Raw genomic sequence first — 57,671 nt, 5'->3', positions numbered from 1 at the left:
TCTTCTTTATAAAATGATTAAATGATTGGGTGATGAAATGAGAGAATGTTAATTCAATCATTCAAAATTCAATCATTCAATAATTATTTTTTACGCTCCAACTACAACTTTAGCAAAGCGGATTACATTATCATTTAAGGTATAACCTTTTTCAACTTCGTCTATCACTTTCCCTTTAAGATCATCGCTGGGAGCAGGTATATTGGTAATTGCTTCGTGGAAATCGGTATTGAAAGGCTGACTGATGCTTTCTACATCTTTCAATCCTTTTTGTGCTAAAGTGTTTTTTAGCTTTGTGCTTACCAATAAAATGCCTTCTTTAACCGGGGCAACATCAGCAGCCGTTTCCATTGCTTTTAATGCACGGTCGAAATCATCTAAAACAGGTAAAAGTGAAACAATTACATCTTTACCAGCCGTTTGCAGTAATTCTACGCGTTCTTTTTGTGTACGACGTTTATAATTATCGAACTCAGCGTATAAACGTAAATATTTGTCGTTAAGTTGTTGAACTTCCGCTTGCAATTTTTCTTCAGCAGATAATTCAGGTGCCTGCTCAGCTTCAGCGATAGGAGCATCAGTATTCTCTACATTCTCAGCAGTATTTTCTGATGTATTTTCAGGATTCATTATATTTTCTTCTTTATCGTTATTTTTCTTCTTATTAAACATAATACTGGGCTGAATTTTTTTGTGTTGATCTCAACTATTTTGCCATAAACGGAAATCAGCCAAGCTGTCAGATTTATTTGTATTTATCTGAACAGATTGGCTGATTAGCTGACGGATGTCAGAATTTTTTATACGATTTGTGCATCTTCGTGCACAATTCCATTCTCACATTTAATAATGCGCGAAGGGAAAGTACGGATAATATGGTAATCGTGTGTTGCCATTAAAACCGCAGTTCCGGCCTGGCTAATTTGTTTTAAAAGAGTTACAATTTCTTCTGATGTTTCCGGATCTAAATTCCCTGTAGGCTCATCAGCAAGAATAATCTCCGGATCATTTAACAAAGCTCTTGCAATAACAATACGCTGCTGCTCGCCACCAGAAATTTCGTGTGGCATTTTTTTGATTTTCGAACGCAAACCAACTTTGTCTAAAACATCTTTAACGCGTTCGTTGATTAGTTTTTCATCCTTCCAGCCTGTTGCCTTAAGCACAAATTCAAGGTTTTTTTCTATTGTTCTATCGGTAAGCAATTGGAAATCCTGAAAAACCACACCCAATTTACGGCGTAAAAACGGTACCTGACTTTCTTTTAGGTTTTTAAGGTCGAAACCAGCAATATTGCCTTCGCCATTACCAATATGTAAGTCGCCATATAATATTTTAAGCAAACTGCTCTTACCCGAACCTGTTTGACCGATCAGGAAGACAAATTCATCCTTTTCGATGTGTAAATTTACGTTTGAGAGGACTAGATGTTTCTGTTGAAAAACATCAACATTGCTTAAATGAATTACTGAGTTGCCTGCCATATTATATTTCTAATTTTGCAATCTGCCCGAAAGGCAAATCTTTAACCATTTCCATAATGTATTCTTGCTTATCTCCAAGTCCTAGTTTTTCCAACGACTTATCAGGCCTATCAACCCTAAAATAAGCTAAAAGTGTAAACTTGTCATCTCTTAACTGTACGTAATCTGGAATTTTGGCTATGCCTTTAACTTTAACGATATACATTGTGTCCAAAAATAGCATTTCCAAATGATAAGCGAAAGTAAGAAGCCCTTTTTATCTCATTAGCATTACCCAGCCGGTATAGGTTTTAAAATCTTTGTTTAAATAAATGCTGTAATAATATACTGCTGGTGGAAGATCTTTCCCGTTCATTTTTCCATCCCAGGCTTTAAAAGTTCCGTTGCTCTGGTAAACAAGCTGGCCATATCGGTTGGTTACTTTTACAATTGAATTGGGAAAAGATGTAATAGATGGAATATTCCAGCTATCGTTTACATTATCACCATTTGGCGTAAAGGTATTGGGGATTATAACTTTTGGATAAACCTTAATGAAAACCTCATCAATGATACTGTTACAGCCCAAATTTGAGCTGGTATGTAAAGTATAGGTAATGTCTTCAGTTGGTGTAGCAATGGGATTGAGTTTGGTGGGGTCATCAAGATAATCTGATGGTGTCCAGAAATAGGTAAAATCATCTCCACTTACTTTACCGTTTAAAATTGCTGATTGTCCGGTAACGATCGTTTGATCTGCACCTGCATCGGCCGTTACGTTTTTATTCACATTGATTGTAATTTCTGCTTCGGCTGAACATCTTCCGTCTGAAACCTGAACAGTATATATCGTGGTTTCAGTTGGTGAGGCGATTGGGTTAGCGATTTGAGGATCTGACAAACCTTTTGATGGGCGCCAAAGATAGGTAGAGCCACCCGATGCTTCTAATTGAACCGATTTACCTCCACAAATGGTTGCAGTTTGGATATTGGTTATTGGAATTATTGGCGCTAAAACCTCAACGGTTGTTGTTGCTGGCGATGTACATCCATTAGCAGTCACCTGAACAGTATAAGTGCCTTCCATCGCTTTAGTTGCATTGGCAATAGTTGGGTTTCGCTCTGCAGAAAGAAATTGGCCATCTGGACCATACCACTTATAACTTATTCCCCCAGATGCATTTAGTTGAATGGTATTACCAATGCAAACCGGTCCAAAATTCTCAGCCGTGGCTGTTGGCAATGGGTTTACAGTAACCTTTATAGGCTCTGATATCGCCCTACAATAAGTTCTGTCAATATTACCATTCATAGCCGTAATTAACCGATATTGATAAGTGCCAGCTATGCGATTGGAAAAATCTATAGCAGTTTGTTTCATTGTTTTGCCAGCAATGTCAGCCCAGCCGCTACCGGTATTTTCCTGCCATTGATAAACTGCGTTTGTATATCCTGCAGTAATATTTGCATCTAAAATGAAATTGTTGGTATTGCCTTCGCACATATTTAATAAAGAGGCATTCGTGTTGAAAAATGGGACGATAGCTGGACCACAAGCTTGTACTGTAATATCATCCAAAGCAAAATCGTTTCCGCTATTTGTTGGTGTTCTGTTAACTAGTTGTAAGGTTACGGTTGAGCTGCTGCCATTGGTGAAATCTACGAAATATTGATGCCAGGTGAGGTCTGCGGGAACACTTCCAGTAGATTTCTCATTTAATACATTACCATTAGGATCGGTGATGCGCAAGACCATGTTTGGGGTTTGGGCATTGGCAGCCGGCGAATTTGAATTTAATACCCAGATGGACAAGCGTAAAATAGTATTTGGGCACAAATTCTCCATTTGTTGCTCGAAAAATACGGTTGGTGTGGCAATCCCATCAATCAGAAGCATCAAACCATTGGGATCTCCGGTATGATCAGCATGTGGCTGCCAATAAATGGGGAAGGGATTACCTGGTGTTGCAGGTGTTTTAACCAATCCGGATTGATTCGGCCTTAAAGCAGAATTGCTCGGTCCTGGTGGACCAATAAATTCTGTAAATGTTGAAGCACCTGGTGCATATTGCGACAATGGGCCATACCAATTATCTGTACTATTTCCCTGTCCAAAAGTCTGACTAATGAGTGGTTGTCCGAAAGTACCACTGCAAAGTTGTGCTTTTGCTAAATTTGCAAACAAAAAAATATAAAGAAAGAATAAAGCTTTTGATAGCGCGTGCATTTACTGGTTTAGATTTATACAATATTAAATAAATTTAAAATCTAAACGCCATCAATGGGCAAAGTCACTCACCAATATTAATTTAACCCATTCAAAAACTCAATGGTATTTACATTATCTGCATAGTCCCAAAGTTTGGGGTGCTGGCTTTGGCCAAAACCGAAAGTGTTTAAACTTAAAGGCGATTTGCTAATCACACATTGAATGTTTTCTGATTGGTTTTTCAGTTTATCTTCAAGCGCTTGCAGTTGCTCGTATTCTTCATAAAAAAGAACAGCCAAAGGCGATGTCAGGCCCTCATCTTCTTTTAATAACAAGAAACCATTGTCGAAGTGTTTAGCAGCATTAACCAGATAGATAGATTTATTGTAATCGTAATTGTTATTGTATTTAAAATGATTGATAATAGGTTGAAAACTTTCTACGCCTTCGTAAAAATTTGCAATATCATATCCTTTTGGAAAATAAATTTTAGATACATTTCTACAACCTAAGCCAAAATAATCGAAAATATCGGCACCTAGCTTCTGGATATCCTCGAAACTTTCAGAACCATCTAAAACTGCAACACTGTTCCTGTTTTTTCTGATAATGTTAGGCACTTTACTGAAATAATAGTCGAAATAGCGAGATGAATTGTTGCTTCCGGTTGCAATAACAGCATCAAAATCTTTTAAGCGCTCTACATATTCTATTTTATCCTCAAAAGCAGGTTCTATTTTAACGAGTTCTGCAATTACGGCTTTAATTAATTTATCATCAGCCGAAGAAAGTTTGATTAAAGCAATATTACCAGTGGCTAATACACTTAAAACATCGTGTAAACCCACCAATGGGATATTCCCTGCCAGGATTAAACCCACCTTTTTTGGAGTGGTACTAAACTTAACCGATTTGAACCAAATGGCCAAATCACCCTCATTTAACATCTCAGCAAAAGATAAAATCGATTTTTTTATGTTTTCTGCAGTAAACCATGCATTAGTGCTTTCAGCGGTATAAAATGCATTTCCTAGTATGTCAGTAGGGTTTGTAAGCAATTTACCTAGTTTGTTGAACGCGATTATTACTTTTTCTTGAGTTAATGCTGACATATTTAGAATTATTATTAAGTGATTATATCTTATATTTGCAGCGCAAAGGTAAACTAAGCAAAAGAATTAGACGAAAACATGGCGATTAAAATAACAGATGAGTGTATAAATTGTGGGGCTTGCGAACCAGAATGTCCTAATAACGCAATTTACGATGCCGGTACTGCATGGCGTTTTTCTGATGGTACAAATTTAAATGGTATCATTGATTTTGGTAATCAACAAATTGAAGCTGATGCAGCTCAAGAAGCAGTTTCGGATGAAGTTTATTACATTGTGTCCGATAAGTGTACAGAGTGTAAGGGGTTTCATGATGAGCCTCAATGTGCGGCAGTTTGCCCGGTTGATTGTTGCGTAGATGACGAAGACATCCGCGAAACCGAAGAAGAATTATTAGCGAAGAAAGCTTGGTTACACCAAGAAGGATAAGCCTTTATTAGATATTTACAAAAAAGTCCCGCTTAAAGTGGGACTTTTTTTTTGGCTGTTTGTAGTTGCCAATGAAGTAATGAGTAGTAAACCCAGTTTTCTGTATTCCGTTTTCAGTTAAGAGTTTGCAATTACCAATGAACTAATGGCTATTGAACCAATGAACTAATCTACATCACATTTATTAGGAATAATCAAAACCGGACAAGCAGATTTTCTCGCCACGTGTTCTGCAACGCTGCCCATTAAAAAATGGTACAAGCCCGTACGTCCATAGGTACCAATAACAATTAAATCAGATCCCCACTCGTCTGATTGTTGGATAATACCATGCGCTGCGGTATCAACAACACTTAAATAAGTAGTTTTTGCACCTTTGCTATATTTCGTCTCCATTTCTTTGAGCAAAATATGGCTGTTTTCTTCGCTATTGTCATATGTTTCTAAAAATACTGGTGCCAAAGTTAAATCGGGATTTACGTTGGCCGGAATAGGCTCGATAATGTTAACCAATGCTACTTCTGCTCCAAATTTTTCAGCCATGTCGTAACCGGCTTTTGCCGCTTTTTCTGAGCAGGTACTGTTATCAACGGCAATTAATATTTTTTTAAAATTCATGGCGAGCATATTTAAAGGGTGATCATCATAAAAATAACAAATTTGTGTGTAAAATGTTAGGCAATGGATGTATTTTATTAGTTTTACAATAGTTTCACGAGCATATTTAAATGGAAAATCAATACGGTATTTGTAGGGTTGCTGTAGCGTCCTTAAGAGCTGATGCATCAGATAAAGCAGAAATTGTTTCGCAACTTTTATTCGGCGATCATGTAGAAATTATTCAGAAGGAGGGACGTTGGTGGCTTATTCAAAATGGCTATGATGGTTATGAAGGCTGGATGGATTTCAGACAATTGGCCCCGATTACCCAAAGCCAGTTTGCAGAAATGCACGATTGTAAACTGCTTGCCCCATTAAGTTTCAGTAATGTGCTAACAGCAGCCGATGGAAGTTCATATCATTTAAGTCCGGCAAGCAACCTTCCTTTTTTAAAAGATGGATTTTGTTATGCCGGCGAGGAAAAATTTAAACTGAATTTCGAAGCTTACGACAATAGTGCTGTGGATTTTGTTGGTAAAGTTACCGAAACGGCAATGTTTTTTCAAAATATCCCGTACTTATGGGGTGGAAGGAATTTGTTTGGCTTGGATTGCTCTGGTTTTGTACAAACCGTATTTAAAATGTTAGGCATTAAGTTAAACCGCGATGCCTCACAACAGGCCGAACAGGGTGAACTGGTTGGTTTTTTAGCTGAATGCAAGGCTGGTGACGTTGCTTTTTTTGATAACGACGAGGGCAGAATTACTCACGTAGGTATTATGCTCAGTCCAAATGAAATTATCCATTCCTCAGCCAAAGTAAAAATTGATCCGATTGATGATCAAGGGATTTTTAATAAGGAATTGGGTAAATATTCGCACAAGCTGAGAATTATTAAACGTTTTGTGGAATAGTAGCAGAAAATGTATCATAATATAAAAGATACATTTTTTATGCCATCTAAATTTAAAATTCAAATCTCAAATCCTTGCCATGCAGCGTGGGAAGGGATGGAACCGCAGACAAATGGAAAATTTTGTGGCTCCTGTCAAAAATTGGTTGTAGATTTTACTCATTTTACTGATGCAGCGCTAAAACAGTGGTTTAACCAAAATCAAGTGGTGAGTTGTGGAAGATTTAAGCCAGAGCAGCTTGATCGTTATATAGGTGGCAAAACCGCGACATTTTTCAAAATTTTTAAACCCAGTTTAATCGCAGCTTCAATTTTTGCATTTTTAAGTATTCCTAAATTCACTTATGCGAAATACGTAAGGCCATTGGAAACTGAATATAAAATCCAACAAAGCCAAGTTTTGGATGATGTAAAAGGAGAATATACCTTTATAATGGGAAGAGTGTATGATCAGGATGGAATTGGCTTAAATCATATAAACATCGAATTAAAAGATCAAAATATTTATGCTGAAACGGCCGCCGATGGCTCATTCTATATTAAAATTAAAAAACCAAAAAACAGGACTATCGCCGAATTGATTTTTACTTCAAACGCATTTGAGACTAAAAAGAGTTTATTTCTTTTAGGAGAGGAAAAAGAGATCTCTATTATTTTACAACATGCAATGCAGATGGATTTTACAAACAAGATAGTTGTTGATAAGCTAAGCGAACAATTGGTTGGAAGACTTGGTGGTATCTCGATAAAAACAACTGTAACCAGGCAAATTGTGAGCGGTGTTATAAATATCTTTAGATAATTTGTTAATTGAATTTTATGAGCACAAATTTTAAGATCCAGATTTCCAATCCTTGTCATGAGGAATGGAGCGAGATGATCGATAATAATACGGGAAAATTCTGCAATTCGTGTCAAAAATCAGTTGTTGATTTTACCAATTTCTCAGATCGCGAATTGCGTAGTTGGTTTACAGAGAATCAGGGCAAAAGTTGCGGTAAATTTAAGCCAGAGCAGCTCGATCGTTTAATCAGTGTGAAAGAGAATTATCGACTCAATAGATTTAAACCAAACCTGATTGCAGCATCTCTACTGGCTTTTTTGAGTGTTCCGAAGTTAAGTGACGCCAAAGTAGTCAAAACACCTTTTAATCAAACAGATCGATACCGCAAGAACACTCCTTTTGAAGAGAAAGCAGAAATTTTAGGCGATACCTTAAAGACAATAAAAGGCAGGGTGGTAGATAAAGATGACAAGCAGCCACTTCCTTCAGTATCTGTTATGGTAAACAACCGGGTGGCTTTTGCTTCTACCGATCAAAAAGGAAATTTTGAAATTAAATTACCTTCAGATTTTAATGCTAAGAACTGTACTTTAACTATAACTTACATTGGCTATAAGCGTTTGAATTCGTTGGTAGATTTAGCTGACAATAAAAACCTGAATCTTGAGCTATGTCTTAGCGATGAAATTATGGGAGATGTTGTTGTGACTAGAATGCCCTTCTGGAAAAAAGTATATTTTAAAATGAGAAATCAACTTCAAGATATCAATCCGTTTTATACGAATAAAAAATAGCTTAGCTGCGCTACAGGTCAGTGTGACGATAACACTCAACAAAAATAAATCTTAAATTATTCCATCTCCCAAACCATCACCTGCCGATCATCACCTGTAGAAATGAGGTATTTACCATCATGGCTCCATATAATTTTATTTATCGAATGGGTATGGCCCATGCCTGCTTTCTCTAAGCTTAAAATTTTATATAATTTGAAGTTCTCTGTATCCCAGAGTTTAATGCTTTTATCCTGACTGCTCGTAGCGAAATAAGGCAGGCTAGGGTGAAAGGCAATATCGTAAACAGTAAACATATGTGCCGGAACCGTTTCCCTAAGCTCATAATTTGGCAGATCCCATATTTTTAATTGCGCATCCCTGCTTCCCGAAATTAAGTATTTACCTGTTGGATGATATGCCAAAGAGGTAACAGGTAATGAATGCCCTTCCAGAGATTGTTTGAGGCTATAATCAGCCAGGTTATAAATCCTGATTAGGTGATCCTTGCAACCAAAGGCAACTTCACTTTCGTTAGGTGCAATTGCAATAGCCCTAACCGTATCGTAAGCTACCTGAAAACGGTAAATCTCTGTAAACTCTACTAACGACCAAACCGCAACCGTTCCGTCCTCGCCCGTAGTTAAAAGCTCATTTTTGCCTTTTACCGTTTGTATATTGAAAATGGGTTTGGTATGTGCATTGATCCTTGCAATTACTTTCTGATCATTAAAATCATAAACGCTAAACGCACCACTGCGTTCACCGATAAATAGTTGTTGATTGTAATAGTGTAAACAATATACCGAGCTCTGTACCGGCATTTTAACCTTTACAAAAGCCATCGTATTTAACGACCATTCTACAACGCCCTTATCGTTTCCTGCACTAAAAAATATACCATCCTCATCCGAATTGGCGAGCGCATAAACAGGGTTTTGGTGTCCGGGAAGGGTTTGTAGGTGTTTGAGCATTTCTTGAGTTTTATGGTTTAGGGTTTAGTGTGTAGGGTTAGGCATATAGCACCTTAAACCTTACGCCTTTTACCTCAAACCTTATTGATGTCTTTTCTCTAAATTCTTCGCTATATCCTGAATCGATAAACCTTTTTCTTTCAATAAAAACAATAGGTGAAAAACAAGATCCGATGCTTCTCCAATGAGTTCTTCTTCCGATTCGGCAAGTGCTGCGATTACCGTTTCTACACCTTCTTCACCAACTTTTTGAGCAATCTTATTTAATCCCTTGCTACGCATTTTGTTGATGTAAGAACCCTCAACCGGGTTTTCATATCGATCATTAATGATGTTTTCGAGTTCGAAAATAAAGTTCTGGTTAAAATCTGTTTTAAAACAGCTACGGCTACCGGTATGGCAGGTTGGACCAACGGCATCCGCTTTGATTAGAATGGTGTCGTTATCACAGTCTACAAAAAGTTCTTTAACGAACAAAAAGTTATTGCTGGTTTCACCTTTTGTCCAAAGGCGGTTTTTTGAGCGCGAAAAGAAAGTTACCTTGCCTTCGGCCTGCGTTTTCTCGAGTGCTTCAGCATTCATATAACCCAGCATTAAAACCTCTAAAGTTTTATAATCCTGAATGATTACTGGAAGTAAGCCAGCTGTTTTATCCCAATCAAGGGTTGATATATCGATTGTCATTTAATTGTATTGTTATTTGCAGAGTGATGATGTTGTAAAATTAACTGCAGTATTATTTCTAAGTCAGATTTGTTAATATTTCCTATTGCTTCTATATCTGGGCCATAATTTAAATCGTATTTTAGGTTAAATCTTTCTCCTTTAAATCTGCAAAGGATAAGGTTTGCTTCAGGAATAAAAGCTTCTTTTTCTACTACAATCTCACATACAGCATCCATTTTTTTAATGCATCTAAAATTTCTGAATATGTTAAATTGTACAAATTCATCATTGATCGCAATTAGATCCTTACTGGAATACGATTTCTTTTTAATTCTTGTTTTAGATCAGGGATTAAAATTTCGCCATAATGAAATACCGAAGCTGCCAGTGCGGCATCAACATTGGCCTTTTGAAAAACCTCGGTAAAATGCGCCATACTACCCGCTCCACCTGATGCTATAATCGGGATATTGATCATTTGGTTTACTTTACTGAGCAACCCACAATCAAAACCTGCTTTGGTGCCATCGTGGTCCATCGAAGTTAACAAAATCTCTCCTGCACCTAAATCTTCTGCCTGTTTAATCCAGTTTTCGGTTTCCAGTTCGGTAATTAGTCTTCCTCCATTTAAGTGGACCATATTTTTACCGTTTACATATTTGGTGTCGACTGCCAAAACCACAAACTGCACTCCAAAGGTTTTAGCCAGATCTTCAATTAGCTTTGGATTTCGGACAGCTGCAGAATTGATGCTGATTTTATCTGCCCCTGCATTTAATAACGCTTCCGCATCCGCAATTTCTGTTATTCCACCACCAATGGTAAAAGGAATATTTAATTGACGAGCAACTGATTTAACCATTTCAATCATCGTTTTACGACGCTCGTGAGTAGCCGTAATATCAAGGAAAACCAATTCATCGGCACCTTGTTGTGCGTATTGAGCGGCCAGTTCAACAGGGTCACCCGCATCGCGTAAATCAACAAAGTTTACACCTTTTACCGTACGGCCGTCTTTAACATCTAAACAAGGGATTATTCTTTTACTTAACATTTGTTTGGGGTTTCGTCATTGCGAGGTACGAAGCAATCCTACAACGATAGCTAAAGCATGAAGATTGCTTCGTACCTCGCAATGACGAGTATTATAAAATTTATCTTTTTACTAAACCTATTATCGTTAAAACAATTCCAATTAGAAAAGTCGGGATGCATAATAATAAGGAATATTCACCTGTAACGGACATTAATTCCGTGAAGTCACCTCTGTATGCAAACATATGAACTCCCCATATAAACATTGCAATTCCGGCTATGAGTATGATTAATCCAACGAAAATAATGTTTTAGATTCCAAGTATTTTAAATTGAGCTCAACGCTTTCAAATTCCACTCTTTAATTTCTTCGATGGTAATGCGGTCTTCATAAATCGCTTTTCCAACCACTACACTTCTAATTGGGTACTTGGCCAGATCATAAATATCCTGCATTGAACTTACACCACCTGACGCAATCAGTTTGATCATAGGTGAGTGTTCAAGCAGTTTTTGGTATAAATCGATTGCTGCGCCACCTAATTTTCCATCTTTGCTAATATCGGTACATAAGAAACGGAAAAAGCCCAGTGAAAGACATTTGTCAACGTAATCCATCAGTTTAATCGGCGAGCTTTCCATCCAGCCAGAATATTTAATTACCTCATCCAAAACGTCGATTGCAATTACTATGCGGTTAGCGTAATCGTCTTTTTTAGCAAAAGCTTCGCTTAATTGAGGTAAGAAATCAGGGTTGGTAATGGCCTGTGTACCTACAATTACACGATGGATGCCGGCATCAAGCAAATTGGTCACCTGCTCAATTGTTCTGATTCCGCCACCATACTGCACTTTCATTTCGGTTTTTTTGATGATCTCGAAAAGTGCTTTTTGATTGCCAAAATCGCCTTTGGCTCCATTTAAATCAATAATATGGATGAAATCTGTACCATTTGAACGGTATTTTTCTATCATTTCGGGGATAGAAACGTCATATTCCGTTTTTTGGTTGTAATCGCCTTCACGAAGACGGACAACTTTTCCATCCAAAATATCAATAGCAGGTATTATGTACATTTTATAAGCTTAAGTTTGAAAAATTTTTTAATACTAGTTCGCCGGCTTTTCCCGATTTTTCGGGGTGAAATTGAACGCCGTAAAAATTATCTTTTTGCACTGCTGCCGAAAACTTTAAACCATAATCAGCAGATGCGATGTCAAAAGTAGGGTTATATTCAATAAAGTACGAATGCACAAAGTAAAATTGTGTATTATCTTCAACACCTTCAAATAGCGAATTGTTTTTCGGACTAACCGCATTCCATCCCATGTGTGGTATTTTGATATTCAGCGACTTATCGAATTTTTTGGTTTTAACCGGAACGATATTTAAAAGCGCTGCATCGCCCTCTTCCGAATGTTCTGTAATGAGCTGCATGCCCACACAGATGCCAAGCACAGGTTTTGTTAGTTTTTTTATGGCTTCAACCAAGCCCGTTCTCTTTAATTTTTCCATGGCGGCACCCGCATGGCCAACACCAGGAATGATGATGTGGCTATATTTTTCAAGGTCGTTTTCGGTGTTTACCATACCGTAAGTCACATTTAAGCGATCTAATGCTGCGGTAAGGGAGAAGATGTTGCCTGCTCCGTAATTTACTATTCCAACCCCTAAATCCCTTGAAGGGGACTTCGAATTATTATCGTTCATACAATTTGCATTATATTTTTTTCTTGTTTTGAAAATGAATGTCAGTTTTTCATGGAGGCTGTAGTCCCGCTATCGCTTATAGTCCTCACTGCGCTGCGGGCTATTCCGTTCTATCGGGTTTATTAACAGTGGATGGGCGTCAAAACCCTCCGCCTTAAACCTTTCAGCCTTCCACCTTTCTTACAATAGCCCCTTAGTACTCGGCAATACCATTTTCTCTGCATCACGTTTGATTGCCATTTTAATTGCTTTTGCAAATGCTTTAAAAATAGCTTCAATTTTATGGTGCTCGTTATCGCCTTCTGCTTTTACGTTTAAATTGCATTTCGCAGCATCGCTGAACGATTTAAAGAAATGGTAAAACATCTCTGTAGGCATATCGCCAACTTTTTCGCGTTTAAACTCAGCATCCCAAACAATCCAGTTTCTTCCTCCAAAATCAATGGCTACCTGTGCCAGGCAATCGTCCATTGGCAAGCAAAAACCATACCTTTCAATGCCTAGTTTATTGCCTAATCCTTTAGCAAAGGCTTCTCCAAGTGCAATGCCAGTATCTTCTATGGTGTGGTGCTCATCAATATGTAAATCGCCTTTAGCAATTACCTCTAAATCTACACTTCCATGTCTGGCAATCTGATCAAGCATGTGATCGAAGAAGTTCAAGCCTGTTTCGATTTTGGCTTTTCCTGTTCCGTCAAGGTCAAGGTTAATGGTAATGTCAGTTTCGTTGGTTTTGCGCTCATGGTGAATTTTTCTGCTTCCTGCTTTAAGCAAGTTATAGATATCTTCCCATTTCTTGGTTTCCAGAATAATCACATCCAACAAAGTTTCGTGTTTGTCAAGTGCTTCAGTCGACCCCAATGCATCATTCTGGCGAAGAAATATCGCCTTAGCACCCAAATTTTTGGCTAAAACCACATCATTTAATCGGTCTCCGATCACGAAAGAATTTTTCAGATCGTAATCTTCGCTAAAATATTTGGTTAATAATGCAGTACCAGGTTTGCGGGTAGGTGCATTGTCTTTCGCAAAAGTTCTATCAATTACAACCTCGCTAAAATGAACGCCTTCGCCTTCAAAAGTATCCAACATAAAATTGTGGATCGGCCAGAAATTTTCTTCAGAATTTGAAGGCGTTCCCAAGCCATCCTGATTGGTAACCATCACCAACTCGTAATCCAGTTCGGCAGCAATTTTAGATAAATAATATAATGAGCGTGGATAAAATTTAAGCTTTGCAAAACTATCTACCTGTTCGTCATCAGGCTCAATATTTAATGTCCCATCACGGTCTATAAACAATACTTTTTTCATCTTAAAAATTTTCTAGAACAGTTAATAGTTTGTCGTTTTCTTCTTTTGTACCTACTGTAATCCTTAAACATCCTTCGCACAAAGTTACTTTAGAACGGTCGCGTACAATGATACCCTGATCAACCAAAGTATCGTAAATTTTTAAGGCATCGGTAACTTCCGTCAGGATAAAATTAGCATCAGAAGGATAGACTTTTTTAACAATATTTAATGCATTTAACGCCTTGCTTAAACGGTCTCTTTCTGCCACAGATTCTTTAATCCAATCGTTCACCTGGGCGATGTTTTTTAGTGCTTCAAAAGCTAAGTCCTGCGTAGCCTGATTGATGTTATAAGGTGGCTTAATTTTGTTTAAAACATCGATCACTTTTGTCGAAGAAAAAGCCATGCCTAAACGTAAAGCGGCAAGCCCCCAAGCTTTCGAAAAAGTTTGTAGAACCACCAGGTTTCCGTATTCGGTTAGCTCCTGAATAAAGGTCTTCTGACGGGCGTAATTAATGTACGCTTCATCAACTACAACGATGCCATTAAAATTGGCTAAAATTGTTTCAATATCTTCGCGATTTATCGAATTTCCAGTCGGATTATTTGGCGAACAAATGAAGATTAATTTTGTGTTTTTATCGATCGTTTCTGCGATCTTTTCCATATCCAATTGGAAGTTCGGAAGTAGGCTAACTTTGCGTATTTCTACATCGTTTATGTTGGCCGAAACCTCGTACATTCCATAGGTTGGTGGCAGCACAATTACGTTGTCTTTTCCAGGATTACAAAAAGCACGGAACAATAAATCTATCGCTTCATCGCTGCCGTTACCTAAAAAAGTATTCTCGATTGGCACACCTTTTATTTTACTGATTGCATCTTTCAGATCAAGCTGCAATGGATCAGGATAACGGTTGTAATTTGCCGGAAGTGGCGAACCATAACTGTTTTCATTTGCATCTAAAAAAACTGATGCCTGACCTTTAAATTCATCCCTAGCGGTAGAGTAGGGGCGAAGGTTTTTTATATTTTCTCTTACTAAATCGTTAATGTCCATTTTAATGGTTTGTTGGTTTCCTGCGGTTTGATTGCACAGATTAAGTGATTACACTGATTGTTTTTCCCTTAGTTTTATTTTATGCCGTTTCATCTTCGGACTTTGGACTTCCGACCTCGGACTCAAAGTTCAATCTAATACTTACTGCGTTCTTATGCGCATGTAATCCCTCGGCTTCTGCAAGGATTTCAACCGTATTGCCAATGTTATTTAATCCATCAGCCGATAAATGCTGAAAAGTGATCTTTTTCAGAAAAGCATCAGTTGATACGCCCGAATAAGCCTTAGCAAAACCACTGGTTGGTAAAGTATGATTCGTTCCAGAGGCATAATCGCCAACACTTTCTGGTGTAAAGTTGCCTAAAAACACCGATCCAGCATTGATAATCGATGGAATAAGGCTTTGGAAATGTACGGTAGCCAATATTAGGTGCTCTGGCGCATATTCATTTGAAAATTGCATCGCCTCATCCAGGTTTTCAGCAAAAACTGCATAAGAATTGGCTATTGCTTTAGCCGCTATCTCCTTGCGTGGAAGGATAGCAAGTTGATTTTCAATTTCTTTTAACGTATCAGCAATGATCTGATTTGAAGTAGCCACTAAAATAGCCTGACTATCAGCTCCATGTTCCGCCTGCGCGAGTAGATCTGCAGCAATAAATGACGGATTGGCAGTATCATCAGCGATGACCAATACCTCTGATGGTCCGGCAGGCATATCGATAGCCACTTTATTTTGAACCATTGTTTTTGCTGTAGTTACATAACGGTTACCAGGACCAAAAATCTTATATACCTGTGGTACACTTTCCGTTCCGAAAGCCATTGCTGCAACAGCTTGTGCGCCCCCAACCAGGAATATTTTTTCGATGCCCAACAGCACCGAACAGTAGGCCAGATAACAATTGGTTTTGCCATCACTTTGCGGAGGAGAACACACCACGATTTCTTTGCAACCTGCGATGATGGCGGGAGTGGCAAGCATTAAAAAAGTACTCGGTAAAACGGCTGTTCCTCCTGGGATATAAAGTCCCACTTTTTCAATTGCCCTCGATTCGCGCCAGCACACAACGCCTGGCATCGTTTCGATTTTATCTTCAGTTTTTAACTGCGACTGGTGAAAAATTTTGATGTTTTGGTAAGCTGTATCAATCGCTTTTTTTGCTTCTGCGGGAATGGTAGATGCAATCGCTTTTAATTCTTCACTACCCAAAAACAGCTTCTCTAAATCAACTTTATCAAATGCTTTTGCAAAGTTAAAAAGTGCTTGGTCGCCATCTTTTTTTACGGTGCTGATGATGTCGGTTACGCGTTCTTCGACCAGTTTATCGTCTTCAATCTGTCTCGAACAAAGTTCTTCAATTTTTGATTTAGATAAATCTGTATAATTGTAGATTTTCAATGTTTTATAATTTTAAATTAACTAATAGTTAATATGAATTTAAACGATTTTACTTGATTATTTTCTCGATTGGCATTACCAAAATGCCTTCAGCACCTGCTGCTTTTAAACTGTTTATTTTATCCCAGAAATCTTCCTCGGCAATTACAGAGTGAACAGCAACCCAGTTTGGTTCGAAGAGCGGAACGACCGTTGGGCTTTTAACACCCGGCAATAAATCGACTACTTTTTGAAGGTTATCTTTTGATACGTTTAGTACCACGTATTTGTTAGATTTTGCGCTAAGTACAGAGCGGATGCGTTGAAGCAATTCTGCAACTTCAGGATTATCAGCTATCGATTTGTTGCCGATTAAAACGGCTTCAGATTGCATCACATCAGCGAAGGGTTTTAGTCCGTTGCTTTTTAGTGTTCCACCTGTTGATACGATATCAAAAATAGCATCACTTAAGCCTAAGCCCGGACCAATTTCTACCGATCCTGAAATGGTTCTGATATCAGATTTTATGCCTTTTTCCTGTAAGAATTTTTCGAGGATTACCGGGTAAGAAGTAGCAATCGCTTTGCCGTTTAACTCTTCCAGTTTTTGGATATTACTGGTGGCCTGAACAGCAATTTTTAAGGTGCATTTTCCGAAGCCTAATTTTTGTAGATAATCTACTTCGGCTTTGGTTTCTACAATTACGTTTTCTCCAACTATACCCAAATCGGCAATGCCATCCTGTACGTATTCAGGAATATCATCATCCCGGAGGAAAAGAATTTCTAAAGGAAAATTGGTAACGGTTGAGATGAGTGAGCTTTTGTAGTTTTCGAAAGATAAACCACAGTTTTTAAGTATTTCTACAGATTTTTCGTTTAACCTACCCGACTTCTGGATAGCGATTTTAAGTGTTTTCAAAGTATTGAATATAGAGTGAACAAGAAATTATTTTACGGAAAAAAGTTTTGAAGTACAAAACAAACATATCATATCGCCTATCGGCGATGGTGTAAATGTAAGTGATGGTTCAAAATTAAATTCATAAATTATTTCTGCCAGTATCAATGCTTTAGCTGATAAGCGCTGGCAAATATAGCGTTTGAAATGGTAAAACAAAAAATAATGGCACTTAATTTGCCATTATGCTGTTTTTATTGCCAATAACCCTTATTTTGTACTAAAATTTTACGTGTTGAAAAAGTTTCGCTTTCTAATTTTCCCCCTTATTTTGTTTGTTTCTGCCTGTGGATGGTTTAAGAGCCCTCCGGAGATAGGTAAGGTGTTATCTGAACATTTTAAGAATAAAATTTATAAAGATTTCGATACTGTAGCTTATGATAGCATTTTTGTAAAGACTTTGGATAGTCTTTCAGACAAATTTGTAAATCCGAAAACAATCAAAGGTTATTATGCCGGTAATCATCGTCAGCCTGTGCTCGTTACCCGATTTTATATTAATGGAAATTTAGATTCGCTGGTAAGCTATTTAAACGAAAGTAGGGCTCATGGCTTCAATCCGAAGATTTTTAAAGGAGATGAGATTAAAAGCTTATTGGATGAATTAACGGCAAACAAGTTTAAAAAGGTAGAAGAAAGTTATCCGGTTATAGCGAAACTAGAATTACTATCGGCCAATGCCTATTTAAATTATACAAACTATTTAAAATTTGGGGTGGTAAATCCCCGCAATATATTTTCGCGCTACTACATTAAAGTTAAACGTCCGGACAGTGTTGGGATGACCAATCTTTTGAATAGTGTGAACCTGTTGGATACACTCAGATCTGTTCAGCCCAAATCGGCTCAATATAAAGCTTTGCAGACTGCATATTTGAATACAGATGCAGAGGATGAGAAACGGATTTTACTACTAAATATGGAGCGGTTCCGTTGGAAAATGCCAGAGACAGGAGACAATTATGTGCAGGTAAATATCCCTGATTTTAGGTTAACCTGGCTGGATAAACAAGATACCGTAATTACAATGAAAGTTTGCGTTGGCGGGAGGCGTGAAAACGGTTATGAAGAGAAGTTAAAAGCCTTTGCGAAATCGGGCAACCTGGATGATAAACCGAAGAACCATGAGACACCTTTATTGTTCAGTAAAATCAATTCCATTCAGGCCAATCCGATCTGGAATATTCCGGTCAGCATTGCCCAAAGTGAGATCTATTGGATGGCCAGAAAAGATCCATATTATTTATCGAACAGCAACATTAAAGTTTACTATAAAGACAAGCTAATTGGTGAGCCTGATACCATCAATTGGAATAGGTATTCGCGTGATAAATTACCCTTTAAATTTAAACAGGGATCTGGCGGTGGAAACGCTTTAGGAAAGTTTAAATTCATCTTCGATAATAGCTCGAGTATTTATCTGCACGATACCAACAACAAGAACGGGTTTAACCTCACCAACCGAGCTATAAGTCATGGCTGTGTACGCATTGAAAAGCCATTAGAATTTGCCGAACTCTTGGTTAAAGATTCTTACACTTATGATAAGCTTAGGGCAGAAGTAGATTTGCCACCGATAGATAGTACACATGTAAAATGGTATAAAAAACGTATGGCACAAAAGGCCGATACAACCAAAGCATTTCAATTAAAACCAGCTTGGTTTGCCCCAAAGAAAAATGTCCCATTAATTATTACCTACATTACTGCCTGGTCGCAAAATGATAAGATTGAATATAGACCTGACGTTTATGGTATGGACGAAAAACTTTGGGCTGCGATGAAGAAGTTCAGGTAGAATTTAATCGAGAGTATCGATCTTCTTGGTTAAAAACGATTAACTTTGTGTTGTTTTAACACAAATTAAAGGATGATCGATCAAAATATTAAAATTGCTGTTGATGCCATTGTTTTTGGCTACGAAAAGGGAACACTTTATGTGTTGGCTGTTCAGCAGCGATTTGGTAAACTGGCCGATAAATGGGTTTTGCCAGGTGGATTTATTTTAAACGACGAGCCTTTGCTTATGGCAGTTGAGCGAGAACTTAAAGAAGAGGCTGGTATAAACGTAAATTACCTCGAGCAACTGGGTACTTTTGGTGATGATGTCAATCGCGACGAACGCTTCAGGGTAATTTCTGTTGCTTATTTTGCCCTGGTTAATCCTAAAAATTTTGTATTAAAAGCCGATACCGATGCTAAGGATGCGAAATGGTTTCCTGTAACCGGGATTCCGCAATTGGGCTACGATCATAATGAAATGGTTAATCTCGCACATCAGCGTTTAAAAAGCAAACTCACTTACCAGCCGATCGGTTTTGATCTGTTAGATCAGGAATTCCTCTTTTCTGATCTTGAAAATCTGTACTGCTCCATTTTAGAAAGAGACATAGACCGACGAAACTTCAGAAAAAAAATTCTAAGTTTTGGAATTGTTACAGAAACCGATAAAGTGGTTAAAATTGGTGCTAGCGGCAGGCCAGGCAAACTTTTTACCTTCGATAAGGCAAAATATAACCAGCTTTTGAAAGAAAATTTCCAATTTGATATTAGGTTTGCGTAAAATAAACACAAATTATCCTTTGCATTCTAAAAATGATTTTTATATTTGTGTAAATAATACGCAAATATATGTTGAATCTTAATCCAAGTTTTACTCCGCTAGGCGAAAATAACTTAATCGAATACAAATCTTTCTTATTTGCGGGTGGCGAACCACACATTAAAATTTCGACCAATTTTGATGTTGCTGCTCCGGTTACCATTACGCAAAGAATAAATTCCTTCAATGATTTAGGTATGATCTGTATTACGGTTGATGCCTTGAGAAGAATGGGTGTAAAAGAAATCGAACTTTTTATACCATATTTTCCTGCTGCAAGGCAAGATCGGGTAATGATTCCTGGTGAGCCTTTATCGGTGAAAGTTTATGCCGATATCATTAATACCATGGCATTGGCAAGTGTTACCGTTTTTGATCCGCATAGCGAAGTAACACCAGCCTTGCTCAACAACTGTGTGACAGTTTCCAATCACGAATTTATAAAACAGGTAATTGCAAACATTGGAACTGATGTAAAACTCATATCCCCTGACGGTGGAGCTTTAAAGAAAATTTATAAAGTATCTGAGTTTTTAGGTGGTGCAGAAGTGGTGGAGTGTTCAAAAAGCCGGGATGTAAAAACAGGTAAACTTTCAGGATTTAAAGTATATGCCGAAGATTTAGCTGGTGCTGATTGTTTAATTGTGGATGATATCTGTGACGGTGGTGGTACATTTATTGGCTTGGCAGAAGCACTAAAGGCTAAAAATGCTGGAAAACTTTATTTAGCGATTAGTCATGGCATATTTAGCAAAGGTTTTGACGAGTTGGGCAAATATTTCGAACAGATCTTTACTACCGATTCGATCAAGGAAGTTGATCATGAAGGGGTAACACAGATAAAACTGGCTGATATTTTAAATAAACGATAGTTTATTGCAATTTAAAATCTAAAACAAATGAAAACCACAGTTATCCATAGTTCAATATTCGGCCTGGTGGTTGGCGATGCACTGGGAGTGCCCGTAGAATTTAAGAAAAGGGATTTTTTGAAAAGATTTCCGGTAAAGGATATGCAGGCGTATGGTGTTCATAATCAGCCGTCAGGTACATGGAGTGATGATAGCTCTCTTACGTTTTGTTTAGCCGAAAGCCTGTGTAGCGGCTATAATTTAGATAATATTGCTCAGAAATTTCTTCAATGGTTTAATGCCGAGATTTGGACCCCTCATGGAAAGGTTTTCGACATCGGTATAGCAACAGCTGAAGCCATTAAAATGATAAAACATGGTGCTGATCCGGTTTTATGTGGTGGAGCATCAGAAATGGATAATGGAAATGGATCTTTAATGAGAATTCTACCTCTGTTATTTTATCTTCAAGATAAAAACGACTTGCAGCATGTTTTTCAGCTGGTAAAAGAAGTTTCATCCATTACCCATGCGCACTTTCGGTCGGTTTTTGCTTGCTTTATCCATATCGTTTATGGCTTGGAGCTTTTAAAGGAAAAGGATAAAAGTGAAGCGTATCTTAAAATGCAGATTAAACTCAAAAAATTTATCGCTGATAATGATTTTGAACAAAAGGAAATTGAATTATTTAAAAGGGTTTTGATAAATGATATCTCTACGGTTCCGGAGAGCGAGATTTATTCTTCTGGTTATGTGTTGCACAGTCTCGAAGCTAGCTTATGGTGTATCCTCAGTACCGAAACTTATGAGGATGCCGTTCTAAAAGCAGTTAATCTTGGTGATGATACTGATACAACTGGGGCAATTACAGGTGGTTTGGCAGGTTTAATTTATGGTTTTGAATCTATTCCTGAAAAATGGCTTAATACAATTGTTAAAAATAATGAAATTGAAGAACTCTGCGAAAAAATGAATGCGGTGTTTATGAAAAAGCAGAAATATAATGTTGCAGATATAAAAGAAAGTAATGAATTTCTATTTTTTTGGGGACATCAGGCTCCGAAAAATGGAACGCTTTCTAAAGCTTGTTTAAGCCAATGGTGGCCATCTCCTTTTATTGAAAATGACATCATCTATCAAACAGCTGAACATTATATGATGGCAAAAAAGGCTTTATTGTTTAATGATCAACAGGTTTTCGAAAAAATATTAGCGAAAAAATCTCCCAAAGATGTAAAAGACCTAGGGCGACAGATCAGAAACTTTGATACAACAAAGTGGGATGCTCATAAATATGAAATTGTAAAACAGGGAAACTTGCTTAAGTTTTCTCAAAATGAAGATTTGAAATCTTTCCTTCTACAAACCAAAAGTAAAATCTTGGTTGAAGCCAGTCCGGTTGATGCAATTTGGGGGATTGGTTTGCCAGAAGATAATTCAAATGCGATCATTCCCAGAAATTGGAAAGGTTTAAACCTATTAGGTTTTGCATTGATGGAAGTTAGGGATGAGCTACCCGATCTTAATGTTAAGACCAATCATTAAGTAACGAATTTGAAAAATGATTTTAGAACTAATCAAAGCCGATATAACAGAAGTTAAAGCCGATGCAATCGTTAATGCAGCAAACAGTTCTTTGCTTGGTGGCGGAGGGGTAGATGGTGCCATTCATAGAAAAGGTGGTAAAGCCATTTTAGAAGCTTGCGTAGCCATCAGGAATAAACAAGGGAATTGCAAAACCGGAAATGCGGTAATTACCACGGCAGGGAATTTACCAGCAAAATATGTGATCCATACGGTTGGACCTGTATGGAATGGTGATAGTGAAGAAAAAAATGTTTTGCTTGCAGATTGCTACCGTAACAGTTTAACCTTAGCGGTTGAAAATGATGTTAAGATTATAGCATTTCCCAACATCAGCACAGGGATTTATCACTTCCCTAAAGATAAAGCAGCAGATATTGCCATTGCCACGGTAAATAATTTTGCTGAAAAAGAAAAGATAGAGAAGGTAATCTTCGTTTGTTTCGACGATGAAAATTATCAGCTCTACAAAGAGAAATTAGGGTAATAACATTGAAGTCATGGACAATAAAATAACAAAAGGCATAAGTAAACTACTCAGCTATATTTTAAGACATTCGCCAGAAACCATAGGCTTAGAACTTGACGAAAACGGTTGGGCAGATGTAAATGAACTGATTGCCAAATTCGACCTCTATGATAAGAGAATAGATTTTGAAAAGCTCGAATTCATCGTTGAAAACAACGACAAAAAGAGGTTTGCTTTCAATGATGATAAAACTAAAATAAGGGCAAGCCAGGGGCATTCCATTTCAATAGAGCTAAACCTTGATGAAGCAGAACCACTAGAATATCTCTATCATGGTACAGTTGAAAAGTTCCTGTTGGATATTAAATCGCAGGGATTGCAAAAGATGAGCAGACAGCATGTGCATTTAAGTGCCGATAGAGAAACGGCCAATAAAGTAGGTGGCAGGAGAGGAAAGCCGATTATCCTTACCATTAATAGTGGAGAGATGCACAGGGCAGGCTATAAATTTTATTTATCAGCTAACAATGTGTGGCTTACAGATGTTGTGCCAGCTGAATATATAACGTTTTAATATGGGCAGAACATTAGTAATAGGTGATATACACGGGGGATTAAAAGGTTTAGTTCAGCTATTCGAGCGTGCAGAAGTAACAAAAGATGACAAACTGATTTTTCTTGGCGACTATGTGGATGGATGGAGTGAATCGGCACAGGTAATCAATTACCTGATGCAATTGGAAGAAAACCAGCAATGTGTTTTTATCAAAGGAAATCACGATGCCTGGTGTATCGATTGGTTAGAAAAAGGTATTGTAGACGATGTTTGGTTTGTTCACGGTGGTAAATTAACCATCGAAAGTTATAAAAATATAGCTGATCAAGTAAGGCAAAAGCATCTAAATTTCTTTGAACGCATGAAAGATTACTACGTGGATGAGCATAACAACCTCTTTATCCACGCCGGTTTTTCTTCCATGCACGGCCCCGAAAAAGAACGTTATTCTTCCAATTATTCATGGGATAGAACACTTTGGGAAATGGCCCTAACTATGGATAACAGAATTAAAAAAGATTCAGCAATTTACCCGAAACGTTTATTACTCTACAATGAAATTTATATTGGCCACACCCCAACGCTTTACTACAATATTGATGTACCCATGCAAGGCTGTAATGTTTGGAATATCGATACAGGTGCTGCATTTACCGGAAAATTAACCTGTTTGAATATCGAAACCAAAGATTTTTGGCAAAGCGATACTTTGCAAAGCCTGTATCCAAACGAAAAAGGAAGAAATAACACTTAACTATAAATATAAAAACGATGAACCCATTATTATTAACCGACGGATACAAAGTAGATCACCGCAGGCAATACCCAGAAAATACTACATTGGTTTATTCTAACTGGACGCCAAGAAAAAGCAGGCTAGAAAACGTAAATCATGTGGTGCTTTTTGGCTTGCAGTATTTTATCAAAAAATACATCATTGAAGATTTTAACCAGAATTTCTTTAAACAGCCAAAAGAAGAAATTTTAAAGAAATACGCGCGCAGGATCAATAATTACCTGGGAGAAAATTTGGTAGGCATACAGCATATAGCTGATTTACACGATCTGGGCTATATTCCAATGGTTTTTAAATCATTACCAGAAGGTGCTGAAGTGCCTTTGCGTGTACCCATGTTTACCATGTACAATACAAAGTCTGAATTTTTCTGGCTGACCAATTATTTCGAAACCTTACTATCAGCGGTGGTGTGGTTGCCATGCAATTCTGCTACCATAGCTAAACAATACCGCACCATTTTGGATCAGTATGCGGCAGAAACCTCTTCAGTTCCAGAATTTGTAGATTGGCAGGGGCACGATTTTTCTATGCGTGGCATGGGTGGAATAGAAGCTGCGGTAACTTCGGCAGCCGGGCATTTATTGAGTTTTACAGGAACAGATACCATTCCAGCCATCGATTTCTTAGAAGAGTATTACAATGCAGATTCAGATAAAGAGTTAATTGGTGGGTCAGTAGCTGCAACAGAACACTCTGTAATGTGTATGGGAACCAATACCGGAGAACTCGAAACCTTTAAACGTTTGATTTTAGAAGTTTACCCGAAAGGAATTGTATCTATCGTTTCCGATACCTGGGATTTATGGAAAGTGCTGACCGAATACCTACCTGTGTTAAAAGAAGATATTATCGCCCGCCCAGGTAAAGTGGTAATTAGGCCAGATTCGGGAGACCCGGTTGATATTATCTGTGGAAATCCAAATGGCAAAAACGAAAATGAGAAAAAGGGTGTAATTGAGCTGCTTTGGGATGTTTTCGGTGGAAAAACCAACACCAAAGGGTTTAAAGAACTGGTACCGCAAATTGGTGCTATTTATGGAGATAGCATTACTACCGAAAGGGCTACACAGATCTGTGAGCGGCTAAAAGCTAAAGGTTTTGCTTCTACCAATGTTGTTTTTGGCATCGGTTCATTCACCTATCAATACAATACACGCGATACTTTTGGTTTTGCGATGAAAGCCACTTATGGAGAAGTAGATGGCATCGGTCGCGAAATATTTAAAGATCCGATTACCGATGATGGAACCAAGAAATCAGCAAAAGGTTTACTACAGATTTTTAAAAATGCAGAAGGCGAATACGAGCTGAAAGATCAATGTAGCTGGGAAGAAGAAGCAAAGGGCGAATTGAAAGAAGTTTTCAGAGATGGAAAGTTATTGATTGATTATTCTCTTGCTGAAATTAGAGAAAGGCTAAAGAATAGTTAACTTTGCCAAGTTTTTAATCGACTGGCCATGGTCGGTCGATTAATTTTTTGAAAGATACAATGCAGAACAATCCCACATTTAACCATCAGGCTGATATCGTAAATAGTGCCATTAGATTTATAAACGCCTGGTTTAAACAATCGAAGGCCATTACAAACGAACTGAATGATTTTTTTATTCTCCCAGGTAATAAAGTTATTGGTAAGGATGTTATTATTGGTCGGTTAAAAGGTGTTTTCGGTCGGTCTGATGAATATGTTGGTGGCAGATACGATATTATCGATGTTAATTTCGAGCTTTTGAACGATGATAAGGGTATGGGCTTTGTTGAAGGCGTTGCAGGTTATAGAGATGTTGTTCAAAAACAGTCGAAAATTGTAAGCGGACCTTTTAAACTGTATTTCGCATTGCATAACGGTGGCTGGAAAATTGTAAATATCGAATTTCCGGGTTTCAGTTATTAAAACGACTTTATTACAATAGTAATTCGCCACTTTCCATAATTTTTCTATCTTTGGTTTTTAATGAATTTCCTTTATCCGGGCTTTCTTTTCGCACTAATATCGGTTGCCATCCCGGTTATCATTCATTTATTCAATTTCAGGAAGTTTAAGAAGGTTTATTTTTCTAATGTTCAGCTTTTAAAAGAAGTAGAACAACAAAATTCTTCCAAAGAAAAACTTAAAAACCTGCTTATTCTGTTGTCGCGGATTTTGGCAATCATCTTTTTGGTGCTGGCATTTGCCCAGCCTTATATTCCGGCGCACAATCAAAAAGCAACTGGTTTAAACAATGCAGTGAGCATTTATATCGATAATTCTTACAGCATGGAAGCCATTAATAAAGATGGTAACCTGCTTGATGAAGCCAAGCGGAGGGCAAAAGAACTGGTAAAAGGTTTTGGAATGAACGATCGTTTTCAACTGTTGACCAATAATTTTGAAGGAAAACACCAACGATTGTTAAACGAGGAAGCGTTTTTAAAAGCATTGGATGATGTTAAAATCTCGGCAGCAAACCGTAATCTCCAACAGATACTCAACCGGCAGGGGAATGTTTTAACGGGTTCCGCAAATAAGTATAGCTTTCTGATTTCCGATTTTCAAAAAAATATCTCCACCACCAATAAACTCGATACAAAAGCAGATATTCAATATTCATTTTTGAAACTGAATGCCAATACGCTTCCGAATGTTGCCATAGATAGCGTTTGGGCACTTTCGCCAAATCATCAGCCGGGAGCAAATGAGCGTTTGGTTGTACAGTTGAAAAATTACTCAGAGGAGGAAGCAAAGAACATTCCTCTAAAACTTAGCATCAACAACCAACAAAAGGGATTGGGTGCCGTAACCATTCCTGCAGGTAAAACGGTTAAAGATACCCTGAATTTCTCTGGACTGAACGCAGGATGGCAAAAAGGTATAATCACTATTAAAGATTTTCCGGTAACCTTTGATGATACACTTTCCTTTAGCTTTAAGGTAGACGAAAGTTTTCCTGTTCTGAGTATTAATGGAGCCAATACGGGCAATTACATTAAAGCACTGTTTGCTGCCGATCGTTATTATCAACTCACCGAGAATGCCGAAAGCAATGTGAATTATAGCAATTTTGCCAGTTACGGCCTGATTGTGCTGAACGGTTTGAAAAATCCATCAACAGGATTGGCACAACAACTAAAAACCTACCTGAATGCAGGTGGTACGGTGGTGCTTTTTCCTGATTTAGATGCCAATATTCAAACTTATAACTCATTTTTAAGCGGATTGTCGCTTCCTGCCATTCAAACGTTAAATACTACCGCCTCTAAGGTTGACCAGATTGATCTGCAAAACCCCATTTTCAAGACTGTTTTTGAGGAAATTCCCAAAAATCTAGATCTTCCAACAGCTTCCCGTTATTATTCTTTCGTAGAGAAAAATACCTCTAATAAAGAAGATATTATGTTATTGCCTGGCAGAAAACCTTTTTTCTCTAAGTATGGCGTAGGTAACGGGCAGGTGTATTTATCTGCTTCAGGGCTTAATACAAGTGACGGGAATTTAGCCCATCATCCGGTGTTCGTGCCGCTGATTTATCGTTTGGCATTGAGTGGAGGGAATGAAACGCCTTTATATTACAACCTCGGCAATGATAATGCCTTGGCGGGTAAAAAGATTACGCTAGGTAAAAACCAAAGCTTAAAAATTACTGCTGATGGTTTTGAGGCAATTCCTGAAATCCGTCAGGCAAATGGGAAAACGCTGATTTACATTGCCGATCAGATAAAAAATGCAGGCTTTTATAACCTGAAACTTGCAGATTCGCTACTTGCTGTTTATAGTTTCAACAATGGCAGAACAGAATCTGATATGCATTATTTAGACAAAACAGCACTCAATCAGTTGGCTGACAAAGGCAATATGAAAATATTCGATACCGATAAAGATGCCGTTAAATTAATTGCCGGCACTAATAAAATCGGGCAGACTTTATGGAAACTTTGTCTAATTTTGTCGCTGATTTTTATTGCAGCAGAAATTTTGCTCATCCGATTTTTTAACAACACAAAAAAAACAATATGAATCTCCTGGTTAAAAATGTAGCCATTGCCGATCCGCAAAGTAAATTCAATAATCAACAATGCGATGTCCGGGTAGAAAATGGCAAAATTAAAAACATAGGTAAATTAACTGCCGATAAAAACGAAACTGTTTTTGATGCTCAGGGTGCTTTCTTAACGCCGGGTTTTTTCGATCTAAACTGTGTAGCTGGCGATCCGGGTTTCGAAACCAAGGAAGATATTCAAACATTAACAGCAACGGCAAAAGCTGGAGGTTTTACAGGCTTAGCTTTATTGCCGCAAACCAGTCCGGTTGTGCAGTCAAAATCTCAGGTAGAATACATTATCAATAGGGCTAAAAACAATTTGGTTGATGTGTTGCCAGTTGGTGCGATAAGTCAGAACCGTGAGGCAAAAGAGCTTGCCGAACTGTTCGATATGCAGCAGGCAGGTGCGGTAGCTTTTTCAGATGGCGATAAAGCCTTACAAGACGATGGTTTTATGAGCCGTGCATTACAATATGCAAAAGGTTTCGATGCCCTATTAATGGTTTATCCCGAAAATAAATCCATAGCTGGCAAATCGCAGATTAACGAGAGCAAAAATTCTGTGCTGTTGGGCATGAAAGGTTTACCCGCATTGGCTGAAGAAATGCATATTGCCCGCGATATTTTTCTGGCATCTTATAATGAAACCAAAATTCACATCAGCAATATTTCAACTGCCGGGGCTGTGGCTTTGATTCGTAAAGCAAAAAAAGATGGCGTTCAGGTTTCGTGCGATGTAACCGCACATCACCTGGTGTTTACAGAAGACCTTTTAAGCGATTTTGACAGCAACTATAAGGTTAAGCCACCATTGCGTGGAAAAGCAGATGTAAAGGCGCTAATTGCTGGCTTAAAAGACGGAACCATTGATGCCATTACTTCTCAGCACCGTCCCGAAGAAATCGAATTTAAAAATGTAGAGTTCGAAATTGCGCACTACGGCATCATCGCTTTACAAACCGTGTTGCCACTATTATTAAAGGCTGGATTGGATATCGCTTTAATTGCAGAGAAATTGGCCATTAATCCACGTAAATTATTAAATTTAACTGTTCCGGTAATCGAAGAAGGTATTGAAGCCAACTTTACCATTTTTAATACGGCAGAAAAATGGTTATACAATGCTGCAAATAACCATTCAAAATCGGCAAACAGTCCATTATTGGGTGCCGAACTTACCGGAAAAGTAACTTTGGTTTATAATAATAATCAGTACTGGGAGAATTAAGGTTGAAGGCATGGGGTTCTTAACCATTTCTTAAAGGTATTAGTTCAAAAAAAAAATTGATAAATTAACAGGCTATAAGAACTTAAAGACTAAAGCAAGAAATTACAATTTTGTTGTTCAGGTCATACAATCTTATCATCCTAAAATCCTAAAAATCTTAATCATGGATAATAGAGTAAAAAAAGCACTAAGTGCAGCCATTAACAAGTATGCTGAGGTTTCAGCTACCAATGTAGACGGTTTTGAAACAGAATTATTAGCTGCTTTTGAGCTTGATGTTAACTTTTTAGATAAAGCGACTGCTTTCGATGCCGTTTTCGATTCTCACCCGAAATTTGAAGAATTACGCGAAGTATTTTTCGATTTATTAATGGTGAATTTCTTTAGCAGTGACGTACAGAAACTGGAAGACGACTATTTAGAAAGTGATGAATGGGCGAATATCGAAGAAGAAACCATAGATAGAGGAACAGAATTGTTAAACCTTCTGCTTTACATTAAAGAGTGTAAGGATGAAGATTTAGATCCTGAATTGGGCGATTTCCTTAAAGAATTTTTATTGGTAGAAGACGATGAGTTTCAGGATGAATTTGAGATTTACGAAGAGCTGATCAGTAACCAACAATTAGCAGAAACCAGTGTAGAAGAGATTTGTAAAACAGCTGCAAATTTAAATATCAGTGAAGAAATGCAAGAATTGTTTGTTCCATTTATGACTTTTTTCCTCGATGTTGAGGGAAGTGCAGAAACAACTAAAGAAATAATTCAGTATAGCAGTAACAAATCGTTCGATTCTGCTACTTATATATTAATTACAACAATTAATAATTAAACTAAAACTTAAAATTATGGACAAGAGTGCTCTTATTTCCAAATTAGCTATTAAAAATGGATTAATGCTCGCTGCGGTTTCGATAATCGTATCGTTAACCTTGCATTTCATAGACCCTGTATTAATTTACACCAGTTTTGCGGCCCAGATAGGTATATTTGTTTTATTCATCGTACTGTTAGTAGTGGTGGGAATAAACATCCGTAAAGAAATAGGCGGGTTTTGGACATTTGGAGAGGCCTTTAAAGCTTATTTAATCATCTCCCTTATTTTAGCCTTAACTGCAACGCTTTATAATGTGATACTAATGAAATTTATCGATCCAGATCTTCCACAAAGAGCTGCTGCTGCTATCGAAGAGGCACAGAGAGCTATGATGGAAAAATTCGGAATGGCTAGCGAGCAAATTGATGAGGCGATAGCTAAAGGTGGAAATATGCAAGAGAAGCTTGAACCTACTTTTAAAAACATCTTTACAAGCTTTGGAGTTTCACTTGCACTGTATGGGGTACTTTCTTTAATCCTCTCAGCTATCTTAAAGAAAAAACAACCAGTTACATTCGATTCGTTTCCAAAGGAAGGTTAATTTCTTTTATAAAATTTTGAACGTGCAGGTTTTATCATTTAATTTGATGAAATTTGCACGTTTTTAATAATGCGTCATTGCGAACGAAGCGTGGGAAATGCGCAGGGGTGTGGCAATCTTATAATAGATTGCTTCGTCGTTCCTTCTCGCAATGACGATAATACTCAAAAATGGATATATCAGTTGTAGTACCCTTATTTAATGAAGATGAATCTTTGCCAGAATTAACGGCATGGATTGATAAAGTGATGATCGACAATAATTTCAGCTACGAAATTATTTTGGTTGATGATGGTAGTACCGATAGATCGTGGGAGGTGATTGAAGAATTAAGATTTCAAAACCCTGCCATTAAAGGCATTAAGTTTAGAAGGAACTACGGTAAATCTGCAGCCTTAAATGTTGGTTTCGAAGCTACTCAGGGCGATGTGGTCATTACCATGGATGCCGATCTGCAGGATAGTCCGGATGAAATTCCTGAATTGTACCGCCGCATTAAAGAAGAAAAACTTGATATTATTTCCGGCTGGAAGAAGAAACGTTACGATCCGATTACGAAAACTATCCCAACTAAATTATTCAACGCCGCTACCCGTAAAATGAGCGGTATAGAGCTGAACGATTTTAACTGTGGCTTAAAAGCTTACCGTAGCGATGTGATCAAAACCATCGAAGTTTACGGCGAAATGCATCGCTACATCCCGGTAATTGCAAAATGGGCCGGATTTAGTAAAATATCCGAGCAGGTGGTAGAACACCGTGCCCGCAAATATGGCACAACAAAATTCGGCTTCAGTAGGTTTATAAACGGCTTTTTAGATTTACTCTCAATTTTCTTTGTAGGTAAATTCGGCAAACGCCCCATGCACTTTTTTGGTTCGTTAGGTGTTTTAAGCTTCTTTATAGGTATAATTATGGCACTTTACATATTATTCGAAAAGAAATATTTGATATGGCAGGGCTTAGCTTACCGCGATGTAACCGATCAACCATTGTTTTATTTATCGCTGGTTGCCATTGTTGTTGGTTCGCAGATGTTCCTTGCAGGGTTTATTGCCGAGCTTTTATCACGCAATGCACCAGAAAGAAACCAATATTTAATCGAGAAGAGGGTATAAGGTAAAAGGTTTAAGGCGTAAGGTTTATGCGCCCAAACCCTCAACCTTTTACCTTTCACCTTTTACCTCTAGTAAACATGTTTTTCTCCATCATCATTCCACTTTACAATCGTCCTCAAGAAATTGACGAACTATTAAACACCCTAACTAAACAGACTTATTTGCAGTTTGAAGTTTTGGTTATTGAAGATGGTTCGAAAAACGATGCAAAAGCAATTGTTGCTTCTTATGCAGATAAACTGGATATCAAATATTACTTTAAAGAAAATGCAGGACAGGGTTTTGCACGTAATTTTGGTTTCGAAAGAGCTACAGGCGATTACTTTGTTATTTTCGATTCAGATTGTTTAATTCCTGCAAATTACCTCGAAACGGTTAAAAACTATTTGTATGAACATCATTTAGATGCCTATGGCGGTCCGGATGCCGCGCACGATAGTTTCACACCTGTACAAAAAGCAATTAGTTATGCCATGACATCGCCTTTCACCACTGGTGGAATCCGCGGAAACAAACAGCACGTAGGCCAATTTCACCCACGCAGTTTTAACATGGGTGTTTCCCGTCAGGCCTGGGAGAAGGTAGGTGGTTTTATCTTAACCCGATTGGGCGAAGATATCGAGTATAGTATCCGCATTCACGAAAACGGTTTTAAAATCGGGTTGATTCCGGATGCAAAAGTTTACCATAAACGCAGGACAAGCTTTAGTCAGTTTTATAAGCAGTTACACTTTTTTGGCAGGGCAAGAATCAATATTTACAAACATTTCCCAAAAGAATTAAAACTTGTACATTTTTTTCCAGCGTTGTTTACATTGGGTTTTGGTTTCACCATTTTGTGTAACTTTATATATCCTCCATTGGCATATGTTTGTAACTTCTTCTTATTGATTTACTTTATGTTGATATTTTTTCATTCATGGTCTGTAAATAAATCGTTAAAAGTTGCATTTTTGAGCATTATATCTTCGTTTATCCAATTAACCGCTTATGGTTTAGGATTTATACAGGATTTATTTAAACGAGTGGTATTCAAACAACAATGATAAATTATTTAAAAGAAAGTACGTTCGCCGTTAATGATGTAATTCAAAAGGCGTGGAGCATTACCAAGAAACACTATTTCTCGATTGCTACATTATGTTTTTTGATGTTTATCACCGCAAGCGCATCGAGTTTAATGGCCTTTTTTATTAAAGATGTAAGCAAGGCCTTGAGTGTAATCATGGTGATTATTTTTGTGCTGCTTTATTTTACTATTAATCTTTCGCTGTTTAAATACATTTTTCATTTAATGGACGATGAAGAAAACGATGTGAAAATTGTAGATACCCTTCCAACCAGGCAGCAGATTATCAGGTTCTTGGTAGCTACACTTTATTTTGTGGGTTGTATCCTTGGTGTTTATCTGGTTGTAATCCTCGTTGCTTTTCCTTTTATTTATACTGGGATTAATGTCTCAATTGTAAAAAATGTAGCGATATCCGTAGGCATCATTGCTATTTTCATTACCTGGCTAAGAATTTCATTTTTTCCGTTTTTTATTATCGATAAAGGGGCAACACCATTCGATTCGATTAAATTAAGTTTGGCTACGACTAAAGGAAATTTCACTAAGATTTTATTGTTATTGGTGGTTTTAGGCGGAGGGTATTTAATCTACCTGTTGCTAAACTACCTGCAATGGCCATTAATCGCTTTCATTGTAAATATTTTAAGTTCATTTATTATCGTTCCGCTTTCGAGTGTAGCACTAACTGTTGCATATCGCAAAATTTCGAGCGAATATAAAGGCGATGAGCATCCAGATATTTTGCATAATATCGTTTAGGGTAGAATTTATATTCAATCACTCAATCATTCAAAATTCAGTTTAGTATGGGATTAAAAGCAGCATTAAGTAAACCCTTTGCAGCATTTGCAGTTTGGCAGATTAACAAATGGAAAAATAATGCCGTAAATGCTCAGCATAATATCCTGAAAAAGTTAATTGACGAGGCAAAAAATACTGCATTTGGAAAAGATCATCATTTCGCTGAGATTAAAACCTATACTGATTTTAAAAAACATGTTCCCGTTCAAGATTACGAAGGATTAAAACCCTATGTAGATCGTGTAGTGGCAGGCGAAGCCGATGTACTTTGGAAAGGTAAGCCACTTTACTTCGCCAAAACATCAGGTACCACTTCGGGTGTAAAATATATTCCGCTATCGAAAGAATCGATGCCTGAGCACGTCAAAGCTGCCCGTAATGCCATTTTAACTTATATTAATGAAACAGGTAAGGCTGATTTTGTAAACGGAAAGATGATTTTTTTGCAAGGGAGCCCGGTTTTGAGTGTAAAACATGGAATCAATGTTGGGCGTTTATCGGGCATTGTGGCACACCATGTGCCTGCTTACCTGCAAAAGAACCGATTGCCTTCTTACGAAACCAATATTATCGAAGATTGGGAGCAAAAAATTGATGCCATTGTTGAGGAAACCATTAATGAAAATATGACCTTGATTTCTGGTATCCCACCTTGGGTACAGATGTATTTCGATAAACTATCTGAAAAATCGGGAGGGAAGAAAATCGCCGAAATATTCAGGAATTTTAGCCTGTTTATTTATGGCGGTGTAAATTTTGAGCCTTATCGGGCAAAAATTGAACAAAGCATCGGGAAGAAAATTGATGCTATAGAAACTTACCCAGCTTCGGAGGGCTTTATTGCCTATCAGGATTCGCAAAAAGATAAAGGACTATTGTTACTGGCCGATGCGGGGATTTTTTACGAATTTGTTCCAGCTGATGAATATTACAACGATAATCCAACACGGTTATCGCTTAGTGAGGTTGAATTAGATACCAACTATGCGTTAATTTTAAATACCAATGCAGGTTTATGGGGTTACAGCATAGGTGATACGGTGAAGTTTGTTTCGAAAAATCCTTACAAAATTGTGGTAACCGGACGGATAAAACATTTTATATCTGCCTTTGGTGAACATGTAATAGGAGAAGAGGTAGAACAGGCAATTTTGAGTGTGGCCAATGAAGAACAGGTAGAAATTACAGAATTTACAGTTGCGCCTCAGGTTAATCCGGAAGCCGGTCAATTGCCTTATCATGAGTGGTTTGTAGAATTTTCGTCTGCACCAAAGGATATGGCTACTTTTAGCAAAAAGGTTGATGAGGCTTTGCAAAAGAAAAATATTTATTACTTTGACCTGATTGAAGGAAACATCCTTCAGCCATTGATTATACGTACTTTGCAAAAAGATGCTTTTGTTAACTACATGAAAAGTGAAGGGAAGTTAGGCGGACAGAATAAAGTGCCACGCTTGAGTAATGATCGGAAATTGGCGGATGGGTTGGAGCGGTATATTGTTTAACTAATCTTCCTCGGTTCGTGTCCTCACGAAACGAAATGAGGAAAAGTAGTTCGTGGAGACACGAACCACGGCATTGGAGCGAAGTGCAACGCAGTCGAGAAATCTGTATAGATAGATCTCTCCATTTCGCTTCACTCCAGTCGAGATGACGATCAACTCAACAGATGCTGTAAGGGTGACAAATGGGTGGACAAATAAATAATTAGATAAAATGCTTAATTTAACCTTAAGCGTTACGATATTAAAAACGATTTGAAACGAATAACCATATTAGGTTCTACAGGAAGTATAGGTACACAAGCACTAGAAGTGGTAAGGGATCATCCCGATACATTTAAAGTTGTTGTATTATCGGCCTTAAAGAATTCAGCATTACTTATTCAACAGGCGAAGGAATTTGAGCCAGCCATTGTTGTAATCTGTGATGAAAGCAAGTACGGCGAAGTTAAAACTGCTTTGTCTGCGCTAAATATTAAAGTTTTGGCAGGTGAAGCCGCATTGTCAGAAGTTGCGGCCTATGATGATAGCGATGTGGTATTAACGGCATTAATGGGCTCCGTGGGATTAAAGCCTACTATTGCTGCGATTAAGGCTGGAAAAAATATTGCTTTGGCCAACAAAGAAACCTTGGTGGTAGCCGGCGAATTGATTACACAACTGGCAACGGAACACCAGGTTAAAATTTTACCGGTCGATTCAGAGCATTCAGCAATATTTCAATGCTTGGTAGGCGAGGAGCAAAATGAAATCGAAAAAATTTATTTAACAGCTTCCGGCGGACCATTCTTAGGCAAAACAAAAGATTTTTTATCTACAGTAAAGAAAGAACAGGCTTTAAAACATCCCAACTGGGTGATGGGCGCAAAAATCACGATCGATTCTGCATCCCTAATGAATAAGGGCCTGGAGGTAATTGAAGCAAAATGGTTGTTTAACCTTGATGTAGATCAGATTGACGTAATTGTTCACCCTCAATCTATCATTCATTCAATTGTTCAGTTTACCGATGGATCTATGAAAGCACAAATGGGTGTTCCGGACATGAAACTGCCTATTCAGTATGCTTTAAATTATCCCGACAGGCTAAAAAACAATTTTAAACGTTTTAACTTCCTAGATTATCCAAACTTTAGCTTTCAAAAAGCCGACATGGAAACATTCAGGAATTTAGACCTGGCATTCACTTCTTTACGAAAAGGCGGGAATATGCCTTGCATTTTAAATGCTGCGAATGAAATTGTTGTTGAAGCATTTTTGAGGGATAAAATCGGTTTTCTGCAGATGAGCGAGGTTATTGAACAGTGTATGGAAGAAATCAGTTTTGTTGAAAAACCACAATTGAGCGATTATTTAGAAACTGACAAACATAGCCGTATCTTAGCCGGCGAATTAGTAACAAAAAGTATAGTTTAACATCTAACATAAAAATTTTATAAGAGAATATGAATGGATTGATTATGGCGGGGCAGCTGCTGCTCGGATTGTCTTTATTGGTAATATTACACGAATTAGGGCATTTCTTGGCAGCTAGGGCATTTGGTATTAAAGTAGAAAAGTTTTATTTATTTTTTGATGCCTGGGGTTTCAAGCTTTTTAGTTTTAAAAGAGGTGATGTTGAATATGGAGTGGGATGGTTGCCACTTGGTGGTTATGTAAAAATTGCCGGAATGATTGATGAGAGTATGGATACTGAGCAAATGGCTCAACCTGCTCAGCCATGGGAATTCCGTTCTAAACCAGCCTGGCAACGTTTAATCGTAATGCTTGGTGGTATTATCGTAAACGTGATTGTCGGTATTTTTATCTTCTGGATGTTAACCTTCAACGTGGGGCAAAATTATACCATTAACAGCAAACTGAACGATGGTATTTCTGTAGGTACAATCGGTAAAGAAATCGGTTTAAAAAACGGAGATAAAATTTTAGCCATCAACGGCAACAAGTTAATCCGTTTTGAAGATGCTATATCGAGCAAAGTATTGTTTGATGGAGCCCAGTTGACCATTTTAAGGGAGAATAAAACACTTTACATTTCTGTTCCGGATATTATTTTAAATAAAATATCGAAAAACGATAAAGAGAATTTTATCTCACCCAGATATACGATGGAAAGTGTAGACAAGGTAAGTGCGCCTGATGAAAAAGCAGATAAACCATCTTTTTTTGATAAGCTGTTTGGCAGAAAGTTCGAGAAACCCGTATATCCAGCTTATGCTGCAGGGATTAAACCGGGCGATAGTATTTTATCGGTTAACGGAAAACAGATTACTTTCTTCGATCAGTTTAAAGAAGAGGTTTCTAAAAACAAATTAAAACCAATTACTATTAATGCCCTACGCAAAGGCAAAGAAGTGAAGTTTGATCTTAAAGTAAGCAAAGATGGAACGATTGGGATTATCCCTAATTTAAAAATGCCTGAAACTGCACATGTAGATTTTGGCTTTATAGAGTCGTTACCAGTTGGTGCAAGCATGGCATGGAGCACTTTTGTAGATAATGCAAAAGGCATTGGTAAAATGATTACCGGTAAATTAAGTGCCCGTAATATCAGCAGCCCGATTGGGATTGCAAAGGTGTATGGCAGTACTTTCGACTGGGTTAAATTCTGGACTTTAACAGGATTAATTTCGATGGCATTGGCATTTATGAATTTATTGCCTATTCCGGGCTTAGATGGAGGCCACGTAGTGTTTCTTTTAATTGAGATGGTACAACGTAAGCCGGTAAGCGAAAAAGTGCTGGAGAAGGCGCAAATTGTGGGTTTTGTAATCTTGATCTGTTTAATGGTGTTTGCTTTTGGTAATGATATTTTAAAATCCTTCGGTAAGTAAAACCAAATTTATATAATTGCCGCAGATGCGCAGATTTGACGAATCAATCTGAACATCTGCGGCTTTTTAATTTAATATGCACCATGAGCGCAGCAACAACAGATAGTAATTATTTCGATTTTTACGGGTTACCGATCCAGTTTAATCCAGATCAAAATGCAGTTAAAACAAAATTTTATGCATTTAGCAAGCAGTTTCATCCTGATTTTTATGCCAATGAAAGCGAAGAGAAGCAGCAAGAAGTGCTTGATCTATCAACTTTGAACAACAAGGCTTACCAGATACTGAGCAATGCTAAAAAACGCTTAAAATATGTGCTGGAATTAAAAGGGATTGTAGAAACAGACGAAGGTTATCAACTTCCGCAATCTTTTTTAATGGAAATGATGGATGTAAATGAGGCCTTAATGGATCTGGAATTTGAGCCGGATGCCGAAAAGCTAGCGCAGGTAAAACGAGATGTTGATGCCATAGAAAAAGACCTGGCTAACGAACTGAATGATCTAATAGGCCGTTTTGATAGCAATCCAATAGCATCCGATGCACTACTGCCTTTGATTAAGGATAATTTTTACAGACAGAAATACGTTGATCGGATCAGGGAGCGCTTGCCGAAATAGATGGAAGAACTTTGAAGTCGGGGAGTCGGAGGTCCGAAGATAAAAGTTCGAGATTGTCAGTCTGATCGGAGTAGAAGACTAACTTCGTGTGCTTTGCGCCTTCACTCTGTGCTCTTTGCGGTTAAGCCCTAAACCTTCCATCTTCAACCTTATTCCAACACCCGATTGTAAAATCATTTTTTAGTTTTTGATAGGCAAAAGCTTTGTTTTACTTTCGGAGCAAACAATCAGATCAATGAATAGTTCCCTTTCAATTTTTCGCAAAGTAGCCGTAGCGGAAGGCATATCCTATTTGCTTTTATTATTTGTAGCGATGCCGTTAAAATATTTTGCAGATCTTCCTTTGTATGTAAAATATACAGGATGGGCACACGGATTATTATTTGTGTTATATGCCGCTACCTTAGTTTTAGCTTGGCAAGAACAAAAATGGAAGTTTGGTAAAGCCGTTCTGATCTTTTTAGCATCACTTTTGCCATTTATGCCCTTTGTAGTCGATCGCAAATTGAAAGATGAAAGAGCGCTAAACTAATTGGCCATTACACAAATTGCTTACCTTAGTATTATGCGCTTAACAAATGATCGCCAGAGGTAGGTTAGATATCCGTTTTACCGAACTTTTTAAGGGAGCATTATACTGTATTGGTAGTGCTTGCGGTTTTAAAAAAGAACAACCTCAGTTTCCTAAAGGGCAGTTGCCCTGTCTTTCTGTTCGTACAGGTTTACATCTCGTATTAGAAGCTCTAAATCTTGAACCTGGTGACGAAATACTGGTTGCAGATATTAACATCCCTGATATGTTTGCAATCATTGCTGCCTATCATCTAAAAGTTGTACCATTAACTATAGATAAAAATACATTAGGTATATCTGCAGGGCAGATAGCGGCCGCTATTACGCCCAAAACAAAGCTGCTGCTCATTACCCATTTATTTGGCGCCATAATGGATACCGAACCATTGCTTAATATTGCCAAATTGCATAATCTGATCGTAATAGAAGATTGTGCACAAGCTTATGATGGAATTTATGAAGGGGATTTAAAATCGGACGTGGTATTGTTCAGTTTTGGACTAATTAAGACAAATACAGCCTTAAGCGGTGCGATACTTCATATTAGAAACGAGCAATTACTTGCAGCGGTAAAAATATTGAACAATAGGCTGCCGGTGCAAAAAGGTAATCGATACTTCAAAAAAATAATTAATGCTGTCCTGATTAACATGCTTGTCGCAAGATGGCCATTTACCATAGCTTATTGGCTTTGTAAGCAATTTGGCAAAGACTTCGATACGCTTATTACTGGCTTTACAAGAGGTTTTTCCGGTGCAGATGTAATGGAGAAAATCAGATACAGGCCATGTTATGCTAATTTGTGTATGTTGCAGCGTAGAGTGAGTAATTTTGATCAATCTCGTATTCATAAGAGAAAGCTACTGGCAAACCAGTTATTATTGAATGTTGATTCGCGAAATATTATTGGTGCAGCAAACCTAAGGCATACACACTGGGTAATTCCGGTAGTAGCGGCCAACCCATCACTGTTACTCGATAAATTAAGAGAAAAAGGATTCGATGCCACGTCAAAAGCCTCTAGTTTAATTAAGATAGGTTTCGCCAGTTTGTCGCCAATAACCTCAAATGAGCTAATACTGCAAAATTTAGTTTATCTGCCAATGGATCTGAAAATGAGTAAAAAAGAAGTTAAACAATTGAACCAGTTGTTATTAGGTAATCTGTTGAACGATGAAGGTTTTGGTAAATCAGATCAGACATAAAAAGAAGCAAATAAAATTTGCGAATTAAGTGCTTAATTTATACATTTGCATCCCGCTGAATAAGCAAATGCCCAGCTGGCGGAATTGGTAGACGCGCTGGTCTCAAACACCTGTGGGAAACCGTGCCGGTTCGACTCCGGCGCTGGGTACCGAGCCGGATTTAGTTCTAATTTAGATCTAAATCCGGCTTTTTTGTTTCGTAGACCTTTGTTAATCTGATAGATAAGAAGCGCTGCAGAGTTGATTCGGGTGTTTCGACAATCATTTTCAAAAATTCGACATCTTTCTGGATAGATCGAACCAATTATCAATCGTTTTTGCTCAATATTGCCGTTCTGATATTTCGTAAAATAAGTATTGATGGGCAAGCATCGTAAGATTCCATTTTAAATTTACTTATTGTTAGAAAAGTCCTTTAGTTAGCTTTTTGAGTGACTGGTCGACCTCCTCCAAATGGTTGGATTTCTCATCAAGCTGTTTTTTGGAGCTTTTGATTTCGCGCTCCAGTATAGCACTCCGTTGCCTGATCAGTGCGGGATCATAACTGATGTTCTCTTTAGCTGAACCTGTACTGACACTGGTTTGCTGATATACGTTGTTGAGATCAGATATAACCGATAAAATCAGTTCGGTTGTTGAAAGAAAAGAGCTGTTATTGGCTAGGCGGTTTTGCATCTGCTCATACTTTTCTACCAGGCCGGCATGTTCAAGCTGGAGATCTGAAAAACGCTGGCTGAGTTGCCTGGATCCATTAAGTCGCTGGGCTGCATTGAGTTGCTGCTCATAATCTTTCACTTGCTGCTTCCAGTAATTGGCCCTTGAAAGGTAGTTTGGGAAAGCCGCCTGCAAAGGATGGTAAACCCGGTTATCGCCCTTCACTTTTGCCATTGCCATGAGGTTAGCAGAGCGGAAAAGCCTGGTGTTAAGTTCCCTGGGGATCCAGCCGATAGATAGCCCAGATTCCGATTTGTACACCCATAGATAATAACTGATATCCCTGGCCGTAGTTGAAATATCTTCAGAGAGGGCTGGGGTATTAAGGTACTCCGAGTAAGCATCAACCGGATCCATACCTACACCGCAGGGTAAAACGAAATATTCGGGTAAATAGGCATTGCCAAATTCATCCTGATACAACCTAATTTTGAGCAATTGCCCATTATTAGCATTCATTGACCGGGATAGCCTTGAAAGAAAGGGCTTAATTGTCTTTTCATATTTGGTAACCAAGTCTTTCTGTTTGCCAGCCATGATCAGGTCAAAGAACCCACCGAAAAAAACCTTCCCAGGGCTTGCAGGCATTTTATCTAGATCAATGGTTAGCGCACCAGAGGATTCCGCGAAATCAATGTCCGGGGTTTCCTGTGCATAGGATACTCCTATAGACGATGAATAGAGTAATACCGCTAAAATATATTTTTTCATGTGCTGGACGCTAAAATTGGTTACAGAAATTCAATGCACGGTTCGCGGAGAAACTACAGCTTACTGCTGAATAAAGCCTGAGTGTGCTTAGCTTTATCCCACCTTCGATAGCAGTTCGTTCCCCTTCGATTTGGGCGGTAAGTGCTGCAACAGTTGGCATGCCCGAAACAGGCTGGGGGCCAATCATGGCTCCTTGGGGAGTCATTGAGTTATAAATGACCCTGTTGCCCTTATCGCCGTTACGGGTGACTATGTTTGATTTTACCGTTTGTATGCGCTCCGAAGGCTCGATCAGGCCAAGGGCAACGAGTTCACTTATTTTATCGTTATCGGTTTGCTGGTCAGCAGTGAGTGAATAGGAGTAAAAACCGGTCCTCATATACCACCAGCCGTAGTCCCAGTGATATTCCCGGCCCTGGTAAAGTGACTGCACGGCCGCACGGTCTAAGAAAGCCTTGCGCTCTTTTCGGATCTGTGCAATTTTGTCGGTCAGGTTAGCCTGCCCCTTACCATATAGTACTTTATTGAAAAAATCCCGGTAGGTTTTCATGACCGAACTGATTTTTTCGGGTGAATGTTTTAAAAAGACCATGCAGTTGTGTTCAATATACATGGCTGCCGCGATCAGGGGCAGGTTGAGGTAATTGTCATAAAGCATGAGCTGGTTAACTTTCCTGTTTATATTTCCCCGAAGCTGATCGATATCGGCCTCTATTTCCACAAAACGCTTTGGATTGTATTCAACTCTTTTATAAAAATCCATGTAACTCTGAAACTGGCCAATGTAGCCCTGGATACTGTTGCTCTTGATTTCCTGTGATACCTCAGCAGGAAGCTGACCAACTAGCTCGATCACTTCATCAACTTTTCCAGATACTACATCAATACTTTCCTTGATCACATCGAGCTGCCGGCTGATATTCTCCAGCATTTTGATCTGCAGGGCCAGAAGCCCATTACTTGAACTGTTTCCCTTGAAAAGCTTGGAGGCACTAATCGCAAATTGGACAACAGCAATCACTGTAGCTGCGGCAACCCTTTCCCTTTTTCGTGGTAGGGCTACTGGAAAACTAAAAATAGTGGCAGGGCGTAATAGCGTTCCCAGCCCGAGAAGGGACATACCCTTAATAAAGCGTCTTCTGTCTGACATGGTTTTAGGTTATTTTAGGGGTGTATATTATGTCAATTTTAGTCGCAGGAACGAGTTGGCCGACAATAATATGAACAAAGTTTGCCCGTTCGGGGAAACCCTGTAAGGTGACATGGTTAATGAAGAGCGGCATACTGATCTGTTTGGTAACCGAAGATAAAAAAGCTACTTAAAAAAAACAAGACGACGTTTGTTTTCTGGCTGGTCATTTCGATATACCACTATGTGGCTGGTTCAAACAAGTGTGCAAACCAGCCGCATAAGATATGGAGATCCAATAATTTAATCACGATTTTTTAGGTTCATTACCGACTTTTTATCAAATACGTCGATTTTAAGATATCTCCAAAGGATTCAGGAAATGGCGTTAAACTTTATTCTATATACGATAACATTTTCAAATCTTGTAAAAGTTGTATTGACGTGAAGTTGAATTAGGGTACCAAGCCAGAAAGATAGTTTTTCGAAACATTCTTTCCGGTTTTTTTATGCTTTAAATCGCTGTTTATAAGATGTCTAAAACTACTTTCTCCGAATCTTGCCAAATTTTTAGTTCTAAAGTAATCTGATAAAGATTCATTTTTTACAATACACCTCTCCGACTGCGGAAATTATTCATCCTTGTTTAGAAGAAAGAATAGAAACACAAACGAGCAACATCGTTAGAGGTCTTTATGCAGGATACAGCAGGATGGTTGGGCGCGCCACCTTTTATATATTAACCGGAAATAAACCAGCAGCTGTATAACGCTTGCTATAACGTATAACCAAATATATTCCGGAATTTATGAAAAGCATCCATTCTTTTATGCTGGTAGCCTTTATGCTCGTTAGTATTACCGTTTTTGCCCAGCCCAAAACGCCAGATTGGGTAAGCAAGGTGGGTGCGAGGAAATTCAGTTTTAAGCAGAATAATTACCTTGTAAATAAATACGGAGCGATAAATGATGGTAAAACTTTGGCTACAAATGCCATTCAAAAGGCCATTGACGATTGCGCAGCGAAAGGTGGGGGCATCGTTTCTTTTGAAGCGGGCAAATACCTTACGGGATCAATTTTTATTAAAAAAGGCGTAAACCTAAAAATTGATGAAGGTGTTGAAATTTTGGGTAGCCAGAATATTAAAGATTATCCTGAAATTGATACACGTGTGGCCGGCATCGAAATGAAATGGCCAGCGGCGCTAATCAACATTCTAAAACAAGATAAAGCTTCAATTTCAGGCAAAGGGCTCATTAATGCCCAGGGCAAACCATTCTGGGAATATTACTGGAATTTAAGAAAAGAATATGACCCGAAAGGGCTAAGGTGGATTGTAGATTACGATGCCAAACGTCCAAGAACGATACTGGTTGAATCGGCAAAGGATGTGGTGATCAAAGATATTCATGTGCAACAGGCTGGATTTTGGACCGTACAGATTTTGTACTCTTCTTATGTAACGGTAGATCACATTACCATTCGAAATAATGTAGATGGTAGCGGCCCGAGTACTGATGGAATTGACGTTGATTCTTCGTTATGGACGCTGATTGAAAATTGCGATATCGATTGTAATGATGATAATTTCTGCCTTAAAGCCGGTCGCGATTGGGATGGCCTAAGGGTAAACCGACCAACCGAATACGTGGTAATCCGCAATTGTGTGGCGCGTAAAGGCGCAGGCTTACTTACTTTGGGTAGCGAAACATCAGGCAGTATCCGCCATGTGTGGGCCACCGACCTGGTAGGCTATGGAACGGGTAACGCAATTAATATTAAATCGGCCAAAACAAGGGGAGGTACGGTAGAAGATGTGTATTTCGGTAACATTACCATGCATGGGGTGGGCAATGTGATTCAGGTAAATCCAAACTGGAATCCTTCTTACAGTTATTCTACTTTACCAGCGGGATATAATCCAGATTCTATCCCCGCACATTGGACCAAACTTTTAACCCATGTAGACCCAGCGAGCAAGGGTATTCCTAAAATACAAAACATCAATGTGTTTAATGTTACCGCTACCGGTGCTAAAAAGGCAATCAATGCCATTGGTTTTTCAGAAACCATATTGAAAAACTTTAACCTCTCCAACCTGAAAATAGAAGCAGCTACCGCCGGAACGATCGATTTTGGGCAAAACTGGACTTTTGATCGGGTGAATATTACAGCTGCAGACCAAAGCGCATTGAAAGTAAGTAATTCAGTAAGTGTAAATCCTTAGCCGTTTCGAAAAAATGAAAAGATTTTACAGTTTATGCTACTGCCTGGGTTTATCGGTGACTACACTTTTTGGACAAGAACTTTATCCGCCAACCTTAAAATCAGGAACCTGGCACAATGAAGATGCAAGTTTACGTTACCGTCCGGAGGGAAGAGACTTTGTTATCCATAACGGTACAAGAAGGTTTACCAGAGCCTTATATGGAACCAATACAGCATTTCGGGTCGAGGCTGGCGATCTGCCTGAATTTGCTTTGTATATGCCAGCTATGGGCGGTAACCTGCAGTTTGGCCTACTTGATGGCAAAAATAGCAAATGGCTGATTAAGGCAACAGATATTACCGCCAGGTATCGTCCAGGATCGATGATTTACACGATAAAAGATCCATTGCTGGGAGATGGGACGCTTCATTTAACGCTTCTTGCATTGAGCAATAGCGATGGAACGGTGTTAAAAGCCCGTTTCGAAAATGTGAAAAAAGGAATAGAACTGCTTTGGGTTTTCGGTGGAGCAAGTGATAAAAAGTTTAGCCGGAGTGGCGATATGGGGGTAGATCCCGAATCTTCTTTTTATCTCGAGAAACAAAATTGCAAGGATAATTTATTTACGGTTACAAAAAACAGTTTCGAGCTCCAATATGCTAAAATCAAAAAAATAAGCGGAATTTTCCCTGCCGAAATCAGGATTGCTGATGCAGCCGATCTATCCTCCCCATTAAACTTAGATCAATCTAAAACACAACAAAATCCAGTAGTTACCGGAAAAATGCGCGTAGAAAATGGTAAAGATTTCTATGTATTGATCCAAAATCCTGAAAAAGATAACGCACCTAAAACATGGGATAGTGCTACCCAATTTAAAGAATCAGAAAAGAAACGTAAAGTTTTGGCCGATCGGGTACAGGTTGATACGCCAGATCCTTTTTTCAATACCATTGGTGGTGCTTTGGCCATGGCTTCGGATGGGATTTGGGAAGCGCCATCTTATATGCACGGTGCCATAGGCTGGCGGATGCGCTTGCCCGGTTGGCGTGGACCTTATACTGCCGATCCGCTAGCTTGGCACGATCGGGCACGAACACATTTTGATGCCTACGCCAAATCGCAGGTGCTCAATCCCGAGAGTGGTCCTGTTTTGGCCGATACTGCTTTTAATCTTTCACGATCAAAAGAGGCCATGGGGACTGCAATGTTCAGCAATGGTTACATTAGTCGTGAACCGGATGGAAAATCGATCAGACCACACCATTACGATATGAACCTAGTGTACATCGATCAACTGCTCTGGCATTTCAACTGGACTGGCGATTTAACTTATGTGAAAGAAATGTGGCCAGTAATTAAGCGGCACCTGGCTTGGGAGAAAAGAGTTTTTGATGCAGATGATAACGGCCTTTATGATGCCTATGCAGCTATTTGGGCAAGCGATGCATTGCAATATAGTGGCGGAAGCGGAACACATAGCTCAGCTTATAACTACCGCGCGAATTTAATTGCCGCTAAACTTGCCCGTTTGATTAATGAAGATCCGGGTATTTATCAAAAAGAGGCCAACAAAATATTAAAAGCCATGAATACCCAACTCTGGATGCCAGAAAAAGGCTGGTATGCAGAATATAAAGATGCTTTAGGTCTACAGCAATTGCATCCGGCTGCGGGTTTATGGACGGTTTATCACAGTATAGATTCGGAGGTTCCGGATGCTTTTCAGGCCTGGCAGAGTTTAAGGTATGTTGATACTAATATCCCACACATCCCGGTAAGGGCAAAAGGACTCGAAGATAAAGGTTATTATACCCTATCAACCACAAACTGGATGCCTTACGAGTGGTCGTTAAACAATGTGGTTTTAGCTGAAGTTACCCACACGGCACTGGCCAACTGGCAAGCTGGCAGGACTGAAGAAGCCTTCAAACTTTGGAAAAGTGAACTATTGGCCAGCATGTATATTGGTGGAAGTGCGGGTAATTTCGCCCAGGTTTCCCGCTATGATGCCATTTTAGGGGAATCATACCGCGATTTTGGTGATCCTGTAGGCATTAACTCCAGAACACTGGTTGAAGGGCTTTTTGGCATTGTGCCTGATGCGCTGAATAAAACTTTGCTCATCAGACCAGGCTTACCTCAAGAATGGGATCACGCAGCCCTAAACATTCCTGATCTTTCATTTTCTTTTAAACGGAAAGCATCGGTTGATACCTATGAGCTATTGCCGAGATTTGCCATTAGGCTAGGACTTAAAATGCGTATTAAAGCCAGGAGCAATCAATTAAAATCGGTTAAGATCAATGGAAAAGCAGTAAAATGGAAAAGTGTAGCCGACGCAATTGGCTTACCCGAAATCGAGATTGAAAGTGCAGTTGCAAAAGATTATCTGGTTGAATTGATTTGGGGAAGTGAAACTTTAAATCAACCTAAAATTGGTGCAGCCTATACTACTGGTTCGAAAATGGAAGTCGATTTTGGTAAAGCTAAAATTGTTAAAATATTCGATCCCCAGCAGGTGCTTAACAATGTAAATACAAGTGAAAGTACACTTAGTGCAAATCTTCAGGGCGAACCAGGCGACCGTACCTTCTTTGTCCAGGTTACAAATGGTCAGTTTACCTATTGGTTTCCGGTTTGTTTCAAACTGATGGAGGTGGTGAAAAAGCCAGATCAAATTTTAGATTTAACTGCTAAAGAATGGACAAGTAAAAAGCTCGAAACACAAGATTTATCGACTTATTTTAACGATCAGGTCGGTCAGATTTTTAACCATAAATACCTGTCACCACGGCCACAAACCACGACCTTACAGCTGGCCTGGCAAGGCATTGGCGATTGGACGCACCCCAAATTAAAACCCGAAATTAATGATATGGGCTTACGTAAACTGGCAGGCAATAAAGGTGAATTTTCATTGGCTTCTGGCGTGGTTTTTAAAACACCGTCAGATAGCACTTCAAAGAATATCATTTACACCGCTCAGTGGGACAATTTTCCCCGAAAGGTAGAAATTCCACTCTCTGGTAAAGCAAGCGGTGTGTTTTTCCTTTTGGCCGGAACAACCAACCCCATGCAAAGCAGAATGGATAACGGCGAAATTACGGTTCAGTATACCGATGGATCTACCCAAAAACTGCCCTTACGTAATCCCGAAAATTGGTGGCCAATTGAGCAGGATCTTTTCACCGATGGTTTTGCTTTCGATACCGGTGCAGAACGGCCTGTACGTGTACACCTCAAAACGGGTAAAATCGTAACCGCACAAGATGGCGATAGCTGGAACGGAAAAGACATAAATGGAGGTGCAGCAACAGCGCTGGGCCTAAAGCTTGATCCTAACAAAACACTGGCTAAGCTTACCTTATCTGCACTTTGTAATGATGTAATTATTGGTTTAATGGCTGTAACCCTGGTTCGTTAGTTTTTTAATAATGTGTTATAAAAGCTGGATATCGAAAAAAATAATATTGCCGATCATAACGATTTGCTTGCCTTTCTTTTCTGCTTTTTCACAATTGAAAAGCAATATCGCGCATTATTCTACCGAAGATGGGCTTTCGCATGATGGCGTGCTCTGCATTACCCAAGACCGCGATGGTTTTATGTGGTTTGGTACTTTTGATGGTCTAAACCGTTTCGACGGGACAAATTTTGTGGTTTACAAAAGCAGACCTGGCGATAATTCTAACCTGCGAACCAATAAAATAAGAGAAATCGTAGAAGATAAATCCGGCTACCTGTGGGTAAAAACCTACGATTTTAAGATTTATCGATTTGATAAGCGTACCGAACAATTTTTACCCGTTTCTGATGGCCCTTTTAAAGCATTTTTTAAAGACCAGGTAATTATCGACCATATGGTGCCTGATACTAAAAATGGTGTTTGGTTGCTAACTGAAAATCAAGGGCTTTTGTATGCTGCAAATAACTTTAAAGGGCAACACGGCATCATACAGTTTGCTAAAGAGCAGAAGCCTGGCAAACAAATTAAAGGAAACGCTGTGAAATTCAGGTACCGGGATGAAAAGCAAAGGATCTGGGTAGGCACCGAAGGCGGATTGAACTGTCTACAACGGAATAACAATGGTAACTATCAAGTGCTCAGGTTTTCTGCACCTATAGAAAAAATGCTTTCTTCTTTTGCGGTTAACTGTGTTGCGCAGAGCAAAGAATCGCTTTATTTTGGTACTGGTGATGGAAATTTATTAATCTACGACCTAAGGACGCAATCTTTTCAGGTTAAACAGATTAGTAAGGGAACTGCATTTAATTCCACTTGTTATTCAAAAGCGGGTCTGATTTATATCTCCACCATGGGGAAGGGAATGCTCACGGTTGATCCCATCAGTTTTAAAGTAAGCCAATCTGGAAGCAAAGAAAATTATCTATCCCTCAACGAAGACCATTCAGGATTAATCTGGATTGAGCCACAGGAAAATGGAATTATAAAGTACGATCCTAAAACACAACAATATAAATATTTCAGCCAAAAAAGAGATTTCAATTTCTCGAGCCGCGATTATAGCGTAGTTGCCGATGCAAACGGGATATTGTGGGTAAGCATGAAAGGTGGTGGTTTTGGCTACTATAATCCACAACGCGATGAGATTGATTATTTTTATGATCAGCCTGGCTCTTCAGACCAAAAGTTTTCCAATATCATTACGAGTTTATATGTAGACCGTATGGGTACCCTTTGGATGAGTGCACGCGATGGTGGGATTAATAAGGTGGTTTCTCTTACTGATAAATTTAATTACCACCGCTTGGCCAACAACCCCAAAAACCGCTCAGAAAATGAAGTAAGGGCCATGATGCACGATCAGAAAGGGCGCTTATGGGTTTGCAGTAAAGACGGCCGCATTCGGGTTTATGAGAATGAAAAAGAAGTTGATGTTTTTGGAAGCGGAAATAAACAGATTGGTACCGTTTACAGCATTATAGAAGATAGCAAGGGCAATGTTTGGTTGGGGACAAAAGGAGATGGCCTGTTTAAAGCCACACCAACCGATCAAAGACGGACTCTTTATACACTTAAGAATTTTAGAAACAACCCAACGGATGTAAACAGTTTGAGCAGCGATCTGGTATATTCGGTTATTGAAGATTCGAGAGGGCGCATTTGGGTGGGCACATTGGGCGGTGGCATTAACTTATTGAGCAATATCGATGGCAAAGAAGGTTTTAAGAATTTTTACAATGCTTTTCATAATTATCCATTTGGCTGGGCGAAGGTTATCCGATATTTATTAGAAGACAACAGTGGCAGGATCTGGATTGGAACAAGCAATGGTTTGCTGCGCTTTGATCCGAACAAGCCTGTTGCCAATGGTTACCGGTTTTTAGCTTACCGTAAAATCCGCGGAGACCATGCAAGTTTAGGGAATAATAGCGTACAGTATATTTACAAAGATAAAGCTGGGGGAATCTGGATTGCTACTTTTGGTGGTGGATTAAATAAAGTAATTGCCGATCCGAACAATCCTGATGTATTGCGCTTTGAGGTGTTTACCACACAAAATGGCCTGGCGAATGATGTGCTGCTCAGCATGAGTGGCGATAAAGAAGGTAACATTTGGATTGCAACCGAACGCGGTTTATCCAGGTTTAACCCAAAGCATAAAACATTCAAAAACTACGATTCTTTCGACGGATTGCCAAAAGTTGGTTTTTCTGAGGCTACCTGTTTTACGGCAAACAATGGGCAGCTTTATTTTGGTCTTACTGATGGTTATATCAAATTCAATCCTTCAAAAATTGCCGATCAGCGTACTTCAGCGAAAATGGCGCTGACCAAAATTCAACTGTATTATAAGGATATTGATCCCGGAGATAAGGATTCTCCTTTAAAATTTACCATAAACGAAACCAAGTCGCTAGTGCTCAACTACGATCAGAATGTAATCAGTATTGATTACACGGTGCTCGATTATCGTGTTTCCAACAAAATAACCTATGCCTATAAACTCGAAGGTTTCGATAAAACCTGGCACCAGGTAAACGACCTGCGAAGGGCAACCTATACTAACATTCCGCCGGGTACCTATACCTTTAAAGTGAAGGCTACAAATGATGATCTTTTTTTAACCCTGCCCGAAAAAACGTTAGAAATCATTGTCCATCCACCTTTTTATTTGAGCTGGCCGGCTTATCTGGTTTATTTTTTGCTGGCTATTGTTATCGCTGTTTTAGCAAGGCGGATTATTGTAACCATGATCAGGTTGCGCAATAAAGTTTTGGTAGAACAGAAATTAACGGAGGTTAAACTTTCTTTTTTTACCAATATCTCGCACGAACTCAGAACGCCACTTACCCTGATCGTAAATCCATTAGAAGAAATATCACGTAACGAAAAGTTATCAGACAGGGGAAGGGAATTTATAAATGTGATCCACCGAAATGCAAACCGGATGATCAGGTTTACCAATCAGCTACTTGATTTTAGAAAACTGCAGAACGGAAAGATGCAGCTTAATGTTGCTGAAATTGATTTGGTGGCTTTATCAACGGAGGTGGCCAATCATTTTTTTGCCATGGCCGACGAAAAGCAGATTAAATTCGATGTTTTTGCCGATAAGCAACCGGTTTTGGCATGGGTAGATGGAGAAAAGATTGAAATTATTCTTTATAATCTGCTCTCCAACGCATTTAAATTTACACCACCTCATCGAAAAATCTGGATCGAGATTAAAACAGAAGAAGAAACCGGCGGCATACTGATTCACATTATTGATGAGGGCAAAGGTATTTCAACAGATAAACTGGAGGAAATATTTGAAATCTATCACGAAGAAAGTATTACCGCAGATACCAATTTGAAGGGGACGGGAATTGGTTTGGCACTGGCCCGTGGATTGGCTTTAAGTCACCATGGCAAGCTGTGGGCCGAACAGCACAGCAGTGGTGGCATGATTTTTACCCTGCAGCTAAAATCTGGATATGCCCATTTCGATGCTTCGGAAGTGAGCTTTACTGAAAAGAGCAGCCTGGAAGAACCGTTAAGTTTAAGCGTGCCTATGGGAAACCAGGTGTCACCAATCAATTCGAATACCAATGGCCAACACCCGCAATTGTTAATTGTAGAGGATAACCCTGACCTTCGAAACTTTCTGGAGCTTAGTTTTAAAGATCATTATCGCGTTAGTACAGCTGGCGACGGCGCTGAAGGTTTTGAAATGGCTTTGGCCATACTGCCCGACTTGATTATCAGCGACGTAATGATGCCTAAAATGGATGGGATCCAAATGCTCGATCAGTTAAAAAATGATGCTGCTACCAGCCACATTCCCGTAATTTTACTCACCGCTAAATCGTCTATCGAAAGTCGGATTGAAGGCTTAAAATATGGTGCAGATATTTATTTAACCAAACCTTTTAATACTGATTTCCTTTCTGCGGCAATTGATAATTTGATCCGTTCGAGGAAAAAACTCTTCGAGCAACTCTCCAATAAACAAGAGCAGCGTATTGTATCCCTTCAACCCGACGAAATTGTAATTACTTCAAAAGACGAAACCTTTTTGAAAGAGATCATCAAAATTGTGGAAGAGGGGATGATCCAATCTGACTTTAATATTGATGAGGTTGCGGCAGCAATTGGTATGGGCAGAACAACTTTCTATAAAAAGCTAAAGAGTTTGACCTCATTGAGTCCGGTGGAGTTTGTACGCGACATGCGCCTTAAACGCAGTAAACAATTGTTAGATTCGGGCAAGTGCACCGTTTCAGAAGCGGGTTATTTATCCGGTTTTAACAGTTTGCCTTATTTCAGTACCTGCTTTAAGGAGAAATATAGTGTTTCGCCATCTGCTTATCTAAAAACAATGGTGAATAGCTAGATTGAAACTAATTCTGGTTTTCTCCCGCAGATTTAAGATGATATACGCAGATTAAATTGTCTTCCCCCTGTGTTGGTATGCGAAATCAACGGGAACAAAAACGGTCAATGTCATTAAGTTAAGTACCGCGATCGTCAGTCTGTCCAAAGGACTCCTGTGGAGAGCATAGTCGAAGACTTCTTGAGATTCCTATAGAAAGGTCGTCATTGCGAGGCACGAAGCAATCTTAATGCGCACGCTAGTAGCGATCGTTGTAAGATTGCTTCGTCGGCTGAAAAAGCCTTCTCGCAATGACGATTCTTCGCAGCCTATCACTGCAAAAAAGCCTCTGTCATTATATTGATTTTTAAATAAATTATCCCTCGGGGTGACATCTTTTCGCAATTTATCCCTTAACTTAATTACGGAGCAAGACTTAAATTTCCCCCGCAGATTTAAGGTCATTTCCTAAGAATTATGATTGACTTCCCTCTGTGTTGATCTGCGAAATCAGCGGGAACCAAAAAGCAGCAAGGTTTATGTTTTTTCCTGCAGATTAAGAAGAACCCCGCAGATTTAATAATTATTGTTTTACTCCACGGTAACCTGCCAAATCAGCTATAAAAATCTCCAAAACCACTCTTTTTACCAAATAACGAAAGCAATTCGTCAATTTCTGAAAACCCATTTTAGCGGTTTGAGATAGATTTGTATTGAATAACCAAATATATAACTGAACAAGTAAGCCGATAGCTTAAAGATTTACATTGAATTTTATTAGAAGGATATCCATTTACAATATCCTGTGTTTAGCGCAGAAATAAAAATCGATTTTATTTTGCAAGCGCTTTGCTGTATTCAATTTTTCTCTTCCGCCACTGCTTACTAAACCTGTACTAACCAAATAATTTATGACCAGACTTTTTACAAGTTCGTGTTGTTTTCTGTTTTTTCTGGCCGTTTTATCAGGATGCCAGAAAAAAGAATTTGATGCATTTTATGAGCGCCCAGCAGGTTTGGGAGACCCCATTTACCAACAACTAGAAGCAAGGGGCAATTTTAAACACTTAACCGCGGTAATTGACAAAGCGGGTTATAAAGATATTTTAAGCAAAACAGGCTGGTGGACTTTCTTTGCACCGAATGATGCAGCTTTCGAACGTTTTTTTAAAGATCAGAATATTAAAGGTACTGCTGAGATCAGCGATTCGATGGCTACCTCAATTGTAAAATACGCGTTGGTTTACAATGCTTACCGCGAAGACCAGTTGAGTAACTACCAAATGGCAGGCGGGGCAGAAACGGGTGTTGGTTTTGCCTTTAAAAGAAAAACTGCTTATTATGACTGGGTGCAACAAAAAGGTGATGGGGTGCGGGCAAAAGTTATCGCCACCAACCGCAATGTACAATCGGTTAGAGGCGTAAATACTTCAGCCTATGTAGATGGCGATAACAATAATAAATACATCCCTTATTTTACCACTGCATTTATGTCCACTGGTGGTATGAGTGCCGGCGATTATAACGTATTTTATCCAGGTTCTACCTATAATGGGTTTAATGTGGCAGCAGCAGCAGTGGTAAATATGGATATCAGTGCCGAAAATGGCATGATCCATGAAGTAGACCGTGTTACTTTACCTTTAAAAAGCATCGACCAATATATCACTACGAATGCCAATTACAGCGAGTTTAAAGCACTGCTCGATTCGCTAAAATTTTATGTCTCTAATGCATACCAAACCCACCGCAACTTTGTAGCTACGGGCAGTTCCGATTCGGTATATGTAAAAGGTTATAACGGTTTATTAGCTTATTCCATCAATAATGAGAATTATCAGCAACCTGGGGTAAACAGCTATCTGGCAAACGAGTCTCAAAAATCAAGCTGGACCATCATGGCGCCAACCAACGAGGCTTTTAGGGCTTACCGAAAAAAAATATTGGCCAAGTATGGTAATTCTTTCTTTAAAAGTACTCCACCAAGCATCGTAATCGATTTTATCAATTCGCACATGTGGCCAATAGCTTTATGGCCAAGTAAATTTGCCCAAGGTCAAAATTACCTGCTCGAAACCACCACGCTGAGCCTAGATAATGCCGTGGATAAACAGATTTTGAGCAATGCCGTTTTTTATGGGGTAAACCAGGCGCACAGCTCAAATGTATTCAGAACAGTTTATGGTGTACCTTATCTTGATCCGACGACCAATCTTACTTTATTGGCCTATGCTGATGGAGGCTCAGGTGTTAAAATATACACCACGCAGCCAGGCGTAAGGCAAACCTTATTGGTAATGCCCGATGCCGTGGTAACAGCAGCAGGTTACCGCTATAACGAGGGCAGTATTGGTACTACAACTACCGCATGGGGCTATCGTACTTCGCCAACAGCAAGTTATTCGCATAACCAGATTTACCGTGATAATGCTTTCCGTTTATTTAAAACAGGTGTTTTGCTTACGCCAACTGGCGAATTAAGCAGTTTGAGCGGTTCAGGTATTGTTGAAAGTCAGAGTGGTGATTATGTTCGCTACCGCAATGGAAAAATCCAGACCAGTGGAACAGTTGATACCGGTACCGATATTAACATTACAAAAACTGATGCAACTTCGATAAACGGCATTGTATATTATGTTGATGCACCATTGGCTTTTACCGATAAAAATGTAGGTCAGCACCTGCAAAATCTGGCCACCAGCGATCCTACACGCTTTTCGTCTTTCTACTGGTTTGTTTCTACCTCTTCACTCTACAATGCTACAACCAAAGCCATTTCAGGTATGAATACAGGCATTGATAATAAATATACCCTATTGGTACCCGATAATGCTGCCATTACACAAGCCATTAAAGATGGTTTATTACCTGGAACAAAAGCTACCGGTGCTTTACCTACAGCGGCACCTACATCTGAGGCGCAGAAAGATATGGTAAGAAAATTTATCCTTTACCACATCATCAATGGCGAATCAGTAGCAGTGGACGGGAAAAAAGCCGATAACTACTTAACCCTGTTGCAAACAGAGTCTGGAGACAATACTTTGCTGAATATCTTGAATCAGCCAAGCAACCTGATCATCACCGATCGGGCGGGGCGCACTACGCAGGTAAATTTCAGTTCGAGTAACCAACTCTCTAACCGTACCCTTATCCATTCCATTTCCAATTATCTCAATTACAATAAGTAACACTTACAGATAAAACTAGATTATATAAGATGAAAATATTTCTATATAGAATTTTCTGTCTATCTGTTATGATTTTAACAATCATGGGATATTCAGGAACCCTCCGTGCACAGCAGCCCGTTACCGTGCGTGGAAAAGTAACCGATAAAAAAGACAAACTCGAAATTATAGGTGCCTCGGTTATTGAGGTAGATCAGAATAAAAGAACCATTACCGGGGTAAGTACTGATATCAACGGGAATTTCGCCCTAAGGGTAACCAATACCAAAAATCAGTTGGTGGTTTCATTTATTGGCTATAACAGCCATAATGCAGGTGTGATTGGTAACCGCACAACCATAAATGTAACGTTAGAGCCAAGCTCGAACAGTTTGCAGGAAGTGGTGTTAACCGCCAAAAAAATGGTGAATAACGGAACAGGCTTAAACATAGCAGAACGTAACTCTACTATTGCATCAGCAACCGTTAGCGGTAAAGCTTTAGAAGAGTTGGCGGTAACTTCAATCGATCAGGCTTTGGCCGGACGTTTATCTGGAGTAGATTTTGGTACGACTTCAGGAGATCCGGGGGCAGGAATGTCGATCAGGATACGTGGTACTTCATCCATCAACGGTTCTGCCGAGCCGCTTATTGTACTTGATGGTATGCCTTATGAAACGGAAATCCCTTCTGATTTTAATTTCGGAACTGCCGATGAGCAGGGTTATGCACAACTTTTAAATATTGCACCATCGGATATTAAAGATATCACCGTTTTAAAAGATGCAGCCTCAACTGCAGTTTGGGGGTCGAGGGCGGCCAACGGCGTACTCCTGATCAATACCAAACGTGGCGAAAGGGGAAGGCCTGTGGTATCGTACAATTTTAAGGGTTCGATGGCGCAGCAGCCTAATCCCATTCCTTTTTTAACGGGCGATCAATACTCAATGCTTATTCCAGAAGCGGTAATGAATGCTACAGGTTTACCCCTCGACTTTTTAGGCAATAATGGACAAAATAAGGCCTTTCAGTACGACCCGTCTGATGCCTATTATTACTACAACTATAGCAACAACACCGATTGGGTAAAACTGATTACCCGCAATGGTTATACACAAGATCACAACGTTTCGATGAGTGGTGGTGGTGAAAAAGCGCGTTATTATGCATCGGTTGGTTATTTAGGTCAAACCGGAACTACTTTGGGAACCGATTTATCTAGGATTACGGCTAAGATTAATTTGGATTATATCGTATCGAGCAAGCTGAGGTTCAGGACAGATGTAACCTATACACA

At 38.9% G+C, this 57,671-nt stretch carries 50 protein-coding genes and 1 tRNA gene (2 of these 51 running past the window's edge); 32 read left to right on the top strand and 19 right to left on the bottom strand.

Going from position 1 to position 57,671, the window contains the following annotated elements; genetic code table 11:
* From dnaJ to LQ227_RS02740, 6 genes are all read right to left on the bottom strand, one after another.
* On the bottom strand, position 1 holds a 1-nt sliver of the coding sequence (gene dnaJ, locus LQ227_RS02765) for a molecular chaperone DnaJ (RefSeq protein ID WP_029278682.1). Its footprint begins 1,160 nt before the window's first position; a 1-nt sliver of its 1,161-nt coding sequence is all that appears in the window; its start codon straddles the left edge of the window (only 1 of its three bases is visible, at position 1); its stop codon lies off the left edge, out of view.
* A gap of 89 nt (positions 2-90) precedes the next feature.
* Complete coding sequence (locus LQ227_RS02760) at positions 91-672, bottom strand: nucleotide exchange factor GrpE (RefSeq protein WP_215125753.1); 582 nt, start codon at positions 670-672, stop codon at positions 91-93.
* A 128-nt stretch (positions 673-800) separates the two neighbouring features.
* Positions 801-1,484 carry a cell division ATP-binding protein FtsE gene (locus tag LQ227_RS02755; protein ID WP_230143655.1) on the bottom strand — a complete coding sequence of 228 codons (684 nt, stop codon included), beginning with the start codon at positions 1,482-1,484 and terminating at the stop codon, positions 801-803.
* Between the two features lies 1 nt (position 1,485).
* Entirely contained in the window at positions 1,486-1,689 is a 204-nt protein-coding gene (locus LQ227_RS02750) for a hypothetical protein (protein WP_057932355.1), read from the bottom strand.
* A gap of 51 nt (positions 1,690-1,740) precedes the next feature.
* Entirely contained in the window at positions 1,741-3,690 is a 1,950-nt protein-coding gene (locus tag LQ227_RS02745; protein ID WP_230148173.1) for a gliding motility-associated C-terminal domain-containing protein, read from the bottom strand.
* Between the two features lie 77 nt (positions 3,691-3,767).
* The gene (locus LQ227_RS02740; RefSeq protein ID WP_230148171.1) at positions 3,768-4,784 is read right to left on the bottom strand and encodes an acyl-CoA reductase; all 1,017 of its coding nucleotides are present in this window, start codon (positions 4,782-4,784) and stop codon (positions 3,768-3,770) included.
* A gap of 78 nt (positions 4,785-4,862) precedes the next feature.
* On the opposite strand from LQ227_RS02740, the gene LQ227_RS02735 reads away from it, so the two are divergent.
* Positions 4,863-5,213 (top strand): 4Fe-4S dicluster domain-containing protein, encoded by a 351-nt coding sequence (locus tag LQ227_RS02735; protein WP_025143125.1) that lies wholly within the window; start codon positions 4,863-4,865, stop codon positions 5,211-5,213.
* Positions 5,214-5,378: 165 nt separating this feature from the next.
* Here LQ227_RS02735 and LQ227_RS02730 read toward each other — a convergent pair whose 3' ends face one another.
* On the bottom strand, positions 5,379-5,831 hold the full coding sequence (locus LQ227_RS02730) for a universal stress protein (protein ID WP_108200692.1): 453 nt from the start codon (positions 5,829-5,831) through the stop codon (positions 5,379-5,381).
* A gap of 110 nt (positions 5,832-5,941) precedes the next feature.
* Between LQ227_RS02730 and LQ227_RS02725 the strand changes: the two genes are divergently transcribed.
* The 3 genes from LQ227_RS02725 (at position 5,942) to LQ227_RS02715 (ending at position 8,304) form a co-directional block, all read left to right on the top strand.
* The gene (locus LQ227_RS02725; RefSeq protein ID WP_230143661.1) at positions 5,942-6,727 is read left to right on the top strand and encodes a C40 family peptidase; all 786 of its coding nucleotides are present in this window, start codon (positions 5,942-5,944) and stop codon (positions 6,725-6,727) included.
* A gap of 9 nt (positions 6,728-6,736) precedes the next feature.
* Positions 6,737-7,528, top strand: coding sequence for a hypothetical protein (locus LQ227_RS02720; RefSeq protein WP_230143663.1), 792 nt, complete (start codon positions 6,737-6,739; stop codon positions 7,526-7,528).
* Between the two features lie 74 nt (positions 7,529-7,602).
* Positions 7,603-8,304, top strand: a complete 702-nt coding sequence (locus LQ227_RS02715; RefSeq protein ID WP_230148169.1) for a carboxypeptidase-like regulatory domain-containing protein — start codon at positions 7,603-7,605, stop codon at positions 8,302-8,304.
* A gap of 56 nt (positions 8,305-8,360) precedes the next feature.
* Here the strand turns inward: LQ227_RS02715 and LQ227_RS02710 are convergent, their stop codons facing one another.
* From LQ227_RS02710 to hisG, 10 genes are all read right to left on the bottom strand, one after another.
* Positions 8,361-9,257, bottom strand: a complete 897-nt coding sequence (locus LQ227_RS02710; protein ID WP_230143667.1) for a WD40 repeat domain-containing protein — start codon at positions 9,255-9,257, stop codon at positions 8,361-8,363.
* 81 nt (positions 9,258-9,338) lie between these two features.
* Entirely contained in the window at positions 9,339-9,941 is a 603-nt protein-coding gene (hisIE, locus tag LQ227_RS02705) for a bifunctional phosphoribosyl-AMP cyclohydrolase/phosphoribosyl-ATP diphosphatase HisIE (RefSeq protein ID WP_230143669.1), read from the bottom strand.
* Positions 9,938-10,159 carry a hypothetical protein gene (locus tag LQ227_RS02700; RefSeq protein WP_230148167.1) on the bottom strand — a complete coding sequence of 74 codons (222 nt, stop codon included), beginning with the start codon at positions 10,157-10,159 and terminating at the stop codon, positions 9,938-9,940. Before LQ227_RS02700 ends, hisIE begins: the two co-directional genes overlap by 4 nt.
* A gap of 62 nt (positions 10,160-10,221) precedes the next feature.
* Positions 10,222-10,977: an imidazole glycerol phosphate synthase subunit HisF gene (gene hisF, locus LQ227_RS02695; RefSeq protein WP_230143673.1), complete on the bottom strand. Its 756-nt coding sequence runs from the start codon at positions 10,975-10,977 to the stop codon at positions 10,222-10,224.
* Between the two features lie 308 nt (positions 10,978-11,285).
* On the bottom strand, positions 11,286-12,035 hold the full coding sequence (locus tag LQ227_RS02690) for a HisA/HisF-related TIM barrel protein (protein ID WP_230143675.1): 750 nt from the start codon (positions 12,033-12,035) through the stop codon (positions 11,286-11,288).
* Position 12,036: 1 nt separating this feature from the next.
* Positions 12,037-12,669, bottom strand: a complete 633-nt coding sequence (hisH, locus tag LQ227_RS02685) for an imidazole glycerol phosphate synthase subunit HisH (RefSeq protein ID WP_230148166.1) — start codon at positions 12,667-12,669, stop codon at positions 12,037-12,039.
* Between the two features lie 180 nt (positions 12,670-12,849).
* Complete coding sequence (gene hisB, locus LQ227_RS02680; RefSeq protein ID WP_230143679.1) at positions 12,850-13,983, bottom strand: bifunctional histidinol-phosphatase/imidazoleglycerol-phosphate dehydratase HisB; 1,134 nt, start codon at positions 13,981-13,983, stop codon at positions 12,850-12,852.
* A gap of 1 nt (position 13,984) precedes the next feature.
* Positions 13,985-15,025, bottom strand: a complete 1,041-nt coding sequence (gene hisC, locus LQ227_RS02675) for a histidinol-phosphate transaminase (RefSeq protein WP_108200683.1) — start codon at positions 15,023-15,025, stop codon at positions 13,985-13,987.
* Positions 15,026-15,104: 79 nt separating this feature from the next.
* Positions 15,105-16,427, bottom strand: a complete 1,323-nt coding sequence (hisD, locus tag LQ227_RS02670; RefSeq protein WP_230148164.1) for a histidinol dehydrogenase — start codon at positions 16,425-16,427, stop codon at positions 15,105-15,107.
* Positions 16,428-16,476: 49 nt separating this feature from the next.
* Complete coding sequence (gene hisG, locus LQ227_RS02665) at positions 16,477-17,328, bottom strand: ATP phosphoribosyltransferase (RefSeq protein ID WP_029278663.1); 852 nt, start codon at positions 17,326-17,328, stop codon at positions 16,477-16,479.
* A 274-nt stretch (positions 17,329-17,602) separates the two neighbouring features.
* On the opposite strand from hisG, the gene LQ227_RS02660 reads away from it, so the two are divergent.
* From LQ227_RS02660 to LQ227_RS02550, 23 genes are all read left to right on the top strand, one after another.
* Positions 17,603-19,165, top strand: a complete 1,563-nt coding sequence (locus tag LQ227_RS02660; RefSeq protein ID WP_230148162.1) for a L,D-transpeptidase family protein — start codon at positions 17,603-17,605, stop codon at positions 19,163-19,165.
* A gap of 72 nt (positions 19,166-19,237) precedes the next feature.
* The gene (locus tag LQ227_RS02655) at positions 19,238-19,930 is read left to right on the top strand and encodes an NUDIX domain-containing protein (protein ID WP_230143687.1); all 693 of its coding nucleotides are present in this window, start codon (positions 19,238-19,240) and stop codon (positions 19,928-19,930) included.
* A 68-nt stretch (positions 19,931-19,998) separates the two neighbouring features.
* Positions 19,999-20,841, top strand: a complete 843-nt coding sequence (gene prs, locus LQ227_RS02650; protein ID WP_230143689.1) for a ribose-phosphate diphosphokinase — start codon at positions 19,999-20,001, stop codon at positions 20,839-20,841.
* 27 nt (positions 20,842-20,868) lie between these two features.
* Positions 20,869-22,365 (top strand): ADP-ribosylglycohydrolase family protein, encoded by a 1,497-nt coding sequence (locus LQ227_RS02645; protein WP_230143690.1) that lies wholly within the window; start codon positions 20,869-20,871, stop codon positions 22,363-22,365.
* A 16-nt stretch (positions 22,366-22,381) separates the two neighbouring features.
* On the top strand, positions 22,382-22,891 hold the full coding sequence (locus LQ227_RS02640; RefSeq protein WP_230143692.1) for an O-acetyl-ADP-ribose deacetylase: 510 nt from the start codon (positions 22,382-22,384) through the stop codon (positions 22,889-22,891).
* A gap of 13 nt (positions 22,892-22,904) precedes the next feature.
* The gene (locus LQ227_RS02635; RefSeq protein WP_230143694.1) at positions 22,905-23,447 is read left to right on the top strand and encodes an RNA 2'-phosphotransferase; all 543 of its coding nucleotides are present in this window, start codon (positions 22,905-22,907) and stop codon (positions 23,445-23,447) included.
* A 1-nt stretch (position 23,448) separates the two neighbouring features.
* Positions 23,449-24,183 carry a metallophosphoesterase family protein gene (locus tag LQ227_RS02630; protein ID WP_230143696.1) on the top strand — a complete coding sequence of 245 codons (735 nt, stop codon included), beginning with the start codon at positions 23,449-23,451 and terminating at the stop codon, positions 24,181-24,183.
* Positions 24,184-24,200: 17 nt separating this feature from the next.
* Positions 24,201-25,658: a nicotinate phosphoribosyltransferase gene (locus LQ227_RS02625; protein ID WP_230148160.1), complete on the top strand. Its 1,458-nt coding sequence runs from the start codon at positions 24,201-24,203 to the stop codon at positions 25,656-25,658.
* Positions 25,659-25,717: 59 nt separating this feature from the next.
* Positions 25,718-26,122, top strand: coding sequence for a hypothetical protein (locus LQ227_RS02620; RefSeq protein WP_230143700.1), 405 nt, complete (start codon positions 25,718-25,720; stop codon positions 26,120-26,122).
* Between the two features lie 60 nt (positions 26,123-26,182).
* The gene (locus LQ227_RS02615) at positions 26,183-28,222 is read left to right on the top strand and encodes a BatA domain-containing protein (RefSeq protein WP_230148158.1); all 2,040 of its coding nucleotides are present in this window, start codon (positions 26,183-26,185) and stop codon (positions 28,220-28,222) included.
* The gene (locus LQ227_RS02610) at positions 28,219-29,475 is read left to right on the top strand and encodes a dihydroorotase (protein WP_230143704.1); all 1,257 of its coding nucleotides are present in this window, start codon (positions 28,219-28,221) and stop codon (positions 29,473-29,475) included. Before LQ227_RS02615 ends, LQ227_RS02610 begins: the two co-directional genes overlap by 4 nt.
* Before the next feature lie 163 nt (positions 29,476-29,638).
* Positions 29,639-30,307 (top strand): hypothetical protein, encoded by a 669-nt coding sequence (locus LQ227_RS02605; RefSeq protein ID WP_230143705.1) that lies wholly within the window; start codon positions 29,639-29,641, stop codon positions 30,305-30,307.
* A 16-nt stretch (positions 30,308-30,323) separates the two neighbouring features.
* A complete protein-coding gene (locus LQ227_RS02600; protein WP_230143707.1) occupies positions 30,324-30,893 on the top strand; it encodes a DUF4199 domain-containing protein in 570 nt (189 codons plus the stop codon).
* A 170-nt stretch (positions 30,894-31,063) separates the two neighbouring features.
* A complete protein-coding gene (locus tag LQ227_RS02595) occupies positions 31,064-32,011 on the top strand; it encodes a glycosyltransferase family 2 protein (RefSeq protein ID WP_230148156.1) in 948 nt (315 codons plus the stop codon).
* 77 nt (positions 32,012-32,088) lie between these two features.
* Entirely contained in the window at positions 32,089-33,057 is a 969-nt protein-coding gene (locus LQ227_RS02590; RefSeq protein WP_086545300.1) for a glycosyltransferase family 2 protein, read from the top strand.
* The gene (locus tag LQ227_RS02585; protein ID WP_230148154.1) at positions 33,054-33,842 is read left to right on the top strand and encodes a hypothetical protein; all 789 of its coding nucleotides are present in this window, start codon (positions 33,054-33,056) and stop codon (positions 33,840-33,842) included. Before LQ227_RS02590 ends, LQ227_RS02585 begins: the two co-directional genes overlap by 4 nt.
* 47 nt (positions 33,843-33,889) lie before the next feature.
* A complete protein-coding gene (locus tag LQ227_RS02580) occupies positions 33,890-35,389 on the top strand; it encodes a GH3 auxin-responsive promoter family protein (RefSeq protein WP_230148152.1) in 1,500 nt (499 codons plus the stop codon).
* A gap of 252 nt (positions 35,390-35,641) precedes the next feature.
* Positions 35,642-36,802 (top strand): 1-deoxy-D-xylulose-5-phosphate reductoisomerase, encoded by a 1,161-nt coding sequence (locus tag LQ227_RS02575; RefSeq protein ID WP_230148149.1) that lies wholly within the window; start codon positions 35,642-35,644, stop codon positions 36,800-36,802.
* Positions 36,803-36,831: 29 nt separating this feature from the next.
* Positions 36,832-38,220 carry an RIP metalloprotease RseP gene (gene rseP, locus LQ227_RS02570; protein WP_230148146.1) on the top strand — a complete coding sequence of 463 codons (1,389 nt, stop codon included), beginning with the start codon at positions 36,832-36,834 and terminating at the stop codon, positions 38,218-38,220.
* 83 nt (positions 38,221-38,303) lie between these two features.
* Entirely contained in the window at positions 38,304-38,840 is a 537-nt protein-coding gene (locus tag LQ227_RS02565) for an iron-sulfur cluster co-chaperone HscB C-terminal domain-containing protein (protein ID WP_230148144.1), read from the top strand.
* A 235-nt stretch (positions 38,841-39,075) separates the two neighbouring features.
* Positions 39,076-39,372: a DUF3817 domain-containing protein gene (locus LQ227_RS02560; protein WP_116249862.1), complete on the top strand. Its 297-nt coding sequence runs from the start codon at positions 39,076-39,078 to the stop codon at positions 39,370-39,372.
* Positions 39,373-39,418: 46 nt separating this feature from the next.
* On the top strand, positions 39,419-40,618 hold the full coding sequence (locus LQ227_RS02555) for an aminotransferase class V-fold PLP-dependent enzyme (RefSeq protein ID WP_230143717.1): 1,200 nt from the start codon (positions 39,419-39,421) through the stop codon (positions 40,616-40,618).
* 69 nt (positions 40,619-40,687) lie between these two features.
* Positions 40,688-40,767 (top strand) — tRNA-Leu (locus LQ227_RS02550).
* A gap of 253 nt (positions 40,768-41,020) precedes the next feature.
* Here LQ227_RS02550 and LQ227_RS02545 read toward each other — a convergent pair.
* Positions 41,021-42,043 carry a hypothetical protein gene (locus LQ227_RS02545; protein WP_230143719.1) on the bottom strand — a complete coding sequence of 341 codons (1,023 nt, stop codon included), beginning with the start codon at positions 42,041-42,043 and terminating at the stop codon, positions 41,021-41,023.
* 10 nt (positions 42,044-42,053) lie between these two features.
* Positions 42,054-43,193: a hypothetical protein gene (locus tag LQ227_RS02540; protein ID WP_230143721.1), complete on the bottom strand. Its 1,140-nt coding sequence runs from the start codon at positions 43,191-43,193 to the stop codon at positions 42,054-42,056.
* Between the two features lie 787 nt (positions 43,194-43,980).
* Between LQ227_RS02540 and LQ227_RS02535 the strand changes: the two genes are divergently transcribed.
* The 5 genes from LQ227_RS02535 to LQ227_RS02515 form a co-directional block, all read left to right on the top strand.
* The gene (locus tag LQ227_RS02535; RefSeq protein WP_230148142.1) at positions 43,981-45,399 is read left to right on the top strand and encodes a glycoside hydrolase family 28 protein; all 1,419 of its coding nucleotides are present in this window, start codon (positions 43,981-43,983) and stop codon (positions 45,397-45,399) included.
* 13 nt (positions 45,400-45,412) lie between these two features.
* On the top strand, positions 45,413-48,808 hold the full coding sequence (locus tag LQ227_RS02530) for a DUF4450 domain-containing protein (protein ID WP_230148139.1): 3,396 nt from the start codon (positions 45,413-45,415) through the stop codon (positions 48,806-48,808).
* Positions 48,809-48,902: 94 nt separating this feature from the next.
* Positions 48,903-53,225, top strand: coding sequence for a hybrid sensor histidine kinase/response regulator transcription factor (locus tag LQ227_RS02525; RefSeq protein ID WP_230148137.1), 4,323 nt, complete (start codon positions 48,903-48,905; stop codon positions 53,223-53,225).
* Positions 53,226-54,115: 890 nt separating this feature from the next.
* A complete protein-coding gene (locus tag LQ227_RS02520) occupies positions 54,116-56,395 on the top strand; it encodes a fasciclin domain-containing protein (RefSeq protein ID WP_230148135.1) in 2,280 nt (759 codons plus the stop codon).
* 83 nt (positions 56,396-56,478) lie between these two features.
* Positions 56,479-57,671, top strand: partial view of a SusC/RagA family TonB-linked outer membrane protein gene (locus LQ227_RS02515; protein WP_230148133.1) — the 5' end (the start) only. 2,032 nt of this gene lie beyond the right edge of the window; the window shows 1,193 of its 3,225 coding nt (coding positions 1-1,193); the start codon lies at positions 56,479-56,481; its stop codon lies beyond the right edge, outside the window.

It is taken from the genome of Pedobacter sp. Bi27 (assembly GCF_918698255.1).
GTDB lineage: Bacteria > Bacteroidota > Bacteroidia > Sphingobacteriales > Sphingobacteriaceae > Pedobacter.
Note: the sequence above shows the minus strand (reverse complement) of the source record. Positions and strands in the feature narration are given on the sequence as shown.

Excerpts from the sequence above, each read along its gene's own strand:
- LQ227_RS02760 (WP_215125753.1), bottom strand. The coding sequence starts at position 672 with ATGTTTAATAAGAAGAAAAATAACGATAAAGAAGAAAATATAATGAAT.
- LQ227_RS02755 (WP_230143655.1), bottom strand. The coding sequence starts at position 1,484 with ATGGCAGGCAACTCAGTAATTCATTTAAGCAATGTTGATGTTTTTCAA.
- LQ227_RS02750 (WP_057932355.1), bottom strand. The coding sequence starts at position 1,689 with ATGTATATCGTTAAAGTTAAAGGCATAGCCAAAATTCCAGATTACGTA.
- LQ227_RS02745 (WP_230148173.1), bottom strand. The coding sequence starts at position 3,690 with ATGCACGCGCTATCAAAAGCTTTATTCTTTCTTTATATTTTTTTGTTT.
- LQ227_RS02740 (WP_230148171.1), bottom strand. The coding sequence starts at position 4,784 with ATGTCAGCATTAACTCAAGAAAAAGTAATAATCGCGTTCAACAAACTA.
- LQ227_RS02735 (WP_025143125.1), top strand. The coding sequence starts at position 4,863 with ATGGCGATTAAAATAACAGATGAGTGTATAAATTGTGGGGCTTGCGAA.
- LQ227_RS02730 (WP_108200692.1), bottom strand. The coding sequence starts at position 5,831 with ATGAATTTTAAAAAAATATTAATTGCCGTTGATAACAGTACCTGCTCA.
- LQ227_RS02725 (WP_230143661.1), top strand. The coding sequence starts at position 5,942 with ATGGAAAATCAATACGGTATTTGTAGGGTTGCTGTAGCGTCCTTAAGA.
- LQ227_RS02720 (WP_230143663.1), top strand. The coding sequence starts at position 6,737 with ATGTATCATAATATAAAAGATACATTTTTTATGCCATCTAAATTTAAA.
- LQ227_RS02715 (WP_230148169.1), top strand. The coding sequence starts at position 7,603 with ATGATCGATAATAATACGGGAAAATTCTGCAATTCGTGTCAAAAATCA.
- LQ227_RS02710 (WP_230143667.1), bottom strand. The coding sequence starts at position 9,257 with ATGCTCAAACACCTACAAACCCTTCCCGGACACCAAAACCCTGTTTAT.
- hisIE (WP_230143669.1), bottom strand. The coding sequence starts at position 9,941 with ATGACAATCGATATATCAACCCTTGATTGGGATAAAACAGCTGGCTTA.
- LQ227_RS02700 (WP_230148167.1), bottom strand. The coding sequence starts at position 10,159 with ATGGATGCTGTATGTGAGATTGTAGTAGAAAAAGAAGCTTTTATTCCT.
- hisF (WP_230143673.1), bottom strand. The coding sequence starts at position 10,977 with ATGTTAAGTAAAAGAATAATCCCTTGTTTAGATGTTAAAGACGGCCGT.
- LQ227_RS02690 (WP_230143675.1), bottom strand. The coding sequence starts at position 12,035 with ATGTACATAATACCTGCTATTGATATTTTGGATGGAAAAGTTGTCCGT.
- hisH (WP_230148166.1), bottom strand. The coding sequence starts at position 12,669 with ATGAACGATAATAATTCGAAGTCCCCTTCAAGGGATTTAGGGGTTGGA.
- hisB (WP_230143679.1), bottom strand. The coding sequence starts at position 13,983 with ATGAAAAAAGTATTGTTTATAGACCGTGATGGGACATTAAATATTGAG.
- hisC (WP_108200683.1), bottom strand. The coding sequence starts at position 15,025 with ATGGACATTAACGATTTAGTAAGAGAAAATATAAAAAACCTTCGCCCC.
- LQ227_RS02655 (WP_230143687.1), top strand. The coding sequence starts at position 19,238 with ATGATCGATCAAAATATTAAAATTGCTGTTGATGCCATTGTTTTTGGC.
- prs (WP_230143689.1), top strand. The coding sequence starts at position 19,999 with ATGTTGAATCTTAATCCAAGTTTTACTCCGCTAGGCGAAAATAACTTA.
- LQ227_RS02645 (WP_230143690.1), top strand. The coding sequence starts at position 20,869 with ATGAAAACCACAGTTATCCATAGTTCAATATTCGGCCTGGTGGTTGGC.
- LQ227_RS02640 (WP_230143692.1), top strand. The coding sequence starts at position 22,382 with ATGATTTTAGAACTAATCAAAGCCGATATAACAGAAGTTAAAGCCGAT.
- LQ227_RS02635 (WP_230143694.1), top strand. The coding sequence starts at position 22,905 with ATGGACAATAAAATAACAAAAGGCATAAGTAAACTACTCAGCTATATT.
- LQ227_RS02630 (WP_230143696.1), top strand. The coding sequence starts at position 23,449 with ATGGGCAGAACATTAGTAATAGGTGATATACACGGGGGATTAAAAGGT.
- LQ227_RS02625 (WP_230148160.1), top strand. The coding sequence starts at position 24,201 with ATGAACCCATTATTATTAACCGACGGATACAAAGTAGATCACCGCAGG.
- LQ227_RS02620 (WP_230143700.1), top strand. The coding sequence starts at position 25,718 with ATGCAGAACAATCCCACATTTAACCATCAGGCTGATATCGTAAATAGT.
- LQ227_RS02615 (WP_230148158.1), top strand. The coding sequence starts at position 26,183 with ATGAATTTCCTTTATCCGGGCTTTCTTTTCGCACTAATATCGGTTGCC.
- LQ227_RS02610 (WP_230143704.1), top strand. The coding sequence starts at position 28,219 with ATGAATCTCCTGGTTAAAAATGTAGCCATTGCCGATCCGCAAAGTAAA.
- LQ227_RS02605 (WP_230143705.1), top strand. The coding sequence starts at position 29,639 with ATGGATAATAGAGTAAAAAAAGCACTAAGTGCAGCCATTAACAAGTAT.
- LQ227_RS02600 (WP_230143707.1), top strand. The coding sequence starts at position 30,324 with ATGGACAAGAGTGCTCTTATTTCCAAATTAGCTATTAAAAATGGATTA.
- LQ227_RS02595 (WP_230148156.1), top strand. The coding sequence starts at position 31,064 with ATGGATATATCAGTTGTAGTACCCTTATTTAATGAAGATGAATCTTTG.
- LQ227_RS02590 (WP_086545300.1), top strand. The coding sequence starts at position 32,089 with ATGTTTTTCTCCATCATCATTCCACTTTACAATCGTCCTCAAGAAATT.
- LQ227_RS02585 (WP_230148154.1), top strand. The coding sequence starts at position 33,054 with ATGATAAATTATTTAAAAGAAAGTACGTTCGCCGTTAATGATGTAATT.
- LQ227_RS02580 (WP_230148152.1), top strand. The coding sequence starts at position 33,890 with ATGGGATTAAAAGCAGCATTAAGTAAACCCTTTGCAGCATTTGCAGTT.
- rseP (WP_230148146.1), top strand. The coding sequence starts at position 36,832 with ATGAATGGATTGATTATGGCGGGGCAGCTGCTGCTCGGATTGTCTTTA.
- LQ227_RS02565 (WP_230148144.1), top strand. The coding sequence starts at position 38,304 with ATGAGCGCAGCAACAACAGATAGTAATTATTTCGATTTTTACGGGTTA.
- LQ227_RS02560 (WP_116249862.1), top strand. The coding sequence starts at position 39,076 with ATGAATAGTTCCCTTTCAATTTTTCGCAAAGTAGCCGTAGCGGAAGGC.
- LQ227_RS02555 (WP_230143717.1), top strand. The coding sequence starts at position 39,419 with ATGATCGCCAGAGGTAGGTTAGATATCCGTTTTACCGAACTTTTTAAG.
- LQ227_RS02545 (WP_230143719.1), bottom strand. The coding sequence starts at position 42,043 with ATGAAAAAATATATTTTAGCGGTATTACTCTATTCATCGTCTATAGGA.
- LQ227_RS02540 (WP_230143721.1), bottom strand. The coding sequence starts at position 43,193 with ATGTCAGACAGAAGACGCTTTATTAAGGGTATGTCCCTTCTCGGGCTG.
- LQ227_RS02535 (WP_230148142.1), top strand. The coding sequence starts at position 43,981 with ATGAAAAGCATCCATTCTTTTATGCTGGTAGCCTTTATGCTCGTTAGT.
- LQ227_RS02530 (WP_230148139.1), top strand. The coding sequence starts at position 45,413 with ATGAAAAGATTTTACAGTTTATGCTACTGCCTGGGTTTATCGGTGACT.
- LQ227_RS02520 (WP_230148135.1), top strand. The coding sequence starts at position 54,116 with ATGACCAGACTTTTTACAAGTTCGTGTTGTTTTCTGTTTTTTCTGGCC.